Annotated in this window: 42 protein-coding genes and 1 pseudogene; 23 read left to right on the forward strand and 20 right to left on the reverse strand. The window is 60.3% G+C overall.

The window, feature by feature from the left end; genetic code table 11:
- From NW827_RS10075 to NW827_RS10090, 4 genes and pseudogenes are all read right to left on the reverse strand, one after another.
- A partial coding sequence (locus NW827_RS10075; protein WP_414503650.1) for a pentapeptide repeat-containing protein occupies nucleotides 1–456 on the reverse strand: 456 nt, incomplete at its 3' end.
- A gap of 54 nt (nucleotides 457–510) precedes the next feature.
- Nucleotides 511–810: pseudogene (locus tag NW827_RS10080) on the reverse strand (pentapeptide repeat-containing protein); the annotation flags it as partial.
- Between the two features lie 885 nt (nucleotides 811–1,695).
- Nucleotides 1,696–2,550, reverse strand: coding sequence for an ABC transporter permease (locus NW827_RS10085; protein ID WP_414404162.1), 855 nt, complete (start codon nucleotides 2,548–2,550; stop codon nucleotides 1,696–1,698).
- A gap of 43 nt (nucleotides 2,551–2,593) precedes the next feature.
- Nucleotides 2,594–3,610, reverse strand: a complete 1,017-nt coding sequence (locus NW827_RS10090; protein WP_414503644.1) for an ATP-binding cassette domain-containing protein — start codon at nucleotides 3,608–3,610, stop codon at nucleotides 2,594–2,596.
- Between the two features lie 298 nt (nucleotides 3,611–3,908).
- Between NW827_RS10090 and NW827_RS10095 the strand changes: the two genes are divergently transcribed.
- The 5 genes from NW827_RS10095 to NW827_RS10115 all read left to right on the forward strand — a co-directional run bounded on the left by NW827_RS10095 (nucleotide 3,909) and on the right by NW827_RS10115 (nucleotide 14,440).
- Nucleotides 3,909–4,922 carry a hypothetical protein gene (locus NW827_RS10095; RefSeq protein WP_414404160.1) on the forward strand — a complete coding sequence of 338 codons (1,014 nt, stop codon included), beginning with the start codon at nucleotides 3,909–3,911 and terminating at the stop codon, nucleotides 4,920–4,922.
- Between the two features lie 210 nt (nucleotides 4,923–5,132).
- The gene (gene gltB, locus NW827_RS10100; RefSeq protein WP_414503645.1) at nucleotides 5,133–9,740 is read left to right on the forward strand and encodes a glutamate synthase large subunit; all 4,608 of its coding nucleotides are present in this window, start codon (nucleotides 5,133–5,135) and stop codon (nucleotides 9,738–9,740) included.
- A gap of 108 nt (nucleotides 9,741–9,848) precedes the next feature.
- A complete protein-coding gene (gene acsF / locus NW827_RS10105; RefSeq protein WP_414404158.1) occupies nucleotides 9,849–10,940 on the forward strand; it encodes a magnesium-protoporphyrin IX monomethyl ester (oxidative) cyclase in 1,092 nt (363 codons plus the stop codon).
- A gap of 47 nt (nucleotides 10,941–10,987) precedes the next feature.
- Complete coding sequence (locus tag NW827_RS10110) at nucleotides 10,988–12,472, forward strand: site-2 protease family protein (protein WP_414362264.1); 1,485 nt, start codon at nucleotides 10,988–10,990, stop codon at nucleotides 12,470–12,472.
- Between the two features lie 15 nt (nucleotides 12,473–12,487).
- Entirely contained in the window at nucleotides 12,488–14,440 is a 1,953-nt protein-coding gene (locus NW827_RS10115) for a tetratricopeptide repeat protein (RefSeq protein ID WP_414404157.1), read from the forward strand.
- A gap of 30 nt (nucleotides 14,441–14,470) precedes the next feature.
- Here NW827_RS10115 and lgt read toward each other — a convergent pair whose 3' ends face one another.
- Nucleotides 14,471–15,574: a prolipoprotein diacylglyceryl transferase gene (gene lgt / locus NW827_RS10120; RefSeq protein WP_414503646.1), complete on the reverse strand. Its 1,104-nt coding sequence runs from the start codon at nucleotides 15,572–15,574 to the stop codon at nucleotides 14,471–14,473.
- Between the two features lie 176 nt (nucleotides 15,575–15,750).
- Entirely contained in the window at nucleotides 15,751–16,443 is a 693-nt protein-coding gene (locus tag NW827_RS10125; protein ID WP_414362258.1) for a response regulator transcription factor, read from the reverse strand.
- 304 nt (nucleotides 16,444–16,747) lie between these two features.
- On the opposite strand from NW827_RS10125, the gene NW827_RS10130 reads away from it, so the two are divergent.
- Genes NW827_RS10130 through NW827_RS10140 form a run of 3 tightly spaced genes read left to right on the forward strand, consistent with a single transcriptional unit; the run spans nucleotide 16,748 to nucleotide 18,301 of the window.
- Nucleotides 16,748–16,915, forward strand: coding sequence for a hypothetical protein (locus NW827_RS10130; protein WP_414362256.1), 168 nt, complete (start codon nucleotides 16,748–16,750; stop codon nucleotides 16,913–16,915).
- A gap of 38 nt (nucleotides 16,916–16,953) precedes the next feature.
- Nucleotides 16,954–17,343 (forward strand): PD-(D/E)XK nuclease superfamily protein, encoded by a 390-nt coding sequence (locus tag NW827_RS10135; protein ID WP_414362254.1) that lies wholly within the window; start codon nucleotides 16,954–16,956, stop codon nucleotides 17,341–17,343.
- 1 nt (nucleotide 17,344) lies between these two features.
- A complete protein-coding gene (locus NW827_RS10140) occupies nucleotides 17,345–18,301 on the forward strand; it encodes a DNA adenine methylase (RefSeq protein ID WP_414362252.1) in 957 nt (318 codons plus the stop codon).
- Here NW827_RS10140 and NW827_RS10145 read toward each other — a convergent pair.
- On the reverse strand, nucleotides 18,298–19,485 hold the full coding sequence (locus NW827_RS10145; protein WP_414362250.1) for a glycosyltransferase family 2 protein: 1,188 nt from the start codon (nucleotides 19,483–19,485) through the stop codon (nucleotides 18,298–18,300). The two genes, NW827_RS10140 and NW827_RS10145, sit on opposite strands and share 4 nt — an antisense overlap.
- A 111-nt stretch (nucleotides 19,486–19,596) precedes the next feature.
- Between NW827_RS10145 and NW827_RS10150 the strand changes: the two genes are divergently transcribed.
- The gene (locus NW827_RS10150; protein ID WP_414362248.1) at nucleotides 19,597–19,941 is read left to right on the forward strand and encodes an STAS domain-containing protein; all 345 of its coding nucleotides are present in this window, start codon (nucleotides 19,597–19,599) and stop codon (nucleotides 19,939–19,941) included.
- Nucleotides 19,942–19,976: 35 nt separating this feature from the next.
- Here the strand turns inward: NW827_RS10150 and NW827_RS10155 are convergent, their stop codons facing one another.
- From NW827_RS10155 to larC, 4 genes are all read right to left on the reverse strand, one after another.
- On the reverse strand, nucleotides 19,977–20,798 hold the full coding sequence (locus NW827_RS10155) for a tetratricopeptide repeat protein (RefSeq protein ID WP_414362246.1): 822 nt from the start codon (nucleotides 20,796–20,798) through the stop codon (nucleotides 19,977–19,979).
- A 114-nt stretch (nucleotides 20,799–20,912) separates the two neighbouring features.
- Nucleotides 20,913–22,694: an NADPH-dependent assimilatory sulfite reductase hemoprotein subunit gene (locus tag NW827_RS10160; protein ID WP_414362244.1), complete on the reverse strand. Its 1,782-nt coding sequence runs from the start codon at nucleotides 22,692–22,694 to the stop codon at nucleotides 20,913–20,915.
- A 218-nt stretch (nucleotides 22,695–22,912) separates the two neighbouring features.
- Nucleotides 22,913–24,907, reverse strand: coding sequence for an ABC transporter ATP-binding protein/permease (locus tag NW827_RS10165; protein ID WP_414362242.1), 1,995 nt, complete (start codon nucleotides 24,905–24,907; stop codon nucleotides 22,913–22,915).
- 179 nt (nucleotides 24,908–25,086) lie between these two features.
- A complete protein-coding gene (gene larC, locus NW827_RS10170; protein ID WP_414362304.1) occupies nucleotides 25,087–26,280 on the reverse strand; it encodes a nickel pincer cofactor biosynthesis protein LarC in 1,194 nt (397 codons plus the stop codon).
- Between the two features lie 123 nt (nucleotides 26,281–26,403).
- Here larC and NW827_RS10175 point away from each other — a divergent pair, with 123 nt between their 5' ends.
- Both NW827_RS10175 and gndA read left to right on the forward strand, forming a co-directional pair.
- On the forward strand, nucleotides 26,404–26,907 hold the full coding sequence (locus NW827_RS10175; protein ID WP_414362240.1) for a pentapeptide repeat-containing protein: 504 nt from the start codon (nucleotides 26,404–26,406) through the stop codon (nucleotides 26,905–26,907).
- 89 nt (nucleotides 26,908–26,996) lie between these two features.
- Nucleotides 26,997–28,406 carry an NADP-dependent phosphogluconate dehydrogenase gene (gndA, locus tag NW827_RS10180; RefSeq protein WP_414404155.1) on the forward strand — a complete coding sequence of 470 codons (1,410 nt, stop codon included), beginning with the start codon at nucleotides 26,997–26,999 and terminating at the stop codon, nucleotides 28,404–28,406.
- Here the strand turns inward: gndA and NW827_RS10185 are convergent.
- The 3 genes from NW827_RS10185 to nadC all read right to left on the reverse strand — a co-directional run bounded on the left by NW827_RS10185 (nucleotide 28,403) and on the right by nadC (nucleotide 31,892).
- Entirely contained in the window at nucleotides 28,403–29,923 is a 1,521-nt protein-coding gene (locus NW827_RS10185; RefSeq protein ID WP_414503647.1) for an L-aspartate oxidase, read from the reverse strand. The genes gndA and NW827_RS10185 overlap by 4 nt on opposite strands.
- Nucleotides 29,924–29,960: 37 nt before the next feature.
- Entirely contained in the window at nucleotides 29,961–30,893 is a 933-nt protein-coding gene (gene nadA / locus NW827_RS10190) for a quinolinate synthase NadA (protein ID WP_414503648.1), read from the reverse strand.
- A 156-nt stretch (nucleotides 30,894–31,049) separates the two neighbouring features.
- Nucleotides 31,050–31,892: a carboxylating nicotinate-nucleotide diphosphorylase gene (nadC, locus tag NW827_RS10195; protein ID WP_414362234.1), complete on the reverse strand. Its 843-nt coding sequence runs from the start codon at nucleotides 31,890–31,892 to the stop codon at nucleotides 31,050–31,052.
- A gap of 14 nt (nucleotides 31,893–31,906) precedes the next feature.
- Between nadC and NW827_RS10200 the strand changes: the two genes are divergently transcribed.
- The 3 genes from NW827_RS10200 to groL all read left to right on the forward strand — a co-directional run bounded on the left by NW827_RS10200 (nucleotide 31,907) and on the right by groL (nucleotide 35,674).
- A complete protein-coding gene (locus NW827_RS10200) occupies nucleotides 31,907–32,971 on the forward strand; it encodes an ABC transporter substrate-binding protein (protein WP_414404153.1) in 1,065 nt (354 codons plus the stop codon).
- A 499-nt stretch (nucleotides 32,972–33,470) separates the two neighbouring features.
- Nucleotides 33,471–33,800: a 30S ribosomal protein PSRP-3 gene (locus tag NW827_RS10205; protein ID WP_414362302.1), complete on the forward strand. Its 330-nt coding sequence runs from the start codon at nucleotides 33,471–33,473 to the stop codon at nucleotides 33,798–33,800.
- Nucleotides 33,801–34,051: 251 nt separating this feature from the next.
- Entirely contained in the window at nucleotides 34,052–35,674 is a 1,623-nt protein-coding gene (gene groL, locus NW827_RS10210; RefSeq protein WP_414404152.1) for a chaperonin GroEL, read from the forward strand.
- A 30-nt stretch (nucleotides 35,675–35,704) separates the two neighbouring features.
- Here groL and lysS read toward each other — a convergent pair whose 3' ends face one another.
- Nucleotides 35,705–37,243 carry a lysine--tRNA ligase gene (lysS, locus tag NW827_RS10215; protein WP_414404151.1) on the reverse strand — a complete coding sequence of 513 codons (1,539 nt, stop codon included), beginning with the start codon at nucleotides 37,241–37,243 and terminating at the stop codon, nucleotides 35,705–35,707.
- A gap of 109 nt (nucleotides 37,244–37,352) precedes the next feature.
- Nucleotides 37,353–39,077 (reverse strand): pilus motility taxis protein HmpF, encoded by a 1,725-nt coding sequence (gene hmpF / locus NW827_RS10220; RefSeq protein WP_414503649.1) that lies wholly within the window; start codon nucleotides 39,075–39,077, stop codon nucleotides 37,353–37,355.
- A 204-nt stretch (nucleotides 39,078–39,281) separates the two neighbouring features.
- On the opposite strand from hmpF, the gene trpC reads away from it, so the two are divergent.
- From trpC to NW827_RS10250, 6 genes are all read left to right on the forward strand, one after another.
- Complete coding sequence (gene trpC / locus NW827_RS10225; protein WP_414362225.1) at nucleotides 39,282–40,202, forward strand: indole-3-glycerol phosphate synthase TrpC; 921 nt, start codon at nucleotides 39,282–39,284, stop codon at nucleotides 40,200–40,202.
- A gap of 50 nt (nucleotides 40,203–40,252) precedes the next feature.
- Nucleotides 40,253–40,492: a DUF5340 domain-containing protein gene (locus tag NW827_RS10230; protein ID WP_414362223.1), complete on the forward strand. Its 240-nt coding sequence runs from the start codon at nucleotides 40,253–40,255 to the stop codon at nucleotides 40,490–40,492.
- A 68-nt stretch (nucleotides 40,493–40,560) separates the two neighbouring features.
- The gene (locus NW827_RS10235; RefSeq protein WP_414362221.1) at nucleotides 40,561–40,755 is read left to right on the forward strand and encodes a heavy-metal-associated domain-containing protein; all 195 of its coding nucleotides are present in this window, start codon (nucleotides 40,561–40,563) and stop codon (nucleotides 40,753–40,755) included.
- 184 nt (nucleotides 40,756–40,939) lie between these two features.
- Entirely contained in the window at nucleotides 40,940–43,204 is a 2,265-nt protein-coding gene (locus NW827_RS10240) for a heavy metal translocating P-type ATPase (protein WP_414404184.1), read from the forward strand.
- Nucleotides 43,205–43,388: 184 nt separating this feature from the next.
- Nucleotides 43,389–44,417, forward strand: coding sequence for a sirohydrochlorin chelatase (locus NW827_RS10245; RefSeq protein WP_414404149.1), 1,029 nt, complete (start codon nucleotides 43,389–43,391; stop codon nucleotides 44,415–44,417).
- A gap of 63 nt (nucleotides 44,418–44,480) precedes the next feature.
- Entirely contained in the window at nucleotides 44,481–45,185 is a 705-nt protein-coding gene (locus tag NW827_RS10250) for a hypothetical protein (RefSeq protein ID WP_414404148.1), read from the forward strand.
- Here the strand turns inward: NW827_RS10250 and NW827_RS10255 are convergent.
- From NW827_RS10255 to obgE, 4 genes are all read right to left on the reverse strand, one after another.
- The gene (locus NW827_RS10255) at nucleotides 45,100–45,726 is read right to left on the reverse strand and encodes a PAP/fibrillin family protein (RefSeq protein ID WP_414404147.1); all 627 of its coding nucleotides are present in this window, start codon (nucleotides 45,724–45,726) and stop codon (nucleotides 45,100–45,102) included. The two genes, NW827_RS10250 and NW827_RS10255, sit on opposite strands and share 86 nt — an antisense overlap.
- Nucleotides 45,727–45,798: 72 nt before the next feature.
- On the reverse strand, nucleotides 45,799–46,494 hold the full coding sequence (locus NW827_RS10260) for an L-threonylcarbamoyladenylate synthase (protein ID WP_414362214.1): 696 nt from the start codon (nucleotides 46,492–46,494) through the stop codon (nucleotides 45,799–45,801).
- Between the two features lie 15 nt (nucleotides 46,495–46,509).
- On the reverse strand, nucleotides 46,510–46,833 hold the full coding sequence (locus tag NW827_RS10265; protein ID WP_414362212.1) for a hypothetical protein: 324 nt from the start codon (nucleotides 46,831–46,833) through the stop codon (nucleotides 46,510–46,512).
- The gene (gene obgE / locus NW827_RS10270; RefSeq protein ID WP_414404183.1) at nucleotides 46,820–47,953 is read right to left on the reverse strand and encodes a GTPase ObgE; all 1,134 of its coding nucleotides are present in this window, start codon (nucleotides 47,951–47,953) and stop codon (nucleotides 46,820–46,822) included. Before obgE ends, NW827_RS10265 begins: the two co-directional genes overlap by 14 nt.
- A gap of 211 nt (nucleotides 47,954–48,164) precedes the next feature.
- On the opposite strand from obgE, the gene NW827_RS10275 reads away from it, so the two are divergent.
- From NW827_RS10275 to NW827_RS10285, 3 genes are all read left to right on the forward strand, one after another.
- Nucleotides 48,165–49,145 (forward strand): 30S ribosomal protein S1, encoded by a 981-nt coding sequence (locus NW827_RS10275; protein WP_414362210.1) that lies wholly within the window; start codon nucleotides 48,165–48,167, stop codon nucleotides 49,143–49,145.
- 99 nt (nucleotides 49,146–49,244) lie between these two features.
- Nucleotides 49,245–50,531 carry a recombinase family protein gene (locus NW827_RS10280; RefSeq protein ID WP_414362296.1) on the forward strand — a complete coding sequence of 429 codons (1,287 nt, stop codon included), beginning with the start codon at nucleotides 49,245–49,247 and terminating at the stop codon, nucleotides 50,529–50,531.
- Nucleotides 50,532–50,728: 197 nt separating this feature from the next.
- On the forward strand, nucleotides 50,729–51,694 hold the full coding sequence (locus tag NW827_RS10285) for a protochlorophyllide reductase (RefSeq protein WP_414362209.1): 966 nt from the start codon (nucleotides 50,729–50,731) through the stop codon (nucleotides 51,692–51,694).
- Nucleotides 51,695–51,742 lie beyond the last annotated feature (48 nt).

A 51,742-nucleotide genomic window follows, 5' to 3' on the forward strand; every position in this document is an offset into this window, starting at 1 on the left:
TAGGTTTTTTCCCTGAGCGTGGCCATTGACAATTTCCCAGACCAGCCGCCACTTGTGGTCAATTTGGGTTTCAGGGGAAAGGATAGATCCCCGCAGGCTGGCCAGTTGCAGGCAAGCTGCGCTCAAATCGGCCCCGCTGAGGTTGGCTCTCTCCAAGCTGGCCCACCGGAGGTCGGCTCCCTGGAGGTCGGCTTCCTGCAAGTTAGCACCGACAAGCCGTGCCCCCCTTAGGTCTGCTTGCGCCAAGTTGGCCCCCCGCAGGTCAGCCCAATCCAAGTTGGCCTCGCTCAAGTCCGCCTGAGCTAGGTTTTTTCCCTGAGCGTGGCCATTGACAATTTCCCAGACCAGCCGCCACTTGCGATCAATTTGCGTTTCGGGGGAAATGACGACCCAGTTCAGGTTGGCGTCTGCCAGATTGGCTCCCTGCAAGTTGGCGCCAATGAGATTGGCCCCCATCAGATTAGCTCCCTTTAAGTTGGCTCCTCTCAGATCTGCGCCGCTGAGGTCTGCCTGGCTGAGGTTGGCTCCAATCAGGCTGGTGTGGCTTAGATTGACCTGGCTCAGCCTTGCCCGAACTAAACTAGCCCCGCTTAAGTCAAGCCCCCTTAGATCTAGCCGGCTAAGGTTGACCCTCCCCAGATCTGCCCAGCGAAAGTCCCGCTCGCCGGCTCGATATCTCTCTTCAGGGTTTCCAACTGGACGTAGGGGAACGGGATATCTTTTTGCTACTTGCACCAGTGGAGGGATGCCAGAGTTCAGTAGGGTTTTCCAAACCGCAAACTGCACTTCCCAATCCAGGGGTTGTAGCATTGTCTGTAGAAAAAGCTTTCTGCTTCTTTGGCCAAAACTTCCAATAGCTCCATTTCCGCTAACGAGATCCCCCCTTCTAGAAACCAACTGAATAACTTCTAAACTACCGGCAACTTGTCCACCCTCGCTGATAGCCACGGTCTATCCCCTGTTGGCTAGCTTCGTCTCTATTTTTACCTTGGCCCTGGAGAGGGCTCAAGTCAAACTTGAGGGGTTCTCTCCAGGAAGCCAGTCTTAATCGAGTCTTAAGATTGTCTAGAGCATTTCAAGCATGCCAGGCTCGAGAAGAGGAGTTCAAACCTGGAAAAGGGATCCCTTGTGCCAGACAATTGAATTGATGGTCATTTCAAACTCGATTAAGACGTTCTCTAGGCACTCCGTGCTGCCGGCCCGTTCGCGATAACCTATAGAAACCGCAGCAGCCCTGCCCTGTACCTGTAGGGTCGGGAGGAATAGGGCTTTGCTTGAGAGGGTAAAGCTATGAGCCGAGTCCTGACTCTCTCCCGCAAGCTCAAGGTCTCTACATCGCCAGCCGCCAAGCTGGAGGCGACCTTGTTTGCTTTTTTGCCCAAGCCCTGCTTGCACCAGCGGGTCGGAGGCCTTACTGGGTGAAGCAGAACACCGTCCAACTGAAATCCGTACCCGCTTTGGCTTATCCAGCAATAAGGACTCCGTCCCGCTGGCGCGATTGGCACAACAGGTCTGCAGGCAAGTGGCCTCTGCCCGTAGGGTTGCCCAGCCGGAAAATCGTCCGGTCAAGGTGTTCGAGAGTGGCTTTGTTACCTTTCCCGCTAGCGGGACGAAGTCCTTTTCTGCAAGAAGGCCTGGACAGGGTTGCTGACCACCGTTGAGGGGCGGGAACTTTGGCGGTCGGAGTCGGGTAGTTTACGCCAAGCTCTTGCGCAGCACCCCCTGCACCAGCAGAACTGACACCACCACAAACCCCGTCAAGAGGCCCAGGGATCCCGCCAGGGTGAGATCGCCCCAGGGGGCCTGCAGCACCACATCAGCAAAGCTCCAGCTGCTGGTGCGATAGACGTGGCGAATCGGCTCAATGGCAAAGGTGAGCGGGTTAAGGCTAGCCACCCAGCGCAGCCAGGTGGGCATGAAGCTAAGGGGAGCCAGAGCGGTGCTGGAGAAAATCAGGGGCAAATTCACCAAAAAGATAAAGGCCAGCAGCTGCTGGTGACCTGGCATGGCAAAGGCCAGGCCCAAGCTCAGGGCCGTAAAGCCCAAGACCAATAGGCCCACGATCAAGGCCACCACTGCCAGCCCCCGCCCGTCCGGGATCCCGCCGCCGAGGACGTAGTCTGCCCCCACGATCACTGCCGTCTGCAGCAGCGACAAGCTGATAATGAACAGGCTAGAGGCCAGCACAATGGAGAAGCGAGAGGTAAGGGGAGCCACCAGCAATCGGTTTAAAAATCCGAACTCCCGGTCGAAAATCACTGGCACGCCGGCATTTAAAGCCCCGCCAAAGGCCGTAAACACGATAACTCCTGCTCCCAAAAACTGGGTGTAGTTTTGTCCAGCCCCAAAGATGCCAGCAGGGGCGTTCTGAAATAAGGCCCCGAACAAAATCAACCAAAGCAGCGGCTGGATGATGCCGACCAGCAGGGTTACGGGGCGACGCTGCAGTTGGATAAACAAGCGTCGGGTGAGGGCAAAAGTCTCCTGCCAAAAGTCGGCCGTAAATAGAGGAACTGGGTTGGATGGGGTTGGGGAAGCGGCAGAGGTCATACCAAGGCTCCTGCAAAGTTTTGAACGAGGTAGGGATCGGGAATCAGGGAAAATTCTTTTTGCCCAGGTTGGCTTCAGCGGCAGCCAGCTCCGCATCCAGGAGGGTTTGCCCGGTTGCCGCCAAATACACATCATCCAGGCTGGGACGGGATTGGGTGCTGCTGAAAACCTCCAGCCCATGGGCCTCGAGGCAGGCACGGATCTGGCTGAGGGGATCCTCCCCATTGCGCCGCACCACCAAGTTGAGGGCGTTGCCCTGGGCGCTGTTGATTACCACTTTTTGGACAAAGGGCAGGGATGCCAGCAGTTCGGCTCCCCGCTGGGCCAGTTCTGGCGGCGCAAACTCCTGCAGCTTGACAGTGATGCGCTCGCCACCGACGCGGGCCTTTAGCTCTTCTGGGGTGCCTTCGGCAATCACCTTGCCGCGGTCGATGATGGCCACCCGATCCGCCAACAGGTCGATCTCCTCCAGGTAATGGCTGCTGAGCACCACCGTCACACCGGTGTTTTTAAGCTGGCGCAGAAAGTCCCAGATGGCCTGCCGGCTGGGAATATCCAGGCCCACTGTGGGCTCGTCCAAAACCAACACCTGGGGCTGGTGGAGCAGTCCTGCCGCCAGATCTAGGCGTTTGCGCAGGCCGCTGGAGTAGGTGCCGATGCGTTGGTCGGCGCGGTCGGCCAGCCCCAGCAATTCCAAGACCGCAGCAATCCGCTCTCGGGCCAAAGGCCGCGGCAGGTGGTAGAGATCCGCCTGCAACTGCAACAATTCTCGCCCCGTCAGCACCTTGTCTAAGGCCACCTCCTGGGCAACGAAGCCCAGCTTTTCGCGTACCGCCTTGGGATTTTCATTGACCGGGATCCCGCACACCTCGATCCGGCCCGCGTCAGGGCGCAGCAGGGTGCACAGGCAGTGCAGGGTAGTGGTTTTGCCGGCGCCGTTGGGGCCGAGAAGGCCATAGATCTGGCCAGGCTCTACTTGGAAGGAGACATCCGCCACCGCCAGGGTGGATCCGTAGCGCTTCTGGAGTTGTTGAACCAAGACCGCAGGGGTATCTGACATGGGCCTCCACCTTTCGCTTCCTCTAGGCTATCAAGCCGCTTGGGAGAAAGGGGGAGCCATGGGCTTGCCCCCTCTCGGCAGCTCTGTAGCCGCCGACTCCCTGGGAAGTTGGGAGCCAAACCAAGCCTCAGGGTATAGTAGTTCAGGCCACTGGGTAGGTTGGGGGCGGATCCCTGCCCACCTTGCCATTGAGTTCGGTTGGGCTAAACCGTCGCCAACGGTTGTGGAGAGGAGAGGAATGCTCAAGCCAAAGCTTGCCTGCCGATCCCCCTTGCCAGCTTTCCCCCAAGGGGGCTCTGTGGCAACCCTTGGAACTTTGGTAACCTTTGCCCTCGGCCTGGTCGGCTGCGGCGAGGCAACAACCCCGCTTAGCCCGCTGGAAAATGCCTTTTTGCGGGCCGACGACTTTGCCATTACGGGGGGATCCCCGACGGCGGGCGCGGTGGGGCCTTACCTCCAATTCAACCTGCGGCGGCAGCGGGACAACCAGATCTTGAATCGTCCTTTCAACGTCTATGTGGAGAATGCAGGGCTGGCAGAAGGGCAACCTCCTCTGGTCGATAACCAAAACCGCCCCCTCCTGCTGCAGCGCTCGGTGGCCTTTTTGGGCAATGGCCTGGATCTGAACAGGGATGGCCAGCCGGATGCGCCTCCCCCCGATCCCCCCAGCCTCACCAGTGGCCCCCTGCTGCCCTATGCACCGCCCAACAACTGGCAAAGCCGCGCCGTCCTCGCCTACGTCCCTGGCCAGTCCAGTATCCCCGGACGTGGCCCTAGCGACCGCTTTGGCATTTACTTTTCTTCCCTCCTGCCCTACAGGGGGCAGCTTCGCTTTCGCGCCCGCGACGAACTGGGGAATGCCCCTGCCCGCACCTTTGAGGTTACCTACTCCCCAGCACCCCGGCGGGCCAATGTCACTGTTACCTTGGCCAACGTTAGCGCCAGCCCCCAAGAGCCGGTGCTGATTGCCATCTGCAACCAGTTGGGAGCTGCTGCCGTGGTGGGCCTGCGGAGCGGCACCTTTACCGAGCTGGTGGACCTTTTGCCAGCCCCTGACTTGCCGGTGGATCCCAGCTTAAGCGAGCCCATCCGCTACGTGGCCGAGGCCTATCAGTTTAACCGCGAGCGAACGGTTATCCGCGTCTCCCAGAATCCTGCCGATCCCAGCCGCATGAGTGTTCCCCTCTTGGGATCCGAGGGCGCAACCGGCAGGGCGGATTTAACCCTGCTGAACTCTACTGAGGATCGGCTTACTTGCTTTAGGGATCGCCTCTCCGACCTGCGGAATACTTTTTCTGACTTTTTTAGATAACTTTTGCCCCCAAGACCCCCTCTCCCTCCAGCAGAGGGGCTGGGGGTGAAAATCCGTTCCCAGCAAGCCTTTTTGGACTGTCTTTGCCGCTTGGGGCGTCTTTGTCTCAGCCCCAGCTGGGGGCTGCCCTCCTTTCCGGTTGGATGGAATTGCGATATGCTAGTTTCCCAACTCTCATAACGCGAACGATTCCCAGCTGTTTTTCCTCCTATGACCCCCCATCGCTCCCAGGTCTCGGTTCCTATCCTGCAGGAAAGCTGGCACTTTCAAGAGCGAGATGCCTGCGGCGTTGGGTTCCTGGTGGATCGCCAGGGGAGAGCTAGCCACGAGCTGCTGCAAAAAACCCTTGCTGCTCTTGCTTGCATGGAGCACCGTGGCGGCTGCGGCGGCGACAACCAAAGCGGCGATGGAGCTGGCATTGCCACAGCCATTCCCTGGCAACTGCTGCAGGCAGAGAGGGAGGAGATCCGGGCTTGGAATCCCCGCCGCAGTGCCGTGGGCATGGTGTTCTTGCCCCCGGATCCCGCCGAGTGCCAGGCGGTGCGCCAGCTCATCGACGAGTACTTGGCTGCCACAGAGTGGGGACGGCCCCTCTGGCGCTGGGTGCCGGTCAATCCAGACTGCCTGGGGCCAATGGCACGGCAAACCCTGCCCTCCATCTGGCAGATGCTTCTTACCCATCCCAGGCTGGAGGGAGATGAGCTGGAGCGACAGCTTTACCTCTTGCGGCGGCGCCTGCGGCGGCAGGTGGAAAGCCGGTTTGGCTATTACTCCATCTACTTTGCTTCCCTCTCCTGCCGGCTAATTGTCTACAAGGGCATGGTGCAGTCGGCGGCGCTAGGCCAGTTTTACCGCGATCTGCAAAACCCCCTCTACGCCACCGCCTACGCCACCTACCACCGCCGCTTTAGCACCAACACGCTGCCCCGCTGGTCGCTGGCCCAGCCCTTCCGCTACCTCTGCCACAACGGCGAGATCAACACCTACCTGGGCAATGTCAACTGGATGGCCGCCCGCGAGCCCTCTTTGGCCCATCCCCTCTGGGGCGAGGCCATCGAGGAGCTCAAGCCCGTCATTGATCCCGGCACCAGCGACTCGGCAGGCCTGGACGCGGTCTTTGAGCTCTTGGTTGCCTCTGGCTACTCTAGCCAGCAGGCAATGATGGTGCTGATCCCGGAAGCCTACCGCCACCAGCCAGAGCTGCAGAATCACCCGGAAGTGGTGGACTTCTACGAGTTTTTCGCTGGCCTGCAGGAAGCGTGGGATGGGCCGGCGATGGTGGTCTTCTGCGACGGCAAAACCATTGGCGCCACTCTAGATCGCAATGGCCTGCGCCCAGCCCGCTACGCCCTCAGCCGCGACGGGTTGCTGGTAGTGGCTTCGGAAGCGGGGGTGGTTCCCCTGCCGGAAGCCGAGATCCTAGAAAAGGGGCGGCTGGGGCCAGGGCAGATGCTGACGGTGGAGCTGCAAAGTGGCCAGCTCTACAAAAACTGGGAGATCAAAACACAGGTGGCGGCTCAGCACCCCTATGGAGAGTGGTTGAGGGCTCACCGCGTTCAGTTGGCTAGCCAAGACTTTGAGAGGACCCCGCAGCTTACCGAAGAACAGCTGCTCCAACTGCAAACCGCCTGCGGCTACTCCTCGGAAGATGTGGAGATGATTATCGAGGAGATGGCGGCTACGGGCAAAGAGCCGGTTTTCAGCATGGGGGACGACGCGCCGCTGGCGGTGCTCTCCGCCCAGCCCCACCCCCTTTACGACTACTTCAAGCAGCGCTTTGCGCAGGTGACCAACCCCCCTATCGATCCCCTGCGGGAAAGCTTGGTGATGTCTTTGGACATGTATCTGGGATCCAAAGGCAACCTGCTGGAGATCCGCCCTGAGCATGCTCGCCTGCTGCACCTACGCAGTCCGGTGCTCAACGAGGCGGAGCTGGCCGCCCTGCAGCGCACGCCTTTCTCCTGCCGGACGCTGCCCATCCTCTACTCAGTGGCCGCTGGGCCAGAGGGGCTGGCTGCTCAAGTGCGGGCCCTGTGCCAAGAGGCGGCGCAGGCAGTGCGGGAAGGAGTAGAGATCTTGATCCTCTCAGATCGCGGTCTCAGTGCTGAGCAGGCCTTGATTCCGCCTCTGCTAGCCGTAGGGGCTGTCCACCATCACCTCATTCAGGAGGGGCTGCGCCTGCGCACTTCTCTGGTGGTGGAGACGGCTCAGTGCTGGAGTACCCACCACTTTGCTTGCTTGATTGGCTATGGGGCCAGCGCCGTCTGCCCTTACCTAGCCTACGAGGCGGTGCGCCAGTGGTGGCACAAGCCCAAGACGCAAACCCAGATGGCGGCCGGTAAGCTGCCCCAGGTCTCGGTGGCTGAAGCCCAACAGAAGTACCGCGCCGCCATCGAGGCGGGCTTGCTGAAGATCCTCTCCAAAATGGGCATTTCCCTCCTCTCCAGCTATCACGGGGCGCAAATCTTCGAGGCCATCGGCCTCAGCCAAGAGGTGATTGACCTGGCCTTCCGCGGCACGGTGTCGCGGGTGGGGGGGATGACCCTGGCGGAACTGGCCCGCGAGGGTATGGCCAATCACCGGCGAGCCTTCCCAGAGCTCACTGCCAAAAAATTGGAGAACTTTGGCTTTATCCAAGCGCGGCCCAAGGGCGAGTACCACATCAACAGCCCAGAAATGGCCAAACTGCTGCACAAGGCCATTGCTTCAGGGCAGCCCGAGCACTACGAGATCTACCGGACCTATTTGCGCAACCGCCCCCCCACTGCTCTACGGGATCTGCTGGACTTTCGCAGCGACCGCGATCCCATTCCCCTAGAAGAGGTAGAGCCCGCTACAGCCATCTTCAAACGTTTTACCACGGGGGGGATGTCGCTAGGGGCCCTCAGCCGCGAAGCCCACGAGACCCTAGCCATTGCCATGAACCGCATCGGTGGCAAGTCCAACTCCGGCGAAGGTGGAGAAGATCCAGAGCGCTACATCCCCATCACCGACGTCACCCCGGAGGGCACGTCGGCGCGCTTCCCCCACCTGAAGGGCCTGCGCATGGGGGACAATGCCAGCTCGGCGGTGAAGCAGGTGGCTTCGGGCCGCTTTGGCGTGACGCCAGAGTACCTGCTTAACGCGCAGCAAATTGAGATCAAAATTGCCCAGGGGGCCAAGCCAGGCGAAGGCGGACAACTGCCGGGCAAAAAGGTCAGCCCCTACATCGCCAAGCTGCGCCGCTCTAAGCCAGGGGTGACCCTGATCTCGCCGCCGCCCCACCACGACATCTACTCCATTGAGGACCTGGCGCAGTTAATCTTTGACCTGCACCAGGTCAACCCGCAGGCGCAGGTGTCGGTAAAGCTGGTGGCGGAGGTGGGCATTGGCACGGTGGCGGCAGGGGTAGCCAAAGCCAATGCCGACATCATCCAGATCTCTGGCCACGAGGGAGGCACAGGGGCTTCTCCTTTGAGCTCCATCAAACACGCAGGGGCGCCCTGGGAGCTGGGCTTGGTGGAGGTGCATCACGCCCTGCTGGAGAACGGCCTGCGGCAGCGGGTAATCCTACGGGTGGATGGCGGCATCCGCACCGGCTGGGAGGTGGTGATGGCGGCCATGCTGGGGGCGGAGGAGTTCGGCTTCGGGACAGTAGCCATGATTGCTGAGGGGTGCATCATGGCGCGGGTGTGCCACACCAACAACTGCCCGGTAGGGGTGACCAGCCAGAAAGAGGAGCTGCGCAGGCGCTTCCCCGGCACTCCTGACCAGGTGGTTACTTTCTTTACCTTCCTGGCTGAGGAGGTGCGCCAAATCTTGGCTCAACTGGGCTACCGCTCTTTGGAGGAGGTGATTGGGCGGGTGGATCTGCTCTGCCCCCGCGCTGGTGTGGTTTTGGAGAAAACCCAGTCCTTGAATTTGGAGTGTCTCCTGCGAACTCCCCCGGGCTTTGCTCCCCACCAGCGGCCAGAGTGGCTAGAGCACGAGCCGGTGCACAGCAACGGCCCAGTGCTGGACGACGCCATCCTGGCTCGGCCTGAGGTGCAAAAGGCTATTGAGACCTGCGGCACGGCCATGCTTGAGCTTCCCATTGCCAACACGGATCGCTGTGTGGGCGGGCGCATTGCTGGCACCCTGGCTCGGCTGTATGGGGATGCAGGCTTTGCCCAGCAAGGGGGGCTGCTGGATCTGCGCTTTGTGGGCACAGCCGGTCAGAGCTTCGGGGCTTTTACCCTGGCGGGCATGCGCCTGACCCTGACGGGGGAAGCTAACGACTACGTGGGCAAGAGTATGTGCGGCGGTGAGATCGTCATCCTTGCCCCCCCAGAAGCCCCCCGGGATCCAGCAGAAAACGTGATCCTAGGCAATACTTGTCTGTACGGAGCCACCGGTGGATCCCTGTTTGCCAACGGCCAGGCGGGAGAGCGCTTTGCCGTGCGTAACTCCGGTGCCCAGGCGGTCATCGAGGGATCCGGCGACCACTGCTGTGAGTACATGACCGGCGGCGTGGTGGTGGTGCTAGGGCGGGTGGGCCGCAACCTGGGGGCGGGCATGACCGGCGGCCTAGCCTACGTATTGGATGAAGAGGGCAACTTCCCCGCCAAGGTCAACGGCGAGATTGTGCGCATCCAGCGGGTGCAAACGGCAGCCGCGGAAGCGCAACTGAAGGGCCTGATCCAGGAGCACTACCGCCGCACCCATTCCCCCAAGGCCGAGCGTATCCTTAAGAACTGGGAGTCCTACCTGCCCCTGTTCTGGCAGGTGGTTCCCCCTTCCGAAGAAGGCAGCGAGCTGACGGATCCCACGCGATCCCAGCCGGCAACAGTGCAGTTGTAGGGGATCGCAGGGCCGGTCGGTAACACTTCTTATCCCCCCGACGGCCAAAGGGGCTGGTAAACTGCGAGAGTATACAGGAGTATACAGGCCTTTTATCCTGCAACCCCTATGACTTCCACGTTGCAAGCTGCCCGAACCCAGGCGCGAGTGCCCAAAGAGACCCTCCTAACACCCCGCTTTTACACTACTGACTTCGAGGCCATCGGCAAGATGGGGCTGGGCGATCGAGAGGCTGACTTTCGAGCCCTCCTAGAGGAGTTTCGCGCCGACTACAACCGCCACCACTTTGTCCGCGGTGAGGAGTTCAACCAAGATTGGGAAAGCCGGCTTGATCCGGAAGCGCGGCGGCTGTTTGTGGAGTTTTTGGAGCGCTCCTGCACAGCGGAGTTCTCTGGCTTTCTCCTCTACAAGGAGCTATCCCGCCGGCTGAAAAAGACCAACCCCATCTTGGCCGAGTGCTTTGCCCTAATGAGCCGGGATGAAGCCCGCCACGCCGGCTTCCTCAACCGGGCTATGGGCGACTTCAACATGGCCTTTGACCTGGGCTTTTTGACCAAGCACAAGTCCTACACCTACTTTGCGCCCCGCTTTATCTTCTACGCCACCTATCTCTCGGAGAAGATCGGCTACTGGCGCTACATCCTCATCTACCGCCACCTCGAAGCTCATCCCGAAAACCGCATCTACCCCATCTTCAATTTCTTCAAGAACTGGTGCCAGGACGAGAACCGCCACGGCGATTTCTTTGCTCTCATGCTCCTGAGCCAGCCGCGGCTGCTCAAGGGATGGGTAGCGGAGCTGTGGTGCCGCTTCTTCCTGCTGTCGGTATTTGCCACCATGTACCTCAATGACGTGGGCGAGCGCCCGGACTTCTACCGCCTCATCGGCCTGGATCCCCATACCTACGATATGGAGGTGATCTACAAGACCAACCGCGAGGCGGCCAAGGTCTTCCCGGTGGTGCTGGATGTGGAGAACCCTGAGTTTGTGCGCCGGCTGCAGAAGTGCGTGGCCAACAACGCCAAGTTGAGGGAAATTGCCCGCGGTTCTGGCCCCTTCAAGGGCCTGCGCAAGCTGCCCCTTTACCTCAACAACGCCTACCAGTTCCTGCGGCTGTTTCTGCTCAAACCGCGCAAAGCTGGCTTTTACTTGTGGGAGCAGCCGGAGCCTCGTTTTGAAGAAGCGGATGTTTCTGCTTGAGCGGCTCTTGATCCCAGCTCAGTATCGATAAGCCTCGTAGGTCAGCCATGAACATCGCCGCCGAGATTACGCCCCTCTTTTTGCTGGGAACGCTGGCCTTTTTGGGGTGGGGGTTCTGGCGAGCCCGCCAGCGGGGATCCCTGGCTGTCTGGGTGTGGTTCCAGGGATCCCTGCTTCTTTTGCCCTGGGTGGTCTTCCTAGGGCTCTTGCTGTTTGGGGTTTACCTCAACTTTGCCGGCTTCCTCCTGCTCTTGCTGGTGTTCACGGGGCTCTACATTGCCGTGGGGCGCAAAACCCGCCAGTTGGCCCAGCAGGAGCTGCAGGCGCGGCGGCAGCAGTTGGCCCAGTTAGGGGAGCGGCAGGAAGCCTCTTCGGCAGCTGAGGGGGAGGCGCCTGGGGAACGGCCAGCAGTGGTGTTGCGGGGCATCTCTGCGGAAGATTTGCAGGCCATTCAATCCATCTTCAGTCTGGACACCTTCTTTGTCACCGAGACTATTCCCTATGGGGAGGGGGCAATCTTCAAGGGCAACCTCCGCCGGGACGCAGAGGTAGTGGTGCCCCTGCTTTTGGAAAGGCTGAAGGAACGAGTGGGCGGCCGCTACCAACTGTTTTTGGTTGAGGATGCCTCGGAAAAGCCAGCGGTGGTGGTTCTGCCAGACGAGATTGTTAACTACCGCACTTCGACAGGGGCAAAGATCCTGGCTGCAGGCCTAATGCTAGCGAGCTTTCTGGCCACTTTGGAGGTGGGGGCCAACCTGCTGGGCTTCCGGCTGTTGGAGGCGCCAGGGCGCTGGGTGGAGGCCCTGCCAGTGGCGGCGGGGATCTTCGCCATTTTGCTGGTGCACGAGACCGGCCACCGCTGGATGGCCGGCAAGTACGGCGTGCGCCTCAGCCCGGCTTTTGTGATTCCCAGCTTGGGGATTGGCACGCTGGGATCCCTAAACCGCATCCAGTCGCCGGTGCCCAACCGCAAGGCCCTGTTTGACATTGCCTTTGCCGGCCCGGCGGCGGGGGGTCTTCTTTCCCTAGTGGTGCTGCTGGTTGGCTTGAAGTTGTCTGGCTCCAGTGGCCTATACGTGCCCACGGAGATCTTCCGCAGCTCCATCCTGGTGGGCACGCTGGCGCGGCTGGTGCTGGGATCCCAGTTGCAGGCGGAGCTGGTGCCCATTCACCCCTTCGTGGCCGTAGGCTGGATTGGCCTGGCCATCACCGCCTTGAGCCTGCTGCCGGCGGGCCAGTTGGACGGCGGGCGGATCGTGCAGGCGGTGTACGGGCGGAAGACGGCGGCACGTGCTACGGTCATCACCCTGATTGCTCTGGCAGTGGCAGCCATTAGTAACGTTTTGGCCCTCTACTGGGCGCTGCTGATTCTCTTTATTGCCCGCGAGCCGGAGCGTCCCCCGCAGGATGAGATTACCGAAACCGACGGCCAGCGGGATGCCTTGGCGCTGCTAGCTCTCTTTTTGATGGTGATGACCCTGCTGCCCATTGCCCCAGCCTTGGCGGGCTTCCTCAACCTCCCCAACGGCTAAAGTCTGGGAAGCTCGATGTCGCCGCCGGGAAAGGGCTTTGGCCCCAGCCGAGACAACAGAGAGAAGCATCTACAGCGCCTGCTGCTTCAGGCTCTCCACCATCACCAGAGGGGGCAACTGCAGGAGGCCAGCTCCCTCTATCAACAGGTGTTGCAGGCCCGGCCCACCCACCCGGAGGCGCTGCACCTTTTGGGGGTCTGTCGGCAGCAGCAGGGATCCCTGGAGGAGGCCATTGCCCTGATGCAGCAGGCGTTGGCGCAGCAGCCGTACTTTCCCGACGCCCACTATAATCTGGCGATTGCTCTTAAGCAGGCAGGTTACCTGGGGGAGGCAAAAGCCCACCTCCAGCAGGCTCTGCAGCAAGGGGGGCCGGATCCGGAAGTCCTGTACCAGTTAGGACTGGTGCTGCGGCAGCAGGGGGAGTTGGAAGCGGCCCTGGTGCCGCTGAAGCAGGCTCTGGAGTTGCAGCCAGACTTTGCCGATGCCGCCTATACGCTGGCCATCCTGTTGCGCGATTGTGGCCGGGAGGAGGAAGCGGCAGGGCTGTTCTACCGCCTCTGGCAAACTGATCCTGCCGATTTGGCAGCGGCCCTGGGCTGGTGTGTCAGCCAGTTGCCCCTGCTCTACGACACCTCTGAGCAGATCCCAGTTGCCCGGGAGCGCTACCGCCAAGCTCTGCAGCAGGTGAAGGCCCGCTGGGAGCAACTGCCGCGGGATCCCAAAACCCTAGAGCGGGCAGCTGCTGGTGTTGGCTCCGTCCAACCCTTCTTTTTGCCCTACCAGGGCCAGAACGACCGCGAGCTGCAGCACCTGTACGGATCCCTGGTAGGGGAGGTGATGGCGGCTCGCTACCCGCAGCCCCCCCTTCTCCTGCGGCGCCGTCCTGGGCGGCTGCGGGTGGGCATCGTCTCTGGCCTGTTCCGGGATCACTCTGTTTGGAAGATCCTGACCCATGGCTGGGTAGAAGCTTTGGATCGCTCCCAAGTAGCCCTCTACGGCTTCCACACCTCGGTCGTCCAAGACGAGATTACGCGCTCCCTGCCACCGCGTTTTGAGCAGTTTATAGCCGGATCCCGCAGCTTGGCGGAGTGGCAGGCGGCGATTCGAGCGGCCCAACTGGACGTGCTCCTCTACCCGGAAGTGGGCATTGACCCGGTCTGCGCCCAGTTGGCCGCCTTGCGTTTGGCCCCTGTGCAGGCCATGGCCTGGGGACATCCGCAAACCTCTGGCCTGCCGACGCTGGACGTTTTCATCAGTAGCGAACTAATGGAGCCGCCGGATGGGGCCGACCACTACACCGAGCAGCTCCTGCTTCTGCCTGGCATCGGCACCTACTACATCCCTCTGGACGTTGACCCCGCCCCTGTGGACTGGCAAGCGTGGGGTGTGGATCCCGATAGGGTGCTCTACCTCTGCGCCCAATCTCTGTTTAAGTACCTGCCCCAGTACGACGAGGTCTTCCCCCGCATTGCTCGGGAAGTGGGGCGGTGTCAATTCCTGTTTTTGCGGGGCCGCCTCTCCCAAGGGATCCGCCAGCGCTTCTGGCAACGGCTACAGCGAGCCTTCCACGCCTACGGCCTGGCCGCGGAAGACTATGTGCTGCTGCTGCCAGAACTCTCCCCCGCCGAGTACGCCGCCTACAACGCCCTGGGAGATGTTTACCTGGACAGCATTGACTGGTCTGGCGGCAACACCACCCTGGAAGCCTTGCCCCACGGGCTGCCCATCGTTACCCTGCCGGGATCCTTGATGCGGGGTCGCCACACCTACGCCATCCTGCAGCAGATGGGGATCCACGCCACCATTGCCTCTAACCTAGAGGAGTATGTCCGGATTGCTGTGCGCCTGGGCCTGGATGACCGCTGGCGGGAACAGATGGGCCAGCAGGTAAAAGCCCGCCAGGAGCGTGTCTACCGGGATCCAGCCCCCATCCGCGCCCTGGAAGCCTGGTTGCAAAGTCTGGTTTAGGTACTCTCATCCAGCCCAATAGCCTTAGCGCTAACCTGCCTGGGGAAGATCCCGGCCTTCCAGACGGCAGAACAGTTGCCGCATCAGCAGCTCCCGTTGGCCCAAAGAGAGATGGGGAGCAAGAGTGCTTGGAAAGTGGGGCATGGCCAGAGTAACGCGATCCAGCAAGTCGGCGCGGCGGTGCTTTTGCTGGATGGCCCAAGCCCGCTGCACAAGCTCTGCGGCTGTTTCCAGCTCCAGCCCCGCCTGTTGGGCCAGCCAAGCCGCCAATTGTTCCAAGTCGGGATCGAAGCGCAGCCGGTACATGTAGATCAGCATGCCGATCCCAAGCACTAGGCCTATGGCGCTGGCCACATAGGCAGCCTTGATGGAGGTTCCCGGCAGATAGGCCACCGCCGAGACGCGCAAGATTTCATAAGGGATGCGAATTAGGCTGTAGCCGACAACATAGGTCCAAACCCAGGTGCCATCTTTGAGTTTGGGGAAGCGCCAGAACATCCCCATCAAGAGGGCAAACAGAACCAGGTTGAGGACGCTCTCGTAGAAAAAGATGGGGTGAAAAAACTCAAACTGGCTGTACTCCGGCTCGCGGGCTTGGGGGGGGATGTATACCCGCAAGGGCCACCTGCTGTCGGGGGGAATAGGGGCACCGTAGGCCTCGGAGTTAAAAAAATTGCCCCAGCGCCCAATGGCTTGGCCCAAGATTAACCCCGGTGTGATCACATCGGCGTACTTCCAGCCGTTGATCCCGGTGGCGCGGCAATAGAGGTAGAGGGCCAGAGCGCCAGCCAAGATCCCACCGTGGATGACGATGCCTCCCCGCCAGATGGCGAAGGCCGAGAGGGGGCTGTCTTGGAACTCTGACCAGTGGGTGAGGACGTAGTAGAGGCGGGCGCCCAGAAACCCGGACACCACCAGCCACAGGGCCAGGATCTCGACCCGTTCGCTGGCCTTGCCAGGCTCTTTCTCCAGATGGCGAGCCTCTGCTAGGGCTTTGGTCAGGAGCAGGCCGACCAACACGGCAATGGCCATCAGCAGGCCGTACCAGCGCAGCCCCAGACCGCCCAGCAATGGAGTTTCGGGGGGAAAGCGAAAGACAAATTCTCCCGGCGAGCTGAAGGTAAGACCCAGCATGCTCTGCACCCCAAAATCCCCAATTCAGTTCCAGCAGCCGGCTTCCATCAGAAGACCCTATTGCGCCAGTGGGACAAAGTCCTGTCTGGGTTCCTTTCCGTAACCTTGAGCAGCCGTTGTCCCCTCCAGTAGGGATCCATTCTCCCCCATCTTGCTCCTCCGGATGCCCAGACGATTTAGTCCCGCAACACATAGCCTACCCCGCGCACCGTCTGGATGAGGCGCTTCTCCCCTGGAGCTTCAATCTTGAGACGCAAGTAGCGAATATAAACCTCGATGATGTTGGAGTCCCCTGTAAAGTTATGTCCCCACACATGCTCCAAAATCTGTTGGCGGCTGAGCACCTGGCGAGGATGTTCCATGAGGTAGCGCAGCAGCTCGTACTCTTTAGCCGTCAGCTCCACCTGTCGCTCCCCCCGCCTCACCTCCCGTGTCACGGGATCCAGGGTTAGATCCATGAAGACTAACTGGCCATTAGGCGATCCCTTGGGGTGCTGCAAATAGATCCGTATCCGCCCCAGCAACTCCTGCAGGCTAAAGGGTTTGACCACGTAATCATCCGCCCCGGCCTCCAGTCCTGCCGCTCGATCCGCCACCTCGTCGCTAGCAGTCATCAGCACCACCGGCATGCGGTTGCCCGTCAGGCGCAACTGCCGACAAACTTCCAGCCCCGAGATCCCGGGCAACATCCAGTCCAGCAGCACTAGGTCAGGCTTCTGATCACAAGCTGCCGCCAGCCCCGCCGTGCCATCGCTGACCACACTAACCCGATATCCCTCGTAGGTCAGCTCAGTTTCCAGGAAGCGGGCCAGTTTAGTCTCATCTTCGATCACCAAAATGTGCGCAGAGGAGGATTCCGGTTCTGGCATATTCTCTCCTCAAAGGAAGAGGCGGGAAACTTGCTCACTGCCCACCAGCATACCTCAGCCCTAGGGGTTGGCAGTTGAGGTTACTCAAAGCCTACGCCAGTCCTGTAGAATTGCCTGCGGTTGATCCCAGAGAGGGCTTTGAGTTATTCAAAGAGCATCCCTGTGGGCCATGTCGTCTCTACCCCCAATTGCATGGGAAAAACTGCCGGGCGCGAGGCTTTGGAACTGGCTCAGCTCACTCCCCCCAGCCTTTGATCGCCTCCAACTTTGGCCTGGGCAGCAAGGTGGTGGTAAAAGCCCCCAAGTGGCTGTACGTGCCCAGGGTGAGATCCTGGAGATTGGCTTGTTCCTGGGGGTGTGGCGCGGACAAAAAGTCAAGACCCAGGCCAACTGGTTGCAGTGGTGGACTGCCGACGGGAGTTTGCTTCTGGTGCGGGGGTTGGGTGGCGATGTGGGAGCGCATGGGTGGTAAAACCAAACGAAACCCATTGTCTGTGAGGAGTTTTCCCAATGCCAGGAAAAGGAACAGCACCTAAAAGTGGTGACAAATTGGAGCAGCGAGTTGTTGCTCTAGCACAATCTCTTGGATTGAAGACACAAGCAAGAGTCAAAGCAGGACGAAGGCTGTGGGGGCAACAGCGCTATATTGATGTGGTCATTAGCGATGAGGAAAGCGGCAAGCGACTAGGAGTAGAGTGCAAGTTTCAGGCGACGTTAGGTACAGCAGAAGAGAAGATCCCTGCAACCATTCAAGATATGGAGCACTGGCCTATTCCAGGGATCGTGGTGATTGATGGCGAAGGGTTCTCAAAAAACATGCAAGGATACCTGATGTCTACAGGGAAGGTGGTTTGGTTTAGCGATTTAGAAGATTGGCTACGTTTGTATTTTGGATTGTAACATGAGCGATTTGCTTCTTCCGCGACCCTTTCTAAAATGGGCTGGCGGCAAGACACAACTGACAGACGCCCTATTGGAGCGGATGCCCCTCTATTTCAACACTTACCACGAGCCTTTTGTTGGGAGTGGTGCACTTTTCTTTCGCCTGTACAGAGAACGCAAGATTAAACAAGCGATTCTTTCTGATATCAACGCCGAGTTGATAGATACTTACCTAGCCATTCGCGATCATGTTTGGGAAGTTATTCAACTGCTTTCTGAATTTCCATACGATAAAAGTTTTTATTACCAGATTCGAGAGAAAGATCCTTGGTCAATGAGTCTTGCAGAAAGAGCAGCACGCATGATTTACCTAAACAAGACAGGCTACAATGGTTTGTATCGGGTCAATCGGCAGGGAAAGTTTAATGTTCCTTTTGGACGATATAAAGCTCCAAAGTATCTGGACAAAGACAATCTTTTAGCTGCGTCCCTTGCTCTACAACATGCTGAAATTTTGTGCGTGCCATTTGAGACAGTTATCAAGAGAGCCAAGCCGGGCGACTGGGTGTATTTCGACCCACCTTATGTTCCTGTCTCGCAAACATCAAACTTTACTTCCTATCATGCCAACGGCTTCACCTTAAAGGATCAAGAGCGACTACGAGATATTTGCATTGACTTGAGCAAGAATAACGTGTACATCACGCTTTCTAATTCTGATACTGCAATCATTCGCTCTTTGTACGCTATGCCCTTCTTTGCTGTTGATGAGGTTCAAGCAAACCGGGCTATCAACTGCAAGGGGGCAAAGCGAGGAAAAATCACGGAGCTAGTGATCACAAACTACCCTGTTGAAAGAACGGTGCAGCTATGCTTACTGGAGCAGGGGTTGCCTTATTTGAATGCCACCCAACAGGCGCCTGCCCCTGCTGCTGCTCCGCTGCGCTTCGGCGTCGCTCCTGAGGCAACAGACTAGTAGGTGCGCCCGCGCCAAGAGCGGGGGCGACTGAGGGCTGACAAGATCACCCGCAGGACAGCCAAGGGATCCGCCAGGGGCGAAGCCCAGAATGTCCACGGGGGATCCTGGTAGGAGCCGCGAATGCCTACCAGCACGCCCAAGCGCAGGGCGAGTAGGCCTAAGTTTAGCCCCAACAGAACCTGCTCTGTTAGGGAAAAAGGCAACCCCATCCCGGCCTTGAGCCCCAGCCCCCCAACTGCCAAGACCGGGATCCCTTGGGTAAGCACCAGTAGGGCGATATCCCCCCACAGTTGAGCTTTGGGGGTGGCATCTTTTAAATCCAGGGAGCGGCCCCACTCCCGCCAGGTTTCGGCCAAAGACGTGTACATGCGCACCTTGAGCAGGTGCCGACCGTCGCAAAAAGCTACTTTAAAGCCGGCTGCCGCGATCTGCCGCACCAGGGTGACGTCGTCGCAAAAGGAAGCTCGCGCCAGCGTGTAGCCATTCATGGCTTCCAGCACCGAGCGGCGCACCAACATGCATTGCCCATTGGCCATCGTCCGCTCCGGCAGAGCAGCCGTGTCCCCTACCGCCCCATAGCGGTAGATCAGGGTTACCAAAAGAGCTGGCTGCAGCCAAGCTTCTCCCCAGTGCTCCAAGATAAACTGCGGCGCCAGGGTGATGAGATCCAGCTGGTTGGCTTGGGCAGTTTCCAGCAAGCGCTCTACCAGGCCTGGCTGGGGGCGGGTATCGGCATCAATACCCAGGATCCACTCAGAGGCGGGATCCGATTGGAGAAATCCATAGTGCAACGCCCAGGGACGACCTACCCAGCCACTGGGCAGGGGATCGTCGGTCAAGAGGCGAAAGCGGGGATCCCGCTCGGCCATCTGCAGCACTTTCTCGCGGGTGCCATCCTGGGAGTGGCTATCCACCACCAGTACCTCGCGCACAACCGCTCCCTGGCGGTGCAGCCCTTCCAGGCAGGGATCCAGGCGCTTGGCTTCGTTGAGGGTGGGCAGCAGGACGCTGACCAGGCCCGGCGGGAAAGGGATCCCCGCTTGGCCAGGGGGCAGAGGGGAAGGGCGCCACACAGCGGGCAGCAGCCGGGCCAGCAACACCGCTGCCATTGGCATCTGCAGGGCCAGCAAACCCAGGGCAGCCGCATCGCCGATCCAATCCGGGATCCCATGTGTATCCATCTCAACCTACTTTTCAACATCAAACAAAAGTTGCCCGGTGGAACCCAACCCAGCGGCTTCGGTTCAGAATCAGTGTGGCTCCTTCGCTGACCCTCACCTTTCCAGCCCTTTGTGGATGTTTCCACTCAGCTCAGCCCTGGGGGATCCCTTGTTACCCTGGTCAGGCTTCCGGCAGAAAAGCTGGATCCCGCTTTGGTGCGGAAAGAGCTGGGCCAAATTCTTGCCGAGAAACCCAAACACCTCTTACTGGATCTAAGCCAGGTTACGCTGATCAACAGCAGGGGGGTGTCGGCTTTGGTGTGGGCAAGACGCCTCTGCTCTGCCGCTGGCTGTCATCTCAAGCTCTGCGGCTTAGGAGAACAAGCCAAGCTGGTTCTCAAGGTTACCCGTCTGGATTCTCTTTTTGAGATTTATCCGTCGGTGGAAGCGGCCCTCAAGGAGGTCTCTGAGTCCTAAAGGGGAGAGCTTACCGCCTCCTCAAATCAAAACTCCTAGGGGCTAGTCTCCTGGTTCTCAACGGCCTGGGGCTGGTTTCTTTGGGCATAGAGCTTTGCCTGTTGCCGGATTTCCTCCCGCACCTTGGGCGGGGCCAGGCGGGCCGCTTGCTCAAACAGATCAGGGGCTTGTGCCCGGAGGCTTTCGTCGGTAGCGGAGCTAAGAGCAATGGCTTTGCCCAACAGGGGCGCAAAATCACTGGGATCCGCCGCTATCATCTCATCATAAAGGGCCACCGCTTTTCCCGTCTGGTTGTTGCGGGCGTAGATAAAGGCCAAGCGCAGGCGGACATCGTTATCTTCCGGTACTTCTTTCAGGTAGTTCTCCAGCAGGTCAATGGCTTCAGAAGTGCGGCCCAGAGCCAGTTGAACATCGGCCAGCTCCTGCAGAACTTGGCTATCTTTGGGATCCTTTTTGTGAAGGATCTGGAGCTGTCCTAATGCCCCTTCTAGATCTCCTGTCTCCCGCTGAATCTGAGCCAAAAAAGCTCGCAGTTGCCGATTTTCCGGCTCCAGTTCCACCAGCTTCTTCAGCGGCTCAATGGCCCCTTGCGGCTCGTTGAGCTGCAGTTGCGTGTCAATTAACCCCCGCAGGGCAATGGGGTTATCCGGCTCCCGTTCCAGCACGGCCCGGTAGCCGTCCGCCTGGGCCCGCAGTTGCTCGGTAACCAAATTGGCGGTGTCTGCCGAGTCAGAAGGCCCCAGTGCCTGCAGTATCGGGCCAAAGGAGAAGCCCAGGAACACGACTGCGCCAAACACCAGCATCAGGGCTTCCAGGAATTTGCGGAGGGGCGATTTGTCAGGTTTGGACTGAGGCATGAAGGGGCTCCACCAATCTCTCTGTACTCTATCATCGGCCCCCTTGAAAGCACAGCAGCCTACTGGCCAGGCCAGCGGCACAGGGATGGTGCTAGAACCTCGCCGGCAGCCCCCTTAACTTTGAACCTGCTGGAGCTGCTGCACCTGGGCCTGTAGGTAGGGGATCCCCACCCGGTAGCAGTAGTCGCCGAAGCGCTCTTGGGGGTGGCGCTCCTGCTTGTAGAGCTGCAGAAGAATTCTCATCAGGGGCACGATCTGGCTAATGTGCACCCGATCCTGAAACGGCTGGGCCAGGCGATCCCCTTGCGGGCTGGCCCCCAGCCAGATCTGGTAGTAGCCATCGGGGGCGGATCCCACCAAGCCGAGCTCTGCCAAGTAAGGTCGGGCACAGCCATTGGGGCAGCCGGTCATGCGCACCAAAAAGGGCGAATCCTGCAGCCCCAGCTCCTGCAAGAGCTGATCCAACTGGCGAATCAGGGTGGGCAGGGCTCGCTCCGACTCGGTAATGGCCAAGCCGCAGGTGGGAAGCGCCGGACAGGCCATGGAGAGCCGCACCAGCTCCGGGATCTCCTCTTTGGAAAGCACCCCGTGGGACTTGAGGATCTGGTTGATGGCCTCTCGCTGACTCTCCTCGATGTCAATGAAGATCACGTCCTGCGTAGGGGTTAGCCGCAGGTGGAGGGAAAATTCCTCTACAATCTTGCGCAGGGCCGTTTTCAGCTGCCGCTCCGGCGTATCTTGGATGCGGCCATTTTCAATCGAGAGGCCCAAAAACCAACGGCCATCCCCTTGCTCGTGCCAGCCCAGGTAGTCGTCGCTGTTGGGGACAAACTTGGGCATGCGCCGGAAGGGCAGTAGCTTCTCCCCCAGGTACTGCTCGACCACGCGGCGAAACTTGCGGATCCCCCAGTCGCGCACCAGATACTTCAGCCGTGCCTGCTTGCGGTCGTAGCGGTTGCCGTGATCCCGCTGCACCGCCAAAACCGCCTGGCAAACCCGGTACACCGCTTCCGGCGGGGCAAAGCAGAGTTTCTGGGCCAAAAGGGGTTGGGTCTCCTCCTTGCCGTGGGTGCGCCCCATGCCGCCGCCCACCACGATGTTGAAGCCCTTGAGGTTGCCCTTGCGGTCGGTGAGGACGATCAAACCCAGGTCTTGGGAGTACACATCGACGGTGTTCTCCCCGGCTACGGCGATGGCCGTCTTAAACTTGCGGGGCAGATAGACCGGGCCATAGAGAGGTTCCGGCCCCTCCAGCCTCACGCCGTTGCCCACAAACTGCTCGGCTTCCTGGACTTCCGGATCCACCGGCGGGATGGGAACCGGCTCTCCATCCACCCACAGCTCGTAGTAGGCAGAAGTCTTTGGAGCCAGGAGATCCGCCAGCTTGCGGGCGTACTCCTGGGCGTAGCGGTAGGCAGGCCGGTTTTTGTAGGGGGCAGCCGGCGCCATGACGTTGCGGTTAACATCGCCACAGGCGGCCAGGGTGGATCCCATCTGCCGGATGATGCTGGCAATGGTGGCCTTGAGATTTTTCTTTAGGATCCCGTGGAGTTGAAAGGTCTGCCGGGTGGTGGCCCGCAGGGTGCCGTTGCCGTACTCCTCGGCCAGCCGATCCAGGGTCAAGTAAAGCTGCGGCGGCACATGCCCCCCCGGAATGCGGGTGCGCAACATCATCTGGTAGGCCCGCTCCCGTCCCTCCTGCTTCCGCTGCTGCCGCAGATCCCGGTCGTCCTGCTGGTAGGCGCCATGAAACTTGAGCACTTGCGCCGCCGCCTCGCTAAAGTGGGTGGTGTCTTGGGCCAGCTCCTGCTGCAAGGGATCCCGCAGGAAATGGCTATCTGCCTTGATCTGCTCCACCTTGGAGCGCTTGGCCGCAGAGCCGACAAGGGAGCTCATCCGATTCTCCAGTAATCCGGTCGGAATACCTGTGAAACAGGGTAGCATCTCCCCTGGGCCGTGTCTAGTTCTGTGGGTTGGGGTTAGAACAGCCTACCCCCCTCTCCCTCTGGGAGAGGGGCTGGGGGTGTTCGCGCTAGCGGCGCGGAGCGCTTGGGTCGTCACTCCAGGAGAGGGGACGGGGGTGAGGGCAGGATACCACCGCAGATTGAGAGCCTCTAGCCGGCCAGGGCCAGGCGGGCGCCGTATTCTGCCGCCGACCAGAGTTTCCAGGCAGAGTTGCCCTGTAGCTCCAAGACCAGGTCGTGGTAGGCCAGGAGAGTGGGGCGGTGGCCGACGCTGACGTAGGTGGTGTTGAGGTGTTGCAGTTGCCGGTAGAGCAGCTTTTCGTTGGCTACATCTAGAGCGCTGGTGGCCTCATCCAAAATGGCGTAGCGAGGCCGTGTAATTAAAATGCGGGCAAAGGCCAGGCGCTGCTGTTCGCCCAAGGAGAGGGTGCTGGCCCAATCTTTCTCCACGTCAAAGCCGCCCACCCGCTCCGGCAAGTCGGCTAGATTAACCCGAGCCAAGATTTGCAAGAGCTCCTCGTCGGTTAGATCTCGGCGACGACCTGGATAGAGGAGTTGATCCCGCAGGGATCCCAGCAGCATGTAGGGCTTTTGCGGCAGGAAGAGCATCTCGGTGGTATCGGGGCGGGCAATGGATCCCTGGCCGTTGTTCCACAGGCCGGCAATGGCCCGCAGGAGGGAGCTCTTGCCGCTGCCGCTGGCTCCTACAATGAGCAGCCGTTGGCCTGCCTCTAAACTCAGAGACAGATCCCGCACCAGGGTTTGTTCCGAGTTTGGTGTTAGCAAAGTAACGTGCTGCAGCGCCAGGTGGGGAGCAATGCGAGTTTGGATGGTGCTCTCCCGAGTGTGGGTGTGGCGCAGGGCCGGATTCTCCAACGCTTCGTAAAAGGACCCTAGACGGTTGATCCCGGCGGCAAAGCTGGAGATGCTCTGGATCTGGTTGGCCACGATTGAAAGGGCACTCAGCACCTGGCTGAAAGCAATGGTGGCCTGGGTAATGGTGCCAAAATCCCGTACGCCGCTAAAGTAAAGGGGGGCCACAATTACATAGGGCACAATGCGCGTGAAGTAGTTATAGGCATACTGAAAAATGTCAATAACAGCCTGCCAAATGATTAACAAGTCAAAGTTGCGCAGGGCAGCAGCAAAGCGATTCAAGATCTGCCTCAGCTCTAGGTCTTCTCCCTGGTAAAAGGCGATGGACTCAGCGTTGTCCCGCACGTGGACTAGGCTGTAGCGAAAGTCAGCCTCGTAGCGCAGTTGATCGAAGTTAATTTTAATTAGCTTGCGTCCAGCCACAATGGCAATGGCGGTGCCAATGGCAGCATAGACAACCAATCCCACCGCCAAGGGGCGGGAGATGCTGTAGAGGATGCCGGTAAAGGCGTAGAGGGTGAGGATCGAGTCGAGAATATCCAGCAAAAAAGAAAGGGTAGTGCCGGTAAAGGAGCGAACGTCTTCGGAGATGCGCTGGTCGGGGTTGTCGATTTCGGTGTTGGCGGCGTTGGAATCCAGCTCGTAGTAGGCCCGGCGATCAAAGTAGCGATCCAGAAAGTGGTCGGTCAGCCATTCCCGCCAAAACAGCCCCAGCTTCAGCCGCGTATATCGGTAAATAACCAAAATGGGAATGGCCGAGATGATTAGCACCCCGTAGATGATTAAAAACTGCCAGAAGGTACTCTCTTCTTTTTGTTGTAGGGCGGTATCGATAAACCGAAAGATAAAGCTAATCATTACGTTTAGTCGGTTTACCGTTAGAGATAGAAACAGCAAAAAGGTAAGGAGCACCCACTGCAACCAGCGCCGATGAATCTGCCTCCACACCACCACAAACGCCAGACTGCTTAGGACTAAGCTGGCTGCTGCCACCCCCAGTACTGGCGAGGCTAGGTTTCTCTCCGTTTGCTCGACCAGTCCTGCTGCTAAAGTTCGGAAGAACTCTGGAAAAAGAGCCTGCCCAGCCAGGGTTACCCCAATCTCGACAAAAAACATCAGGGCAACCACAAACACCATGGATGCTGTTAACAAGCCAAAGAAAATCCAGCCCCCATAGCGCACCCGCGGGTAAAAATAGGGCTGGGCTACGCTAATAAAGCGGTCCCAAAGTTTGCGGTCAAAGTTAAATTGATAGGTCTGGGATTCCATGTGGCAGTTGTCGGCAACAACATCTTCCAGGCTAACAGGCCAGGGATCCCTTCTTGGTCCACCAGGAGCAAATCCCTTCGCCTCTAAGGAAGAGCCCCGCTGCCCATGCTGAGCCAGTGCTGGTAGGGATTATGTCCAGCTCCTGCGCGGGAGCCTACTTTTGCCCAAAGCTTCTGTTTTCAGTTGGGATCCCCTTGCAACCGCTTTTGCCAGGCCGCTTGGGCCGCCAGCCACACCGTCTGAACCGGCACGCGAAACGCTTGGGCGCGGGCCACGCAGTCGCGGAACTCCGGCTGGGCGTTGACAAGGCGGCCATGGTGATAGGCCACCTTGATGTCCACCAGGCCGTAGGGGGTTTCCACCCGCTCGATCCGGCGCTCCAGGACGGTGCGCTGCTGCTGGGAGTGGCGGATGCCCAGGGTGGTGGTTTCCCGGAAGATGAGCTCCTGGCACTCCGGCACCCGATCCGGCGGGCAGATCACCGTCAGTAACACTCCCGGCCGCCCCTGCTTCATGGTGATGGGCTGGGTAAACACGTCCCAGGCGCCGAGGGCCAGCAACTGCTCGCAGGTATAAGCAATCACTTGGGGGTTGAGGTCGTCAATCTGAGTTTGCAACACTGAGACGATCTCGGTTGGCTCTTCCCCCTGGGACTGACCAATCCAGAGACGAAAGATGTTGGGAATGGGCAACTCGCGGCTGCCGGCCCCGCGCCCCACTTTTTCCAGCCGCAGCGGTGGACAGGGCCCAAACGCTTCTGCCAGCGCCACCGCCAGGGCTGCGCCGGTGGGGGTAACCAGCTCGGCTTCCACGCCGTTGCTAAACACTGGCACCCGTCCCATTTCCCACAGCTCAATCACCGCCGGCACGGGCACCGCCAGTTGGCCATGTTTGGTGCTCACCCAGCCACCGCCAATGGGATGGGGAGAGGAGATCACCCGCTCCACCTGCAGCCAATCCAGGCCGATACAGGTGCCGACGATATCCACCAGGGCATCGACGGCCCCCACCTCGTGGAAATGCACTTTTTCTAGGGGCACCTGATGGACTTTTGCCTCTGCCTGCGCCAGCTTCTCAAAAACTTTGAGGCTGCGGGCCTTGACCGCAGGGGCCAAGCGGGATCCGGCAATCAAAGCCTGGATCTCCCTCCAGGAGCGGGCGGGCGGGGACTCGTCCAACACCTCCACCACCGCTTGCAGAGCCGGCTGGCCGCACCGCTGCACCCGGCATACTTGTAGGCTGTATTCTCCTTCGATGCCCAGCGCCTGGAGCTGCTGGTTGAGATACTCCAGGGGCACCCCGCAATCCAGCAGAGCCCCCAAGCACATATCGCCGGCAATGCCTGCCGCACAGTCCAAGTAGGCCACCTTCATAGCAGCGTTGAAACGGGAGGGACGGCTCCACTCAGTTTTGCCCAGAGTGGTGGCGATGCCAACGGGAGGGGCTGCCGCCAAGGCCAAAATAGGAAAAACTTCCGCCGCAAGGGGGGATCCCAAATGAATCCTTGGATCCGCTTTTGGCTTTCCCTGGGGATCCTGCTGGGGGCAACGCTGCTGCTGTGGGGCCTGTGGGGATCCCCAGCAGGATCCCAGACTCGCCTCAACTTTAGCAATGCCAATTTGCAGGGGCAGGATCTGTCCGGCCAGGACTGGCGGGGCAGCAGTTTTGTCAGCGCCAACCTGCAGGGTGCCGATCTGCACGGGGCCAACCTTGCCGGCGTGGCCTTTACCAAAGCCAATCTGGCGGGGGCTAACCTGGCGGGGGCAGATCTCAGCAACAGCCTGTTGGATCTGGCCAACCTAGCAGGCGCCGACCTTAGGGGGGCCAACCTCAGGGGAGCCATTGCTGCCCGGGCGGTTTGGCAAGGGGCGCAGATTGCCGGCGCTGACTTTAGCGACGCCTATGTGGATCGGGCAGCCCTGCGGGAATTGTGCCAGCGGGCTGAGGGATCCCATCCCGTAACAGGCGTTGCCACCCGCGCAAGTCTAGGCTGTCCCTGAAAGCCGGCAAAGGTGAAGAAAACAGGATCCCTGAACCCTCTTGGCTGGATTGCCCTTTAGATTGGGGAAGGTGTTGACCCTGCCCCACCATGAGCAAGCCCAGCTTCGCAGTCATTGGCCTGGCGGTGATGGGGGAAAACCTGGCCCTCAACGTCGAGCGCAATGGCTTTCCCGTTGCGGTCTACAACCGGACGCGCGCCAAGACCGAGCAGTTCATCCAAGGGCGGGCCCAAGGCAAGCAGATTACCCCCGCCTACAGCCTGCCCGAATTGGTGCAACTGTTGGAGCGGCCCCGCAAAATCTTAATCATGGTCAAGGCAGGCCCGCCGGTGGATGCCATCCTCGACGAGCTCAGGCCGCTGCTGGAGCCAGGCGACATCCTCATCGATGGCGGCAACTCCCTCTACAGCGACACCGACCGGCGCGCCGAGGCCCTAGAAGCCAGCGGGATCCACTTTGTCGGCATGGGGGTGAGCGGCGGGGAAGAAGGTGCCCTTAACGGCCCTAGCCTCATGCCCGGCGGCAGCCTGGAAGCCTACCGCCAACTGGAGCCCATCCTCACCAAAATTGCCGCCCAAGGGCCGGACGGCCCCTGCGTCACCTACCTGGGACCCAAAGGGGGCGGGCACTACGTGAAGATGGTGCACAACGGCATCGAATACGGCGACATGCAACTGATTGCCGAGGCCTACGACCTCATGCGCAGGGGGCTGAAGCTGTCAGCCCCCCAGATGCAGGAGATCTTCCAGGCCTGGAACGAGACGGAGCTGGAGTCGTTTTTGATTGAGATTACCGCCAAGATCTTGGGGACGCTGGATCCGGAGACGGGCAAGCCGCTGGTGGATCTCATCTTGGACAAAGCAGGCCAGAAGGGCACGGGCCTGTGGACGGTCAAGGACGCCCTGGATCTGGGGGTGCCGGTGCCCACCATTGAGGCGGCAGTGCAGGCCCGCCTCCTCTCCTCGATGAAGGAAGAGCGGGTGGCCGCCTCGCAGCAGTTGCCAGGGCCGGGAACAGCCTTTGAAGGGGATCCCGACCGCTTCCTCCAGGATCTGCGCGCCGCCCTCTACTGTTCCAAGATCTGCTCCTACGCCCAGGGGATGGCGCTGCTCAAGCAAGCCACCGTTGCCCACGGCTATGTTTACCCCTTTAGCGAGATCCCCCGCATCTGGAAGGGGGGCTGCATCATCCGCGCCCGCCTCCTGAGCAAGATCCAGGCGGCCTACCAGCGGGATCCGCAGCTGGTCAACCTGCTTTTGGATGAGGAGTTTCAGCAGGCCATCCAGGAACGGCAGGGATCCTGGCGGCGGGTGGTGGCCACCGCAGCTACCCTAGGGATCCCGATCCCGGCCATTAGCGCTTCCCTGGCCTACTACGACAGCTACCGCACTGCCGAGCTGCCCCAGAACCTCACCCAAGCCCAGCGGGATTTCTTTGGCGCCCACACCTTTGAGCGCATCGACAGGCCGGGGGTTTTCCACCACGCCTGGAACGCCTAGGCAGGATCCCCCTCTGGTGCGGCCGCTAGACCTAGCGGCGTCTGCTTCAAGGTAGAACCCCACGCCTCGGTATGGAAAGGCTCTCCTTCTTGGGGAAAATCCCTGCGGAAGTGGGATCCGCGGCTTTCCTCCCGCAAGAGAGCCCCTTGCCCCACCAGGCGGGCAAGCAGCAACAAACTCCCGGCCTCGACCTCCTCCCGGCTGGCCCAGGGCTTCTCCTCCAGGGGCAGGGCTTCTGCAAAAGCTAGAAAAGCCCGCAGCCGCTCTCCCTGCCGCACCACGCCCAGTGCCTCTCCCACCTGCTGCCTAAGCTTGGGAAGAAGAGAGGGCGGCGCGGTCAGCACAGGTAGAGCCTGCACCTGAAGGGGTGGCTCCTGGAGCTCCCGCAGGGCAGCTAGAGCAGCTCGCTTGCCCATGACCAGCCCTTCCAAGAGGCTGTTGGAAGCCAAACGGTTTGCCCCGTGCAACCCTGTAGAAGCCACCTCCCCGGCAGCATAGAGGCCCGGCAGGCCAGTGAAGCCAAAGGCATCCGTTCGCACCCCGCCCATGACGTAGTGGGCAGCGGGAGCAACCGGCAGGAGGTCTTTTCCGGGATCCAGCCCCAAAGCGCGGGCAGAGGCAACAACGGTGGGAAAGCGCTCCTCCAGCTCTGGCACAGCTCGTAGATCAAGATAAACTCCCCCCGTCCGCTGCCGCTCCCAGAACACCGCCTGGGCCACCACATCCCGCGGCGCCAGCTCGCCCAGCTCCGTATAGCAAGGCATAAAGCGCTCCCCCCAGGCGTTGAGAAGCACGGCCCCTGCCCCTCGGGCAGCCTCACTGACCAGGGCTCCATTGGGCAAGGCGGTGGGGTGAAACTGCACAAACTCCAGATCCCTTAGGACAGCTCCTGCCCGCCAGGCCAAGGCCATCCCATCCCCGCTGGCCCCCGGCGGAGCCGTCGAGAGGGGGAAAAGGCTGCCAAACCCGCCTGTAGCTAAGAGAACTGCCCCTGCTTTCACCTGCAGTGGCCCATCTGGCCCCAGCAGCAGGGCCCCCCCTACCCTGTCTCCTGCCATCAAAAGGCTGAGGGCTGTATATCCCTGGAGAGGCGGCTTGTTTAGGCGAGCCAGCAAACCTTGCAATAGCCACAGCCCGCTCCGATCCCCTCCCAGATGGCGTATCCGCGCCCGCGAGTGGCCCCCTTCCCGCACCGGCTCCGGATGGAAGGGCAGCCCCCAGGACAAAAGCCTCTCCAGGTGAAAGGGGGCTTCCTGCAGGATGGAGCGGGCCACCTCCACTTCCACCAAGCCACGGCCTGCTTGCAGGGTGTCCTGGAGGTGGGCTTCCACATCTGCTGCATCCAGTGGAAAAGCTATCCCCCCCTGCGCCCAAGGAGTGGATCCAGAAGGCAAGGGATCCTTGCTTACCACCAGGGTTCTGGCTCCCTCTGCTTCCGCCCACAGGGCTGCATAGATCCCTGCCACCCCTGCCCCCAGGATCAAGAGGTCTGTTTCCGCTAGGAAAGACGTAGACAACACTGGACAAAACAGACCCTCGCCAAGGGTGCTCCCTCTAGGCTCCAGCAGGCACTGACAGCATGGCTAGGATCGACTTGCGGGCTTTTTCGGCCACCGCCTCCGGCACCTGGATCACGTAGCGCATCTCCACTAGGGAGCGGTAGATCTTCTCCAGGGTAATTTTTTTCATATACTCGCAGACGGCGTCCGCCTTGACGGGGATAAAGGTCTTATCGGGGGCCTCTTTTTGCAGCCGGTGGAGAATGCCCACTTCGGTGGCAACCACAAACTCGCGGCTGGCCGAAGTTCTGGCATAACGCACCATCCCCTCGGTAGAAAGGAGCTTGGCGTCCGGCTTGAGAAATAGACAACTGGAGCCGCAACTGCACTCGGGGTGGATGAGGAACTCCGCCTCCGGGTGCTTCTCTGCCATTGCCTTGAGGTGCTCCTCGCGAATGCCCACATGGACGTGGCACTCGCCGGGGAACAGATCCAACTCCCTCCCCGTTGTCTGGGCTACATAGGCCCCCAGGAACATATCCGGCACAAAGAAGATGGGGCGATCCGGCGGCAGGCTGGCCACCACCTGCACAGCGTTGGCGCTGGTAACGCAGACATCGGCCAGGGCTTTAATCTCGGCGGCCGTGTTGACATAGGCCACCACCAGCCCCTCGGGGTTGGCCTCCTTCCAGCGCCGCACATCCTCAGGCCGGATGCTATCGGCCAGGGAGCAGCCTGCCTCTAGATCCGGCAGCAGCACCGTCTTTTCCGGGTTGAGGATAGCTGCCGTCTCGGCCATGAAGTGGACGCCAGCAAAGACAATGACCTGGGCATCTGTCTTTTGGGCCTCGCGGGCCAGGCCCAGGGAGTCTCCCACAAAGTCCGCCACTTCCTGCACCTCGGGGAGTTGGTAGGAGTGGGCTAGGATAACGGCCTGCCTTTCCTGCTTGAGTCGAGCAATTTCCTGGACAAGGGTTTCTTGGGTCATGGTGAACCTTCTGTTTTGGCTGGGCCGGCCACGGGTGCAGATCTGGACTGGTGCGGGGCTAAGGAGAAGTTGCCAGTAGGCAGCAACTGGCCTTCCTGCTTTAGGCGGGATTGTTACCTAGCCTAGCATTAGAAACAGCGCTCCCTGGGGCAAACCTCAGGGCCGCACCACGAGCAAGGAGAGATCCAGGGCCTTGGCCGAGTGAGTCAGGGCCCCCACACTGATGTAGTCAACGCCTGCCTCCGCCGCTTGCCGGGCGCGCTCTAGGTTCATGTTGCCGCTGGCTTCTAGGGGAACTTTCCCCCCTACCCGTTGAACGGCAGCCCGGATCTGCTCCAAGGGGAAGTTATCGAGAAGGATTAGATCGGCGCCTGCCGCCAAAGCCTCCTCCAGCTCCTGGAGGTTGCGCACCTCAACCTCGACCTTGAGGTGGTGGGGGGCACCTGCTTTGGCCCGCTGGACGGCTGCCAGGATGCCGCCGGCACCGCGAATGTGGTTTTCCTTAATCAAGATGCCGTCGAAGAGGCCAAAGCGGTGGTTTTTGCCGCCTCCTACCCGCACAGCATATTTCTCCAGAGCGCGCAGGCCGGGGGTGGTCTTGCGGGTGTCCAGGAGCTGGGTCGAGGTTCCCCGCAACGCCTCTACGTAGGTGCGGGTAAGGGTGGCAATGCCAGAAAGCCTTTGGAGAAGGTTCAGCGCTAGCCTTTCTGCTGCCAGAATCCCCCGCAGGGATCCCTTGAGCTGGAGCACTTCTTGGCCGACGGCCACCCTCTCCCCTTCCTCTGCCTTGGGAGCGAACTCCACCTGGGGATCCACCAGCCGGAAAACCCGCCTGGCAATCTCCAGACCCGCCAGGATCCCTGCCTCCTTAGCTAGGATCACCGCCTCGCCCTCTACTCCGGGGGGCAGCGTCAGCTCGCTGGTGAGATCGCCGTGGCCGAGATCTTCCTGTAGCCAGGCGCACAGGGTCTCCTCCGGGATGTAGAATGCTGACATCATCTTTTGCTTTGCTTATGGCCTCGACTGGATCGTCTCAACCCAATAGCGGTACCTTCAGCCGTCGTCAGTTGCTCAAAGCAGGAGCTGCTGCCCTTGGGGGAAGTCTGCTGGCGGCAGCGGCTGCCCGATCCTCCCCCACTCTCATCGTGGCTCAGAGATCCAAACTTGACCGGGTTTCCTATGCTACCAACTGGTATGCCCAGGCGGAGCATGGCGGCTTTTACCAGGCGGTGGCCACAGGCATCTATCGCGAATATGGGCTAGACGTCACCATCAAGATGGGCGGCCCTGGCGTCAACATTACCCAGATTTTGGCCGGCAGAGCTGCCGACTTTGCCATGGGGGGAAGCGCGGGAGTCATCAACGCCGTGCGGGAAGGGATCCCGCTCATCTGCGTGGCGGCTATTTTCCAAAAAGACCCCCAGGTTCTCCTCGCCCATCCCGGCACCCAGCGCTTGGAGGATCTCAAGGGCCGACCCATCTTCGTGGCCAAAGGGGCTTTTACTACCTACTGGCCCTTTCTGCGGGCCAAGTACGGCTTCACCGACGACCAGACCCGCCCCTACAACTTCAACCCCGGTCCCTTCTTGGCGGATCCCACCTCAGCGCAGCAGGGGTATCTCACCTCTGAGCCTTTTGCCATTGAAAAACAAGGAGGCTTTAAGCCGGTAATTTTTCTCCTAGCCGACTACGGCTACAACCCCTATGCCACAACCATCGAGACGCGGCGCCAACTGGTGGAAACCAAGCCAGACCTGGTGCAGCGATTTGTGGATGCCTCCATCAAGGGCTGGTACAGCTTTCTAGAGGATCCCCGCCCCGCCTATCGCCTCATCAAGCAGGATAACCCGGAGATGAGCGATGAGCAGTTGGCCTATAGCTTTGAGAAGTTGAAGGAGTACGGCATCATTTTATCTGGCGACGCCCTAGAAAAGGGCATTGGCGCCATGACCCACGAACGTTGGCAAAGCTTCTTTGAGAACATGACAGTGGCGGGTGTCTTTGAGCCAACCATCAACTACCGAGCTGCCTACACCCTGGACTTTGTCAACAAAGGGCCTGATTATTACAAGAGCTAGGCCTACGCCCTACAAAGCCTGACGACCCCCTTAGGGGCAGACAGCCCTCCATCAGAATCCGCGCGCCCCTCTCTGGCCGGGGGGCAGGGATCCGAAATTCGTGCTGGATTCAGCTTGTCCAGGAACTTGGCCCACTAAGGGTTCTCGCCAGGTTGTCCCTCAAGGCTGCCTTTGTCACCTGTGCCGCTGGGGTCTTCCCTTGGCGGGGGTTCGCTCACCCCCGTCAGCCAACCGGCACCTACCAGAAAGCTACCCCTTGGGTAAAGGGGCAAGGGAGCTTTGGGTTGGGGTGCACGGATATTGCCTAGCCGTTGGAGGGAGGGCCTAGGATCCCTTGGCAAGCTCCCAAGAAGAGAAGGTAAGGCTGGCAGGGGGAGGGCTACCCCTTGGGGCAAGGGGACAGCCTCCTGAGGCTACGCTCCCTGCCGCGGCAGGAGGGCGGGTAGTTTACAATGGAAGACTGCCTGGCTGAGGCCAGGTTTGTCTCTTGTCGTTCCGTCTGTTGAGTGGTGAAAAGGAGAAGCAAGCCTTGCCAAAATTTGCCCTAAAAGCCCTGTGGCTGCAAAACGATTTGGCTATTGCAGTGGATCAAATAGTGGCCAAAAACCGCAGTCCCCTCACCCGCTACTTTTTTTGGCCGCGGGATGATGCTTGGGAACAGCTTAAGACTGAACTGGAAAGCAAAAGCTGGATTAGTGAGGAAGATCGCATCAACCTGCTCAACCAAGCCACCGAACTGATCAACTACTGGCAAAACGGTGGACGGGAGCGTCCCATTAGCGAAGCCCAAGCCCGGTTTCCTGACATCCTCATCAGCGACAGTTCGTAACAGCCCCCCTGTTTGTTCCCTTGCAGCAGGCCAAAGGCAGGCTTCTCCAGCCGAAAGTTACCTCCGAATCCAGGCCATCTTGCTGAGGCTGCCGCCTTTGGGCTAGATTAGCACTCGAGGTTTCAGAGTGCTAGCCCTTGACCTAGCCAAGGGAGGGGATCACTGGGAACCTCCCAGGATCCCGCTCGGCCCAGTGGCACTCAGAACAAGTGGCCTAGTTGCTAGTTGAGATAGCGAGGATCGGGGACGCTATGGCCAAGCAGATTTTGTTTAAGGAAGAGGCCCGCAAGGCACTGGAGGAGGGCATTAATCAAGTAGCAGACGCAGTCAAGGTTACGATTGGCCCTAAGGGGCGCAATGTGGTTCTAGAGAAGAAATTTGGTGCGCCTCAGATTGTCAACGATGGGGTAACAATTGCTAAAGAAATTGAGTTGGCCAATCCCTTGAAAAATGCCGGTGCCCAGTTGATGCGGGAAGTAGCCACCAAGACCAATGACGCGGCCGGAGATGGCACCAGTACAGCCACCATCTTGGCCCAGAGCATGGTGCAGGAAGGGCTAAAGCACGTTGCAGCAGGGGCTAACCCTGTAGCCCTGCGGCGCGGGATTGAAAAGACCACCGCCTACCTAGTGGAGAAGATTGCTGCCTCTGCCAAACGGGTGGAGGAGCGCAAGACCATTGCCGAGGTAGCCACTATCTCTGCTGGCAACGACAGCGAGATAGGCGAGATGATTGCCAAGGCTATGGATGCAGTGGGGCGAGAAGGGGTGATCACGGTCGAAGAATCCAAGTCGATGGAAACTCAGCTAGAAGTGGTGGAAGGAATGCAGTTCGACCGTGGCTACATTTCTCCCTACTTCGTCACCGATACAGAGCGGATGGTAGCCGAATACGAAAACGCCTATCTGCTCATTACCAGCAACAAACTCTCCAATGTGCAGGAGCTGGTGCCCCTGCTGGAGCGGCTGGCCCGGGAAGGGCGACCTTTGCTGGTAATTGCCGAAGATGTAGAGGGAGATGCCTTGGCGACCCTGGTAGTCAACAAGCTGCGCGGGGTGTTGAATGCAGTGGCCGTGAAGGCCCCCTCCTTTGGGGATCGCCGTAAGGCCATGCTGGAGGACATTGCCATCCTCACTGGAGGCCGGCTCATCTCGGAGGAAATTGGCATCAAGATGGAGAATGTCACCCTGGACATGCTGGGGGTGGCCCGCAAGATTACAGTTACCCGCGACAAGACCACCATTGTTACCGATGGCAGTACCAAGGCGGCAGTGGAGAAGCGGGTAGCGCAACTCCGTAGGCAGCTGGAGACTACTGACTCGGAGTATGACCGTGAGAAGCTGCAGGAGCGGATTGCCAAGCTGGTTGGCGGGGTGGCGGTGATCAAGGTGGGGGCTGCCACGGAGACAGAGCTCAAGGACCGCAAGCTGCGGATTGAAGATGCCCTCAACGCCACACGAGCAGCCGTAGAGGAAGGGATTGTCCCAGGTGGGGGGGCGACGCTGCTCCACCTTTCCAAGGGGATCCCAGAGTTTAAAGCCAAGTTGAACGCCGAAGAGCAGGTGGGAGCAGACATTGTCTACCAGGCCGTGCGGGCGCCCCTCTATCAAATTGTCCACAACGCTGGGCTGGAGGGATCAATAGTGGTGGAAAGGGTTCTGGAGCAGGAGATGCCCTACGGCTTCGACGCCCTGACGGGTGAGTATGTGGACATGTTTGCCCGCGGGATTGTCGATCCGGCCAAGGTGGTGCGCTTTGCCTTGCAAAATGCGGCTTCCATCGCGGCCATGTACCTTACTACTGAGGCCGTGGTCGTCGAAAAGCCGGAACCTAAGCCAGCCAAAGCTCGCTCGAGCAAGCCTGGAATGATGTAAATCCCCTTGTCCAACTGGAGGCCCCTGCCCCTATTCAGGGGCTTTTTCTTGAGCGGAGCTCTCGGGCCGCAGCAGGGGAAAGGCGATGACATCGCGGATGCTGGGAGCATCGCACAGTAGCATCACCAGGCGGTCAATGCCTAGACCCAGACCGCCGGTGGGAGGAAGGCCATATTCCAAGGCGGTGAGGAAGTCTTCGTCGAGAAAGTGGGCTTCTTCGTTGCCGGCTGCCTTCAGGGCTGCTTGGGCCTCCAGCCGCCGCCGCTGATCCACCGGATCGGTGAGTTCCGAGTAGGCGTTAGCTGTCTCCCGCCCGACAATGAACAGCTCAAAGCGCTCGGCCAACCCTGCCTTGCTGCGGTGAGGCTTGGTGAGCGGACACACCTCAAGGGGATAGTCCAGAACAAAGGTGGGTTGGCGCAGGCGGCTTTCACAACAGTGCTCAAAGGCCTTGACCAGCAACTGGCCAGGAGAGTCCTGGGGGGAGAGGTTGGGGATCCCTTGGGCGGCCAAGGCAGGCAAGAGCTCTTCGGTGCTTCCCTTTTCCACATCGATGAAAATACCAGTGGCCTCTTCCACCAACTCCTGCATCGTCACCCGTCGCCAGGGAGGAGTGAGGTCGATGGCTTCCCCTTGGTAGGTAAGCTGCAGGGATCCCCGTACCGCCAGGGCGGCGTTGCAGACCAAGGTTTCGGTAAGTTCCATCATCGTGTGGTAGTCAGCGAAGGCTTGGTAGGCCTCCAGCGAGGTAAACTCCGGGTTGTGGCGGGTGGAGATACCCTCATTGCGAAAGACCCGCCCAATTTCGTAAACCCGCTCGATCCCGCCTACCACCAACCGCTTTAGGTGTAACTCGGTAGCAATGCGGAGGTAGAGATCCAGATCTAGAGCGTTGTGGTGGGTAACAAAGGGCCGCGCCTCTGCCCCCCCAGGGATGACCTGCAGCACCGGCGTCTCAATTTCCACAAAACCTTGCTCTTCCAGCGTCTGCCGCAGGGAGCGGATGATCTTGGCCCGGTCGAGCAAGGTCTGCTTAACCTCAGGGTTAACAATGAGGTCGACGTAGCGCTGGCGGTAGCGTTTCTCCACATCCCGCAGGCCATGCCATTTGTCAGGCAGAGGCAAGAGGGCCTTAGTCAGGATCTGGTATTCGTCCACCCGCACCGATAGCTCCCCTTTTTTGGTGCGCTTGAGGCAGCCCTTAGCCCCCAACCAATCGCCCACGTCGATGAGCTTGTCTAGGTTCTTGAAGGCCCTCTCCCCCATGCGCTCTGTTAGCCGTTGCTCCTCCAGGTAAAGCTGGATGGTGCCGGAGCGATCCTGCAGGGTAAAGAAGGCCAGTTTGCCCATAACTCGCCGCGCCCGGATTCGCCCAGCCACTGCCACCTGGACGTCCTCCCGCTCTCCGCCAGGCTCCAGGTCCGCAAATTGCGCCTGCAACTCAGCAGCTAGGTGGGTAACAGGAAAAGAATAGGCATAGGGCAGGATCCCTTGTTCCTGCAGGTGGCGGGCTTTTTCCAGGCGGGCAGCCCGTTGAGCGGCTTCACTGCTGGTGGGAAGGGTGGACATAGCAGGAGAAAAGCTTATCTAACCAGAGTACTAAGATGAGGATCCCAGCCTTGTCCCCGCACGTTTTTAGGAACCTAGGGGCCTGGGCTTGAGTGCCTCCTTGGGAGGTTTATCCTTGGGCAAGGCTAGCCAAAAGGGACTGCAGCTGCTGGAGGTGAGCCCAGGCCCTGGAGCTCCCTTCTTGGCCGTGGCCAAGCTCCGCCTCCAATTGCTCCAGATGGCCTGCCAACTCCGCCCAGCGCTCTTGCTCGGCAGCAAGCGTAGCTTGCAGCTGGTTGAGACGCCCCCAGGTTTCGGCCAGGGCCTGGGTCCGGGCTCGCAAGGCTTCCTCCTCTTGCTCTAGCTGTTGCCACTGCTGCTCCAGCTCCTGCTGTTGGCGGGCCAGTTGCTCCTGCTGAGCTGAGAGGGAAGTTTCCAGTTGGCGGACAAGCGTTTGCAGGCGGTTTTTTTCCTGGAGCAGCTCCTGCTTTTGCTTAGCAATCTCCGCTAGGAGGGGGCCAATATCCACTCGAACTGGAGCGGCAGCCTGATTCTGTAGCTGTCTGAGGCGAGCCTCGTAGCGGGCTAGCTCCTCGTATTCCCGCTGCAGGTTTTTTTCCTGGGGCAGCAGAGCTTCTTCCAGGGCGCTACAGGCAGACTGGGCGTAGTCGATATCCATTTCCAGCTCCAACCGCTCTTCAGGAGAGGCGGTAGCCAGCCGCGCTTGCAGCTCCTGCAAAGTTTTCCGGTGCTGCTCCAGCTCGGCCCGCTGTTGGCTGACCTGGGCTGCTCGCTGCTCGTAGTCCTGGCGCATTTGGCTAACCAAAGCTGCCAGCTCCTCCACCGAGATCGCCGCCTCCCCACCGCCGTTGCTGCTGCCGTCGACAATGAAGTCGTACTCCTGAAGCAAACGATAGGCTTTTTGCTGGAGGCTCTCCTGGGAGTGCAACTGCTGGAGGATCCGCTGCAGCTGCTCTTGATAAAGCTGCAGGGATCGCTGCTGGGCCTGCCAGCTGGCCTGGCTTTGCTCTAGGGAATGGCGGGATCCCCACCAGGCAGCGCGACGCTCCCGCCAGGCTCGGTAGTCCCGATCCAGCTCCTCCTGGCAAAGTTGGGCTTGTTGTCGTTCCTGCTCCAGTTGGGCCAGCTGGCGATGGCAGTGCTCCTGCTCCTGTTGGAGTTGGCCTTTTAAACTTTGCAGAGGGGCCAGGGACGCCGTAGAGCAACTTAGATGCTCCTGAACTTCTTGCAGCAAAGCCTGGAGCTGGGCTGCTTCGGCTTCCCCCAGGCGGCGGGAGCGAGCTTCCTGGAGCTGGGCTTCCAGCTCCTGCCGCTGCCGGTTGAGAGCTTCTCGCTGCTCTCCAATCCAGCGCTGTTGCTCAGCCAGATAGGCTTGCTGGCTGGCCAGCTCTTCTTTGAGACTGTCCAGGAGTTTGCGCTCCTCCGCAACAGCCTTGTATTGCTCGTACAGCCGCTGCACCTCTTCTTCTTGGGCAGCCAACTCCATCTCGCGGCGGGTGAGCTCTTGAGCTTGAAAGGTGAGGGACTTGCGCCAATTCTCGATCTCTTCCTCTTGGCGGCGAACTCTCAGCTGAAGTTGGCTAAAACTTTGCAGGTAGGTTACTAGCTGGCGGGCAGCTTCACTAATGCGAGTCACCTGACGGTTGCCGGCAACCTCCGCCAGCACCAGCACTCCGTCCTTGAAGCGCCCGGTTTCTTGAGCAATCCGGCCCTCCAGAGGGATGGGGTCCTCGTTGACCGCCACCCAGGTGTTGTCCTGCTGTTGCTTAGCTAGCAGTTGTAAAGACGACTTGCCAAACCCAATGGACTTGGATAGCTCTGCTAGGTACAGCACGCCTGAACCCCCTTAGCCATAAACAGTTTGGGGCGGCCGCTAATGGTAGGTCAACCCATCTCGGTTGCTGCCTGATCCCAACTCAACGATAGGGTAAAAAAAACGCCCTCGCCAGATGCTGCCTAGAGAAGTCTAGAGGAGCTATTCAAACTGACCGCCGAGCCCTAGACTAGGGTGAGGTGGGAGGTTCTCTTCAGGGGCAATATGGAGCTGCAAAGTGAGCTACTTGCTATTCGTCGGCGTTCCCCTGCTCCAGAAGTGGTGGTGGCCTCGCAAGTCTATCGGACAACAGCGCCGGAGGCTCAGCCGCGCCACATTTTGGAGGCAATCGTCTGGCACAAAGAACGGGAGGTGGAGCGCCAACGGGAGCAGCTTCCCCTCAAGGAGTTGCAACGGCAACTGGATCAGGCCCCACCGGTGCGGGATTTTGTAGCTGCCCTTACCCAATCCCCTCACCCCGTCTCTGTCATTGCTGAGGTGAAAAGGGCATCTCCTAGCCGCGGCCTCCTCCGGGATCCCTTTGATCCGGTGGCCATTGCCCGCAGCTACGAAGCGGGGGGGGCCAGTTGCCTATCCGTGCTCACCGATGAGCGGTTTTTTCAGGGCAGCGGCGAGCACCTGCACCAGATCCGCAAGACAACAGGGATCCCCATCCTTTGCAAGGAGTTTATCCTCTACCCTTACCAAATTCTCTGGGCCCGCAGCCTAGGAGCGGACGCGGTGCTGCTGATTGCCGCCATTCTCTCGGATGCGGACTTGGGCTATTTTCTCAAGCTCATTCAGCAATTGGGTATGGCGGCCTTGCTGGAGGTGCACACCGCTCGGGAACTGGAGCGGGTTTTGGCCTTGCCACAACTGCCACAAGCTAAGGGGAAGGTGTTAATTGGAATCAACAATCGCGACTTGAGAACCTTTGCAGTGGACTTAAATACAACACGCAACCTCCTAGCCCTCTACCGGGAGCGCCTGGGCGATCTGCCTGTGGTCAGCGAGTCCGGCATCCACACCTCTAGGGATCTGCAGCAATTGCAAGCCTGGGGGGTGCGCGCCGTGCTGGTGGGGGAAGCGCTGGTCACGCAGCCGGATCCCGGTCAAGCTTTGCGCTCCCTGTTGTCGTCTTCGTAAACTCTTAGGAAACCTCTAAGGACGGGTCCCCTCTTAAATTGCTGAAATTGATGAAACGGATTCCAGTGCCAGCCCACATCCACTACGAATTTCTGCTGCGAGTTCTGGAGCGGCAGACGTTTCCGGCAGTCGAGGAACAAGATTTTGGCAACCGCGGCCGCGCGCAAGAGCTAATCACCTCTTTGCGCAAGGCCCTCACCCAACAGTTGCAACTGGAAGAAGAGTGGCGCCAGCGAGGCTACCAGGTGGACTACCGCTGGAACCTAGACGAGCCTCCTCCCTCTCCCTAATCTTCCGCTTGCCGGAAGATGGGGCTTTGGCTACGCTAGACAAGATGGGTCCAGGAGGACCTCCCGCGATGGTGGTTGTTTTGACGGTACCGGGGCTGGCCTGCTCAGCTTGCGTGGATACTGTTACCCAGGCGGTGCGGCAACGGGACCCCCAGGCGCAGGTGGAAGCGGATCCCAAGACCAAGCAGGTGCGGATTATTTCTGAGCAGATAGACACTGACTGGCGGCAGGTGCTTGCTCAAGTGGGCTATCCACCTGCCTAGGCAGGAACTCCAGTGGGAGCTTTCCCCTGGCTGGAGGGAGGTTCTTTCCCTCGCCTTTTTAACTTTGACTCTAAAAGTGGCCGTGTCAGATCCCACTTCCTCCGCCTCGAGCCCTGGTCTGCCCGCTTGTCCAGAGGTTACCGCAGTTCCTGGGGGCGCGCCATCGGCACAGGCCACCTGGCGCCTGGCCATCCACGGGATGAGCTGTGCCTCCTGTGCTGCCGGTATTGAACGGGCCCTGAGCCAGGTACCCGGTGTAACAGCGCAAACGGTAAGCTTTGCTAGCGAACAGGCTATCGTCCAAGGGGATCCTCGGCGGGTCACTCCTCAGGCCCTGCTCCAAGCAGTGGAGCTGGCAGGGTACCGAGCCCACCTCCTCCAGGACGATTGGCCACTGGCAGAGCCCGCCGATGCCGAGCGAATTGCCCAGCGGGCGGCAGAGCGGGAATTGAAGCAGAAGGTGGCCCTAGGGGTAGGGATCAGCACAGTGCTGCTGATTGGCTCACTGCCAATGATGCTGGGGAGGGAAATTCCAGGCCTACCCTCGTGGCTGCAGGATCCCAAGTTGCAGTTGCTGCTGACGCTGCCGGTGCAGTTCTGGGTGGGCCAGCCGTTTTACCGCGGCGCCTGGGCGGCTTGGCGGCGGCGAACGGCCGATATGAACACCCTAGTGGCCTTGGGAACAAGCGCTGCTTTCTTCTATTCCCTTTTTGCCACCGTCTTTCCCGACTTCTTCCACCGCCAGGGCCTGCACCCCGATGTGTATTACGAGGTAGCAGCGGTGGTCGTCACCCTAGTACTGGCGGGCAAGTGGATGGAGCAGCAGGCCAAAGCCCAAACCTCCGAGGCCATCCGCAAGCTAATGGGGCTGCAGCCGAAAACGGCAAGGGTCATCCGCGAGGGGGTGGAGCAGGAGATCCCAATTGCAGCAGTGCAGGTGGGGGATTGGATCCGAGTGCGCCCCGGTGAGCAGGTGCCGGTGGATGGGGTCATTCTAGAGGGATCCTCCAGTCTGGACGAGTCGATGGTGACCGGCGAGAGCCTGCCGGTAAGCAAATCGGTAGGGGATGAGGTCATTGGGGCCACCCTCAACCAGACAGGCAGCTTTGTGATGGAAGCGCGGCGGGTGGGCAAAGATACGCTTCTGGCCCAGATTGTGCGCCTAGTGCAGGAAGCTCAAGGATCCAAGGCTCCCATTCAGCAGGTGGCAGATCGGGTTACCTCGTGGTTTGTGCCGGCGGTGATTGGAGTGGCAGCAGTGACGTTTGGGCTCTGGTGGGGGCTGGCGGGCAACCCGACGCTCGCTTTGGTGAATACCGTCGGGGTGCTGGTCATGGCCTGCCCCTGTGCCCTGGGCTTGGCCACCCCTACCTCGATCCAGGTGGCAACAGGGCGAGGAGCAGAGCTGGGGATCCTGGTGAAGCGGGCCGAGAGCTTAGAGCTACTGGCCCATCAGCTGGCCACGGTGGTCTTCGACAAAACCGGCACTCTCACCGCCGGCTGTCCCGCTGTTACGGATATCTGGACTCCCACCTCTTCTCCTCTGGCGCTGTTGCGTCTAGCGGCTGCGGCGGAACAGTACTCCGAGCATCCTCTAGGCCGGGCAGTGGTGCAAAAAGCCAAAGCCGAAGGGATCGCGCTCCCGCCGGCCCAGTCCTTCCAGGTCAGGGTAGGCGAGGGGGTAGAGGCCTGGGTGGAGGGCCAGCAGGTGCGTGTTGGTCGCCTGAGCTGGCTACAGCAGATGGGGATCCCCTGCCCTCCTGCTAGCGGGGAACAGGCCCAGGCTTGGGAGAGCGAGGGCAAAACGGCCATTGGCGTGGCCCAAGGGGGGAGTCTTCTGGGACTGCTGGCCATTGCCGATCCGCTAAAGCCCACCTCCGCGGCAGCGGTGCAACAGCTGCAACAAATGGGGCTGGAGGTGGTTATGCTAACTGGCGACAACTCCACCACTGCCCAAGCCATTGCCCGCCAAGTCGGAATCCAGCGGGTAATCGCCCAGGTCCGTCCTGAGCAAAAGGCAGCCTTGATTCGCCAGCTAAGGCGGCCTCAGCGGCGGGTGGCGATGGTGGGGGATGGCATTAACGATGCGCCGGCCTTGGCTGAGGCCGATGTGGGGATCGCCATTGGAACAGGCACGGACGTGGCCATGGCCACCAGTGACATTACCCTGGTATCTGGCGATTTGCGGGGTGTGGTTGCTGCCATCCAACTTAGCCGGGCCACCCTCGCCAACATTCGCCAAAACCTCTTCTTTGCCTTTATCTACAACATCCTGGGGATCCCTATTGCCGCTGGAGCGCTCTATCCCTTCACTGGCTGGCTGCTCAATCCCATGCTGGCAGGGGCAGCCATGGCCCTTAGTTCCGTCTCGGTGGTGGCCAATGCCCTGCGCCTAAGGCATTTTCGGCCCTCACCCCCAGCCTCTCTTCCTCTGGGACAGGGGAGTTAGGGATCAAGGCAAGGGGCTGGAGTTATCTTCTCGGAGGCGGCCATCCCCCCAGGGGGGCTTGGTGAACGCCAGGCAGCAAGCTAACCTAAAAAGCCCAGGCAGATTGGGGACAGCGCGGTGCTACTCTGGAGCCCCCACCTGCCAGTGTTCTGTACCCCTTGCGATTGATAAAACGGAGCTTTTTGTGTCGAGTACCCTTAGGTTTTCCCCCTCCCTTGCCGTTGGGCAGTCTTCTCCTGCCCCTTTGCCCTTGCTGCTCATTGGCCATGGCTCCCGGGATCCGGAGGGGCGGCAAGCCTTTCTGGAGCTGGCCCAGGCTTACCAAGCCCGCACCCCCCAACGGCCAGTGATCCCCTGCTTTCTGGAGCTGACCCAGCCAACCATTGCCCAAGGGGTGGAGCAGTGTTTGGCCCAAGGGTGGCAGGAAATCGTAGCCCTACCGCTGCTGCTGTTTGGGGCGCGCCACGACAAGTTTGACGTGACCACCGAGCTGGATCGCCTCCAGGCTCTTTACCCCCAGTTGCGCATTCACTACGGCGGGCCGCTGGGGATCCGCGTCGAAATCCTCCAGTTGCTGCGAGAGCGATTGGCCGCTTTGCTGGCCGCCCAGCCCCGGCGGATCCCAGCAATTGAGACGGTGCTGCTGTTCGTTGGCCGCGGCTCCAGCGATCCCGAAGCCAACGCTGAAGCGTGTAAGCTGGCTCGGCTCCTTTGGGAAGGGTCCGGGTTTGCTGCTGTGGAGACCTGCTTTATCGGCATTACCCATCCCCGCCTGCCGGTGGGGTTGCAACGAGCCCTCTCCTGGCAGCCGCGCCGGGTCATTGTGTTGCCTTATTTCCTCTTTACGGGGGTACTGGTAAAAAAAATTGAGGCGGCTGTGCAAGAGCAGCGGCGCTGCCACCCCGAGATTGACTGGCTGATGCTGCCGGAATTGGGCCTTGAGGAGGCAGTGCTGCACAGCCTGCAGCAACTGGAGCAGGAAGCTCTCCAGGGCCAAACCCAGGTGAACTGCCACCTCTGCAAGTTTCGCCTGGCGGTGAGTGCAAAGCTGGGAGTGGGGCATACCCACCACCATCCCCATGACCACCACTCTTATGGGCAGGGATCCCATCACCACCCCCCTCACCTAGAGCACAGCCATACCCACGCAGGGGCTGCGGATCCCTGGGCCACCTTGGAGGACTACCACCAACGAGCTTGGCAGGTGCCCTAGGAGGGGGGCAGGATAAACTGGGGGTGGCAGGCGTCTTCTCGATCCCCTGTGGAGGGTAACAAAATGCCAAGGCTCTCCCGCTCCTCTTGGATCTCAGGTGCCGCTGCTGCGGGGAGCGGGCTCTGCGTCGCGGCGGGGGTGGCCGCTCTTCTGGATCGCATCCTGCCCACCCTGCCCAAAGTTTCCCTGGCCGGGATCCCTGGCCTGGCGGCCGGGCTGGCAGCCGCCTACGGGGTTTGGTGGGTGGCCCGGCTAGCGTTGCAGTCGGCTTCTTGGGGCAGCTTTCGAGAAGCGCTGCTGGAGGCTCTCTCTCCCTTCGACCCTGCCGATCACGGCGGCCAGCCACGGCAGCAACCCCAGCCTAGCCCAGAGCAAGCGCTGATTCAGCTGCAGTCCCAGGTCGCTGCCCTGAGGGCGGAATTGGAGCGCCAAGGGCTCCAACTGCAGCAGTCGGAAGCCGAGCGGCTTCAACTCCAGCAGCAGCAACAAAAGCTCGAGGGTCTCCTGCAGCGCACAGAATGGGAAAACCAAAAGCTGCGCTCCCAGCAAGAGGAGTGGGCCCGGCAACTGGAGCAATGCCAGCAGGAGGTGCAAACGTTGCGGGAGTCCTGCCATGCTCTAGCAACTCTCTGCGAGATTAGCTTTACCCTCATCCCCAAACCCTCGGCGGGAGTAGCTGCGGCTAGCCACCTTTGCCCACCCGCTGCAGCACAAACACACTCCCCTCGTTGCCCCGACCTATCCGTAAGTCTTCATCCAAATAGGTAATATCCAGCCAGCCTGTGGGCTCGCGGCGAAGGAGGTCGACCTTCAGCGCTGGGATCCGCTCTGGAGCCCATTCAAGCAAATAGAGGAAACTCTCAATCTCGTAGCTCATCAACGCCTGGGATCCCAGCAGCAGTCGCTTGAAAACCACCCGAATCCGACGTTGCGATTCGGGGTAGAAGCGGGCTGCCACCGCCAAAACCCCCCGCGGCAGCCAGGCCTCTAGCCAGCCGGATCCCTGGATTTCGGCTACGTTAAAAACTTGACCCTTTTGGGCCCGAATGCACTGATAGATCGCGCCGGTGGTTAAAAGGGGCAACTGGGCCAGCCGCAACAAAGCGGCGCTGGTGGTGAATAGGTTGAGCCAATTCCCCTCCAGCCGCTCAGGAGCTGCCAGGGGCTCAGGGGTGGGGTTGAGGGCCTCCAGCGCGGCAATCTGAGACAGGATTTGACTTTTTTGGTCGGGCGATAGCTTGCCGCCCCGGTCCGTTGTCTGCAAGAGGCGCAACAGCACCGCTTTTTGCTCAGCTAAAGCTCTAGGCATGGGCCTACCCAGGAGCACGACCCTATTCTAGGAGCTAACGACCGCTGAGCGGGGCAGCCAGGATCCCACCCCTCAGCCGCCCGCCTCTTCTGCCCACTGCAGGTCTGCCACCTGCTCGTAGCCCAGCCCGGCTCGCACCAGGAGCGGCTTCGGCCCTGTGAGATCGATTACGGTTGAGACCTGGGCACGATAGGGGGCCTCGTCGTCCACTATTAGATCCACTTGCTTCTCCAGCTGGCGCATTTCCTCAGCGGTAAAGATTCCCCCCTCCTCCCCCACCGTCGCCGGATCAAAGCCCACTTCCAGGGAGCCCACAGGATCCCCGCCCAGCTTGGCCGAGGTAGAGACGATGGGGTTGCCCAACTCGGCCAACAGCGCCTGGCAGATGGCCGAATCCGGCACGCGGATGCCGGTGGTTTTCCGCTTGGGATCCATCACCAACCTGGGCACCAGCTTGGTGGCTGGCAGCAGAAACGTAAACGGGCCAGGGACTAGCCGCCGCATTAGCCGATAAGCGGGATCACTCACCTGGGCATACTGGGCAATCTGGGAAAGCGAGGGGCACAGAAAAGTAAGAGGTTTGTCGTTGGACAGCCGCTTGATGCGCCGCACCCGCTCCACGGCCTGCTTGTGGGTAACATCGCAGCCAATGGCATAGACCGTATCGGTGGGGTAAAGCATCACCGCCCCCTCGCGGAGAGCAGCTGCAATGCGCTGGATGAAACGGGGCTGGGGGTGCTGGGAATGGATCCTAAAGTACTCGGCCATGAGGGAGAGAAAACCTCAAGCTTCAGGAGGACTTTCCGCCACTTCCACCATAGGACGAGGGGTGGGCGGCACCGACAGGGATCCCTGCGGCCAGTCCTTGAGCTGCTGCATCAGGGCCTGGATGTGCAAACGCGGCAGGTAGGGCCAGTCACCTGCCTCCTCTAGCTCCTGCAGCACTCGATAGAGCTCGTGCCGAGTGTTGGGCAAAGCTTCTTGGAAGGCTCCCTCCAAAATAGTGCGGTGCAGATCCTCCAACAGGCGCAGCAGCATTAACAGCTCTAGACAGACTCCTGCCCTCGCCTGCGCTGCCTGCTCAACGGCCCGCTTAATCTGGCGCAAGTCGGGTGGCAGATTCTCCTCGGAGATATACATCTGGGCTATGGGAAAGCAGGGGCACTCCTATTCTAGGCTTCTCCTGAGCTGCAGCTGGCTGGATCTTGCTTCTCCCTCCTCCAGGAGAGGGCTCTGGATCCCGGCCCAGCCCCTGCCACACCCGCTGCAGGAGAGAATCCAGACCCTGCCTGGCCACTGCTGAGATGGCCAATACCGGAGCGCCGACAGCAGCCGCAAGCCGCTGGGTGCGCTCGACAACCTCCCGCGGCTCGAGGGCGTCGATTTTGTTTAAAACCACCATCTGTGGCTTGTCGATTAGCCCGTGGCCATAGGCACGCAACTCCTGCTGCACAATTTGGTAATCCCTGACCGGATCGGCGGCCGTGCCGTCCACCAGATGAATCAGCAGCCGCGTGCGCTCCACATGGCGCAAAAAGTCATGCCCCAGCCCTACCCCTCGGTGGGCTCCCTCAATGAGCCCGGGAATATCGGCAAACACCACTCCATCCCCCGAGGGATGGGGCACCACTCCCAAATTGGGCTGCAGCGTGGTGAAGGGGTAATCGGCAATCTTAGGGCGGGCGGAGGAGACCACGGAAATTAAGGTTGACTTGCCGGCGTTCGGCAAGCCGACGATCCCCACTTCAGCAATGAGCTTCAGCTCTAGGCGCAGCCGCACTCGCTCTCCCGGCTGACCCCTGGTAAAGCGGCGGGGGGCGCGATCGTGGTTACTCAAGAAGTGGGCATTGCCCAAACCCCCTTTGCCGCCGCGGGCCACCAGCAGTTGATCCCCCGGCTGCACCAGATCCCCGAGGAGCTCGCCCGTTTCCGCGTTGAACACCATCGTGCCACAGGGCACCCGCACCAGCCGATCTGCACCACTGGCCCCCGTGCGCTGGTTGGGTCCTCCTTTTGACCCGTCTTCAGCTTTGATTACCGGCTGGAAGCGAAAGTCTAGCAAGGTCTGCAGGCCGGGATCGGCTACCAGAATTACCGAGCCGCCCCGCCCCCCATTGCCACCCGAGGGTCCGCCGGCAGGGACGTACTTCTCGCGGCGGAAGGCAACGATGCCATCCCCGCCATTTCCCCCCTGCACCTCAATTTCCACTTGGTCAATGAAATGCAACTGCCTCTCTCCCAAACCTCTTTGGGCCACCTCCTTCTAGCTTGGCAAGCTTGCAAGGAAACTTGCCACAAAAGCTTCTTTTTTGAGCTAGGATAGTGTTTCCAGCGCCCACCCTAGGTGGGGTGGGAAGGTGGAGGCGCGCTGGTGCCTTCACCCAGGCTAAGCTCAGCTCTCTTTGAACTTGTGCAACTACCTTTGCTACCAGGCCCCTATGACTCGAGTTACCGCTGCTGCCGATGTTGGTTTTACCACCGAGGACTTTGCTGCTCTCCTGGATAAGTACGACTATCACTTTAGCCCCGGCGAAATTGTAACCGGCACAGTCTTTTCGGTGGAACCGGGCGGCGCGTTAATCGACATTGGGGCCAAAACGGCTGCCTTTCTGCCTCTGCAGGAGATGTCTATTAGCCGGGTGGAGGATCCGCACGAGGTCCTGCAGCCGGGGGAAACGCGTGAGTTTTTCATCCTCACCGAAGAGAACGAGGAGGGGCAGCTGACCCTTTCTATCCGCCGCATTGAGTACATGCGGGCCTGGGAACGGGTGCGCCAGCTTCAAAAGGAGGATGCCACGGTGCGGGCCACCATTTTTGCCACCAACCGTGGGGGCGCCCTGGTGCGCATTGAGGGACTGCGCGGGTTTATCCCCGGCTCCCACATCAGCACCCGCAAGCCCAAGGAAGAGCTGGTGGGCGAGGAACTGCCCCTGAAGTTTCTCGAGGTGGACGAAGACCGCAACCGCTTGGTGTTAAGCCATCGCCGGGCCCTGGTGGAGCGGAAGATGAACAAGCTGGAGGTGGGCGAGGTAGTAGTCGGCACAGTGCGTGGCATCAAGCCCTACGGGGCCTTCATCGATATTGGCGGCGTCTCCGGCTTGCTGCACATCTCCGAAATCTCCCACGAGCATGTCGATACCCCCCACAGCGTCTTCAACGTCAACGATGAAGTGAAGGTAATGATCATTGACCTAGACGCAGAACGGGGTCGAATTTCGCTATCGACTAAGCAACTGGAGCCCAATCCCGGCGATATGCTGCGGGATCCCAAGCTGGTCTACGAGAAAGCGGAGGAGATGGCAGCCAAGTACCGCGAGCAACTGCGGGCTGCCAAGCAAGAACAGGCGGGACAGGCGGAGGAAGCACAGCTGGAGGTGGCAGAAGAAGAGCTGGAATATGCGGCAACAGCAGTGGAGTAGAGCAGGCAGGCTGGGGGGTGTCGACCTGGCCCTAGGGGCATCTGCTGGGAAGCCTAGCGCAGCAAGCCTAGGGCAGCAGCGGTGGCAGGGTGTTTGTCCATGGGCGTCTGCGGCTACCTCTACACGCCTGCCTATGCTCCTTGGCCGGAGGAGGAGCTGGCTTGGCTAAAAGCCCACGGGGCGAATCCCCTCTGGCACGACTGGGGATCCCGTGCCTACCTGGAGGAACTGCTGCAGGAGGTTGCCAGGGGCTCGGTGCAGCAGGTGCTGCTGGTGCGCCTAGCAGATCTAGGAGACCAGGTGGAGGAGGTGCACGGGCGGCTGCTGCAAATCCAACAGGCTGGGATCCGCCTTAGCCTAGTTAGTGCTGACGGCCTGCAAACCCCTAGCACTCCCAGCGACTGGATCCCGCTGCTGGCCGAGATTCCCCATCACTTGCAAAGTCGCCGTCTCCGTCAACGCCAAGCCCAAAGCCGTCTGGCGGGCAAGCCTCCCCCTGGGCCACCTCCCTTTGGCTACCGCCGCGAAGGGGGACGCTATGTCCCGGATTGCCGCCAGGCCCCTATTGTTCAGGATTTTTTCCAGCACTTTCTCCGCTACGGATCCCTGCGCCAGGCGGTGCGCTTCATTGCTGAGAAACACCACAAGCACATCTCCGTAGCCACTGGGCGCAACTGGCTGCTCAACCCGGTCTACCGAGGGGATCTGGCTTACGCCGATGGCACCGTTCTGCGCGATACTCATCCAGCTCTCCTCAGCCGCACCGAAGCCGCCCAGATCGATCGCTGGCTAAAGCGCAACCAAGGGATCCCGCGCCGCAGCGCCAGTGCCTCCCGCGCCTTGGCCGGCCTCGTCCACTGCCGGACCTGTGGCGGCCTTTTGCGCATTGTGCAAACCACCCCCGGCAAGGGCAAGCAGAACGGCTCTTCTTACCTCTACTTGCGCTGCCAAGCCTGTCGCTATAGCCTCCGCTATGCTGAAGTCTTGCAGGAGGTGATCCGCCAGGTCTGCGAACAGCTTCCCCACCGTGCCCAAAACCTGGATTGGCAGGCCCTAGACCGAACCCGCCAACAGCTCCAAGCCCAGATCCAGGCCAACAGCGAGCGGCTGCGGCAACTGGAGGCGCTGCAGCAATCTGGACTGATGGATGAGCCCTCGCTGGCCCAGCGCTGCTACCAGCTGCGAGCTGAGACCGCCCGCTTGGCCCAAAAGCTGGAACAGCTCCCCCCTGCTAAGCTTACCCAGACCATCCAAACCCTCTCCATCCCACCCTTCTGGCAGGATCTCAGCGAGAGCGAGCGCCGCACCTACCTGCGGGAATTCCTACGCGGGGTTGAGGTGGATTCTACAGGGGCGGTGCGGCTTCTCTTTGCCTTTGATCCCTAGAGATTGCAGGGCTTTGCCCACCTGGCCCCGCTTTGCAGGAGCGGAAGCCGAGCTTGTATCTAAAAATGAAGGGACTGACCCGGAAAAGCGTCGCAAACCTTATCAATTCTTTGTCCAGCTCCCTTTCCACTCCAAGATGGATCCTGCAGGGATCCGGAGGATCCCACTTTAGGAAGGAGTTGGATAGGGAGGGACCAATGCAACCCACTGTCGTCATTACTGGTGCTTCCTCGGGCGTTGGCCTGTATGCGTCCTTGGCTTTGGCCAAGCGGGGCTGGCACGTAGTCATGGCCTGTCGGGATCTGGACAAGGGCCGGCGGATGGCCGAGGAGGTGGGGATCCCAGAGGGGAGCTATAGCCTAATGCCAATTGATCTGGCTAGCCTGGCCAGCGTGCGGCAATTTGTCGAGCAGTTCCGCCAGTCGGGCCGCTCTCTGGATGCCCTGGTGTGCAACGCCGCCATCTACATGCCCCTGCTCAAGCAGCCCCTGCGCAGCCCCGAGGGCTACGAGCTAACGATGGCCACCAACCACCTGGGACACTTCCTCCTCTGCCGCCTAATGCTGGAGGATCTCCAGCGCTCCCCTTACCCGGACCGGCGTCTGGTCATCTTAGGGACGGTTACCCACAACCCCAAGGAGCTGGGAGGCAAGATCCCTCCCCAACCCCACCTGGGAGATCTGCGGGGCTTTGCCCAGGGCTTTAAGGAACCCATCAGCATGGCCGATGGCGGCAAGTTCGATCCCGTCAAAGCCTACAAAGACAGCAAAGTTTGCAACATCATCACCATGCGGGAACTGCACCGCCGCTTCCACGAAAGCACCGGCATCACCTTTCTCTCCCTCTATCCTGGCTGTGTGGCAGAAACCGGCCTCTTCCGCCACCACTATCCCTTGTTCCAAAAGCTTTTCCCCTGGTTTCAAAAAAACATCACTGGCGGCTATGTCTCCCAGGAGCTGGCCGGCGAACGGGTAGCGCAGGTGGTGGCCGATCCCGAATTTCGCCATTCGGGATTCTACTGGAGCTGGGGCAACCGGCAACGGAAAAATGCCAAACCCTTTAACCAAGAGGTTTCCGACGAAGCAAAGGATGAAGCCAAAGCCAAGTTGCTCTGGGAGCTGAGCGAGAAATTGGTGGGCCTGCCCCAGTTGGCAGCCCTCTAGCGCTGGCAATCCTTCCGCTTGGTTGCATGGCCTGTCCCCCCAATTCTG

It is taken from the genome of Synechococcus sp. H70.1 (genome assembly GCF_047502705.1).
Taxonomy (GTDB): Bacteria; Cyanobacteriota; Cyanobacteriia; order Thermostichales; family Thermostichaceae; genus Thermostichus.

Bases quoted from the DNA above. Each gene is read 5' to 3' on its own strand.
- NW827_RS10085 (WP_414404162.1), bottom strand. From the start codon at position 2,550: ATGACCTCTGCCGCTTCCCCAACCCCATCCAACCCAGTTCCTCTATTT.
- NW827_RS10090 (WP_414503644.1), bottom strand. From the start codon at position 3,610: ATGTCAGATACCCCTGCGGTCTTGGTTCAACAACTCCAGAAGCGCTAC.
- gltB (WP_414503645.1), top strand. From the start codon at position 5,133: ATGACCCCCCATCGCTCCCAGGTCTCGGTTCCTATCCTGCAGGAAAGC.
- acsF (WP_414404158.1), top strand. From the start codon at position 9,849: ATGACTTCCACGTTGCAAGCTGCCCGAACCCAGGCGCGAGTGCCCAAA.
- NW827_RS10110 (WP_414362264.1), top strand. From the start codon at position 10,988: ATGAACATCGCCGCCGAGATTACGCCCCTCTTTTTGCTGGGAACGCTG.
- NW827_RS10115 (WP_414404157.1), top strand. From the start codon at position 12,488: ATGTCGCCGCCGGGAAAGGGCTTTGGCCCCAGCCGAGACAACAGAGAG.
- lgt (WP_414503646.1), bottom strand. From the start codon at position 15,574: ATGCTGGGTCTTACCTTCAGCTCGCCGGGAGAATTTGTCTTTCGCTTT.
- NW827_RS10125 (WP_414362258.1), bottom strand. From the start codon at position 16,443: ATGCCAGAACCGGAATCCTCCTCTGCGCACATTTTGGTGATCGAAGAT.
- NW827_RS10135 (WP_414362254.1), top strand. From the start codon at position 16,954: ATGCCAGGAAAAGGAACAGCACCTAAAAGTGGTGACAAATTGGAGCAG.
- NW827_RS10140 (WP_414362252.1), top strand. From the start codon at position 17,345: ATGAGCGATTTGCTTCTTCCGCGACCCTTTCTAAAATGGGCTGGCGGC.
- NW827_RS10145 (WP_414362250.1), bottom strand. From the start codon at position 19,485: ATGGATACACATGGGATCCCGGATTGGATCGGCGATGCGGCTGCCCTG.
- NW827_RS10155 (WP_414362246.1), bottom strand. From the start codon at position 20,798: ATGCCTCAGTCCAAACCTGACAAATCGCCCCTCCGCAAATTCCTGGAA.
- NW827_RS10160 (WP_414362244.1), bottom strand. From the start codon at position 22,694: ATGAGCTCCCTTGTCGGCTCTGCGGCCAAGCGCTCCAAGGTGGAGCAG.
- NW827_RS10165 (WP_414362242.1), bottom strand. From the start codon at position 24,907: ATGGAATCCCAGACCTATCAATTTAACTTTGACCGCAAACTTTGGGAC.
- larC (WP_414362304.1), bottom strand. From the start codon at position 26,280: ATGAAGGTGGCCTACTTGGACTGTGCGGCAGGCATTGCCGGCGATATG.
- NW827_RS10175 (WP_414362240.1), top strand. From the start codon at position 26,404: ATGAATCCTTGGATCCGCTTTTGGCTTTCCCTGGGGATCCTGCTGGGG.
- gndA (WP_414404155.1), top strand. From the start codon at position 26,997: ATGAGCAAGCCCAGCTTCGCAGTCATTGGCCTGGCGGTGATGGGGGAA.
- nadA (WP_414503648.1), bottom strand. From the start codon at position 30,893: ATGACCCAAGAAACCCTTGTCCAGGAAATTGCTCGACTCAAGCAGGAA.
- nadC (WP_414362234.1), bottom strand. From the start codon at position 31,892: ATGATGTCAGCATTCTACATCCCGGAGGAGACCCTGTGCGCCTGGCTA.
- NW827_RS10200 (WP_414404153.1), top strand. From the start codon at position 31,907: ATGGCCTCGACTGGATCGTCTCAACCCAATAGCGGTACCTTCAGCCGT.
- groL (WP_414404152.1), top strand. From the start codon at position 34,052: ATGGCCAAGCAGATTTTGTTTAAGGAAGAGGCCCGCAAGGCACTGGAG.
- lysS (WP_414404151.1), bottom strand. From the start codon at position 37,243: ATGTCCACCCTTCCCACCAGCAGTGAAGCCGCTCAACGGGCTGCCCGC.
- trpC (WP_414362225.1), top strand. From the start codon at position 39,282: ATGGAGCTGCAAAGTGAGCTACTTGCTATTCGTCGGCGTTCCCCTGCT.
- NW827_RS10230 (WP_414362223.1), top strand. From the start codon at position 40,253: ATGAAACGGATTCCAGTGCCAGCCCACATCCACTACGAATTTCTGCTG.
- NW827_RS10235 (WP_414362221.1), top strand. From the start codon at position 40,561: ATGGTGGTTGTTTTGACGGTACCGGGGCTGGCCTGCTCAGCTTGCGTG.
- NW827_RS10250 (WP_414404148.1), top strand. From the start codon at position 44,481: ATGCCAAGGCTCTCCCGCTCCTCTTGGATCTCAGGTGCCGCTGCTGCG.
- NW827_RS10255 (WP_414404147.1), bottom strand. From the start codon at position 45,726: ATGCCTAGAGCTTTAGCTGAGCAAAAAGCGGTGCTGTTGCGCCTCTTG.
- NW827_RS10260 (WP_414362214.1), bottom strand. From the start codon at position 46,494: ATGGCCGAGTACTTTAGGATCCATTCCCAGCACCCCCAGCCCCGTTTC.
- NW827_RS10275 (WP_414362210.1), top strand. From the start codon at position 48,165: ATGACTCGAGTTACCGCTGCTGCCGATGTTGGTTTTACCACCGAGGAC.
- NW827_RS10280 (WP_414362296.1), top strand. From the start codon at position 49,245: ATGGGCGTCTGCGGCTACCTCTACACGCCTGCCTATGCTCCTTGGCCG.
- NW827_RS10285 (WP_414362209.1), top strand. From the start codon at position 50,729: ATGCAACCCACTGTCGTCATTACTGGTGCTTCCTCGGGCGTTGGCCTG.